Annotated in this window: 51 protein-coding genes (1 of these 51 running past the window's edge); 41 read left to right on the forward strand and 10 right to left on the reverse strand. The window is 53.2% G+C overall.

Going from position 1 to position 57,671, the window contains the following annotated elements:
- The first annotated feature begins 359 nt into the window (after positions 1–359).
- The 5 genes from OGV98_RS00055 to OGV98_RS00075 all read left to right on the forward strand — a co-directional run bounded on the left by OGV98_RS00055 (position 360) and on the right by OGV98_RS00075 (position 7,278).
- The gene (locus tag OGV98_RS00055; protein ID WP_003031877.1) at positions 360–1,991 is read left to right on the forward strand and encodes a sensor histidine kinase; all 1,632 of its coding nucleotides are present in this window, start codon (positions 360–362) and stop codon (positions 1,989–1,991) included.
- The gene (dcuR, locus tag OGV98_RS00060; protein ID WP_003031875.1) at positions 1,988–2,707 is read left to right on the forward strand and encodes a two-component system response regulator DcuR; all 720 of its coding nucleotides are present in this window, start codon (positions 1,988–1,990) and stop codon (positions 2,705–2,707) included. The genes OGV98_RS00055 and dcuR overlap by 4 nt, the downstream gene beginning before the upstream one ends.
- A 716-nt stretch (positions 2,708–3,423) precedes the next feature.
- Positions 3,424–4,764, forward strand: coding sequence for an anaerobic C4-dicarboxylate transporter DcuB (dcuB, locus tag OGV98_RS00065; protein WP_003031873.1), 1,341 nt, complete (start codon positions 3,424–3,426; stop codon positions 4,762–4,764).
- A gap of 96 nt (positions 4,765–4,860) precedes the next feature.
- Complete coding sequence (gene fumA, locus OGV98_RS00070; protein ID WP_003031871.1) at positions 4,861–6,507, forward strand: class I fumarate hydratase FumA; 1,647 nt, start codon at positions 4,861–4,863, stop codon at positions 6,505–6,507.
- Positions 6,508–6,654: 147 nt separating this feature from the next.
- The gene (locus OGV98_RS00075) at positions 6,655–7,278 is read left to right on the forward strand and encodes a DUF2238 domain-containing protein (RefSeq protein WP_032948356.1); all 624 of its coding nucleotides are present in this window, start codon (positions 6,655–6,657) and stop codon (positions 7,276–7,278) included.
- A gap of 20 nt (positions 7,279–7,298) precedes the next feature.
- Here the strand turns inward: OGV98_RS00075 and OGV98_RS00080 are convergent, their stop codons facing one another.
- The 3 genes from OGV98_RS00080 to melA all read right to left on the reverse strand — a co-directional run bounded on the left by OGV98_RS00080 (position 7,299) and on the right by melA (position 10,434).
- On the reverse strand, positions 7,299–7,553 hold the full coding sequence (locus OGV98_RS00080) for a SemiSWEET transporter (protein WP_003031867.1): 255 nt from the start codon (positions 7,551–7,553) through the stop codon (positions 7,299–7,301).
- A gap of 2 nt (positions 7,554–7,555) precedes the next feature.
- Positions 7,556–8,986, reverse strand: a complete 1,431-nt coding sequence (gene melB, locus OGV98_RS00085; RefSeq protein ID WP_138828117.1) for a melibiose:sodium transporter MelB — start codon at positions 8,984–8,986, stop codon at positions 7,556–7,558.
- A gap of 92 nt (positions 8,987–9,078) precedes the next feature.
- On the reverse strand, positions 9,079–10,434 hold the full coding sequence (melA, locus tag OGV98_RS00090) for an alpha-galactosidase (protein ID WP_086529668.1): 1,356 nt from the start codon (positions 10,432–10,434) through the stop codon (positions 9,079–9,081).
- A gap of 269 nt (positions 10,435–10,703) precedes the next feature.
- Between melA and melR the strand changes: the two genes are divergently transcribed.
- From melR to pmrB, 7 genes are all read left to right on the forward strand, one after another.
- Entirely contained in the window at positions 10,704–11,636 is a 933-nt protein-coding gene (gene melR, locus OGV98_RS00095) for a transcriptional regulator MelR (protein WP_003841146.1), read from the forward strand.
- 237 nt (positions 11,637–11,873) lie between these two features.
- Positions 11,874–14,141, forward strand: a complete 2,268-nt coding sequence (gene adiA / locus OGV98_RS00100; RefSeq protein WP_094543152.1) for an arginine decarboxylase — start codon at positions 11,874–11,876, stop codon at positions 14,139–14,141.
- Positions 14,142–14,452: 311 nt separating this feature from the next.
- The gene (locus OGV98_RS00105; RefSeq protein ID WP_003031855.1) at positions 14,453–15,214 is read left to right on the forward strand and encodes an AraC family transcriptional regulator; all 762 of its coding nucleotides are present in this window, start codon (positions 14,453–14,455) and stop codon (positions 15,212–15,214) included.
- Positions 15,215–15,341: 127 nt separating this feature from the next.
- Entirely contained in the window at positions 15,342–16,679 is a 1,338-nt protein-coding gene (gene adiC / locus OGV98_RS00110) for an arginine/agmatine antiporter (protein WP_003031853.1), read from the forward strand.
- A gap of 146 nt (positions 16,680–16,825) precedes the next feature.
- Entirely contained in the window at positions 16,826–18,463 is a 1,638-nt protein-coding gene (eptA, locus tag OGV98_RS00115; RefSeq protein WP_058842577.1) for a phosphoethanolamine transferase EptA, read from the forward strand.
- Between the two features lie 4 nt (positions 18,464–18,467).
- Positions 18,468–19,136, forward strand: coding sequence for a two-component system response regulator PmrA (gene pmrA / locus OGV98_RS00120; RefSeq protein WP_003031849.1), 669 nt, complete (start codon positions 18,468–18,470; stop codon positions 19,134–19,136).
- Positions 19,137–20,219 carry a two-component system sensor histidine kinase PmrB gene (gene pmrB / locus OGV98_RS00125; RefSeq protein ID WP_003844779.1) on the forward strand — a complete coding sequence of 361 codons (1,083 nt, stop codon included), beginning with the start codon at positions 19,137–19,139 and terminating at the stop codon, positions 20,217–20,219.
- On the opposite strand, the gene pmrR is transcribed toward pmrB, so the two are convergent.
- Positions 20,213–20,302 (reverse strand): LpxT activity modulator PmrR, encoded by a 90-nt coding sequence (gene pmrR, locus OGV98_RS00130; RefSeq protein ID WP_008321468.1) that lies wholly within the window; start codon positions 20,300–20,302, stop codon positions 20,213–20,215. The two genes, pmrB and pmrR, sit on opposite strands and share 7 nt — an antisense overlap.
- 157 nt (positions 20,303–20,459) lie before the next feature.
- A complete protein-coding gene (gene proP / locus OGV98_RS00135; protein WP_003841133.1) occupies positions 20,460–21,962 on the reverse strand; it encodes a glycine betaine/L-proline transporter ProP in 1,503 nt (500 codons plus the stop codon).
- Between the two features lie 699 nt (positions 21,963–22,661).
- On the opposite strand from proP, the gene kdgT reads away from it, so the two are divergent.
- A complete protein-coding gene (gene kdgT / locus OGV98_RS00140) occupies positions 22,662–23,660 on the forward strand; it encodes a 2-keto-3-deoxygluconate transporter (protein ID WP_003841132.1) in 999 nt (332 codons plus the stop codon).
- 30 nt (positions 23,661–23,690) lie between these two features.
- On the opposite strand, the gene OGV98_RS00145 is transcribed toward kdgT, so the two are convergent.
- Both OGV98_RS00145 and crfC read right to left on the reverse strand, forming a co-directional pair.
- Positions 23,691–24,584 (reverse strand): diguanylate cyclase regulator RdcB family protein, encoded by an 894-nt coding sequence (locus tag OGV98_RS00145; RefSeq protein ID WP_016149425.1) that lies wholly within the window; start codon positions 24,582–24,584, stop codon positions 23,691–23,693.
- Positions 24,581–26,938 carry a clamp-binding protein CrfC gene (crfC, locus tag OGV98_RS00150; RefSeq protein WP_202580838.1) on the reverse strand — a complete coding sequence of 786 codons (2,358 nt, stop codon included), beginning with the start codon at positions 26,936–26,938 and terminating at the stop codon, positions 24,581–24,583. Before crfC ends, OGV98_RS00145 begins: the two co-directional genes overlap by 4 nt.
- Before the next feature lie 539 nt (positions 26,939–27,477).
- Between crfC and OGV98_RS00155 the strand changes: the two genes are divergently transcribed.
- From OGV98_RS00155 to phnP, 16 genes are all read left to right on the forward strand, one after another.
- On the forward strand, positions 27,478–27,813 hold the full coding sequence (locus OGV98_RS00155) for a zinc ribbon domain-containing protein YjdM (protein WP_003031835.1): 336 nt from the start codon (positions 27,478–27,480) through the stop codon (positions 27,811–27,813).
- A 139-nt stretch (positions 27,814–27,952) separates the two neighbouring features.
- Positions 27,953–28,402, forward strand: coding sequence for a VOC family metalloprotein YjdN (gene yjdN / locus OGV98_RS00160; RefSeq protein WP_003031832.1), 450 nt, complete (start codon positions 27,953–27,955; stop codon positions 28,400–28,402).
- A gap of 132 nt (positions 28,403–28,534) precedes the next feature.
- On the forward strand, positions 28,535–29,323 hold the full coding sequence (phnC, locus tag OGV98_RS00165) for a phosphonate ABC transporter ATP-binding protein (protein WP_286550903.1): 789 nt from the start codon (positions 28,535–28,537) through the stop codon (positions 29,321–29,323).
- A 155-nt stretch (positions 29,324–29,478) separates the two neighbouring features.
- On the forward strand, positions 29,479–30,495 hold the full coding sequence (gene phnD, locus OGV98_RS00170) for a phosphonate ABC transporter substrate-binding protein (protein WP_003031828.1): 1,017 nt from the start codon (positions 29,479–29,481) through the stop codon (positions 30,493–30,495).
- Between the two features lie 104 nt (positions 30,496–30,599).
- Entirely contained in the window at positions 30,600–31,379 is a 780-nt protein-coding gene (gene phnE / locus OGV98_RS00175) for a phosphonate ABC transporter, permease protein PhnE (RefSeq protein ID WP_202580839.1), read from the forward strand.
- Between the two features lie 20 nt (positions 31,380–31,399).
- Entirely contained in the window at positions 31,400–32,125 is a 726-nt protein-coding gene (gene phnF, locus OGV98_RS00180; protein WP_003031826.1) for a phosphonate metabolism transcriptional regulator PhnF, read from the forward strand.
- Positions 32,126–32,578, forward strand: a complete 453-nt coding sequence (gene phnG, locus OGV98_RS00185) for a phosphonate C-P lyase system protein PhnG (protein WP_003031825.1) — start codon at positions 32,126–32,128, stop codon at positions 32,576–32,578.
- Complete coding sequence (gene phnH / locus OGV98_RS00190) at positions 32,575–33,159, forward strand: phosphonate C-P lyase system protein PhnH (protein ID WP_202580840.1); 585 nt, start codon at positions 32,575–32,577, stop codon at positions 33,157–33,159. The genes phnG and phnH overlap by 4 nt, the downstream gene beginning before the upstream one ends.
- Positions 33,159–34,226 (forward strand): carbon-phosphorus lyase complex subunit, encoded by a 1,068-nt coding sequence (locus tag OGV98_RS00195; protein ID WP_003844770.1) that lies wholly within the window; start codon positions 33,159–33,161, stop codon positions 34,224–34,226. Before phnH ends, OGV98_RS00195 begins: the two co-directional genes overlap by 1 nt.
- A 46-nt stretch (positions 34,227–34,272) precedes the next feature.
- Positions 34,273–35,064 (forward strand): alpha-D-ribose 1-methylphosphonate 5-phosphate C-P-lyase PhnJ, encoded by a 792-nt coding sequence (gene phnJ / locus OGV98_RS00200; protein WP_237665931.1) that lies wholly within the window; start codon positions 34,273–34,275, stop codon positions 35,062–35,064.
- The gene (gene phnK, locus OGV98_RS00205) at positions 35,061–35,819 is read left to right on the forward strand and encodes a phosphonate C-P lyase system protein PhnK (protein ID WP_003844769.1); all 759 of its coding nucleotides are present in this window, start codon (positions 35,061–35,063) and stop codon (positions 35,817–35,819) included. The genes phnJ and phnK overlap by 4 nt, the downstream gene beginning before the upstream one ends.
- A gap of 89 nt (positions 35,820–35,908) precedes the next feature.
- The gene (gene phnL, locus OGV98_RS00210) at positions 35,909–36,589 is read left to right on the forward strand and encodes a phosphonate C-P lyase system protein PhnL (RefSeq protein WP_121540666.1); all 681 of its coding nucleotides are present in this window, start codon (positions 35,909–35,911) and stop codon (positions 36,587–36,589) included.
- A complete protein-coding gene (gene phnM, locus OGV98_RS00215) occupies positions 36,586–37,722 on the forward strand; it encodes an alpha-D-ribose 1-methylphosphonate 5-triphosphate diphosphatase (RefSeq protein ID WP_003031811.1) in 1,137 nt (378 codons plus the stop codon). The genes phnL and phnM overlap by 4 nt, the downstream gene beginning before the upstream one ends.
- Positions 37,723–37,724: 2 nt before the next feature.
- Positions 37,725–38,279 (forward strand): ribose 1,5-bisphosphokinase, encoded by a 555-nt coding sequence (gene phnN / locus OGV98_RS00220; RefSeq protein WP_003841102.1) that lies wholly within the window; start codon positions 37,725–37,727, stop codon positions 38,277–38,279.
- On the forward strand, positions 38,266–38,700 hold the full coding sequence (gene phnO / locus OGV98_RS00225) for an aminoalkylphosphonate N-acetyltransferase (RefSeq protein WP_286550907.1): 435 nt from the start codon (positions 38,266–38,268) through the stop codon (positions 38,698–38,700). Before phnN ends, phnO begins: the two co-directional genes overlap by 14 nt.
- Positions 38,701–38,708: 8 nt before the next feature.
- Positions 38,709–39,467, forward strand: coding sequence for a phosphonate metabolism protein PhnP (phnP, locus tag OGV98_RS00230; protein ID WP_032938155.1), 759 nt, complete (start codon positions 38,709–38,711; stop codon positions 39,465–39,467).
- A gap of 201 nt (positions 39,468–39,668) precedes the next feature.
- On the opposite strand, the gene yjdP is transcribed toward phnP, so the two are convergent.
- Positions 39,669–39,998 carry a DDRRRQL repeat protein YjdP gene (yjdP, locus tag OGV98_RS00235; protein ID WP_003031807.1) on the reverse strand — a complete coding sequence of 110 codons (330 nt, stop codon included), beginning with the start codon at positions 39,996–39,998 and terminating at the stop codon, positions 39,669–39,671.
- Between the two features lie 69 nt (positions 39,999–40,067).
- Positions 40,068–42,332: a hybrid sensor histidine kinase/response regulator gene (locus OGV98_RS00240; protein ID WP_279279080.1), complete on the reverse strand. Its 2,265-nt coding sequence runs from the start codon at positions 42,330–42,332 to the stop codon at positions 40,068–40,070.
- Between the two features lie 114 nt (positions 42,333–42,446).
- Between OGV98_RS00240 and OGV98_RS00245 the strand changes: the two genes are divergently transcribed.
- The 6 genes from OGV98_RS00245 (at position 42,447) to OGV98_RS00270 (ending at position 48,668) form a co-directional block, all read left to right on the forward strand.
- Complete coding sequence (locus tag OGV98_RS00245; protein WP_003844755.1) at positions 42,447–43,970, forward strand: sugar ABC transporter ATP-binding protein; 1,524 nt, start codon at positions 42,447–42,449, stop codon at positions 43,968–43,970.
- Positions 43,963–44,958: an ABC transporter permease subunit gene (locus OGV98_RS00250; RefSeq protein WP_003031803.1), complete on the forward strand. Its 996-nt coding sequence runs from the start codon at positions 43,963–43,965 to the stop codon at positions 44,956–44,958. The genes OGV98_RS00245 and OGV98_RS00250 overlap by 8 nt, the downstream gene beginning before the upstream one ends.
- An 88-nt stretch (positions 44,959–45,046) precedes the next feature.
- Positions 45,047–45,988, forward strand: a complete 942-nt coding sequence (locus OGV98_RS00255; RefSeq protein WP_003826688.1) for an ABC transporter substrate-binding protein — start codon at positions 45,047–45,049, stop codon at positions 45,986–45,988.
- 120 nt (positions 45,989–46,108) lie between these two features.
- Entirely contained in the window at positions 46,109–46,792 is a 684-nt protein-coding gene (locus tag OGV98_RS00260) for a D-lyxose/D-mannose isomerase (RefSeq protein WP_003031789.1), read from the forward strand.
- 14 nt (positions 46,793–46,806) lie between these two features.
- Complete coding sequence (locus OGV98_RS00265) at positions 46,807–47,667, forward strand: ketose 1,6-bisphosphate aldolase (protein WP_016149417.1); 861 nt, start codon at positions 46,807–46,809, stop codon at positions 47,665–47,667.
- On the forward strand, positions 47,664–48,668 hold the full coding sequence (locus OGV98_RS00270) for a carbohydrate kinase family protein (protein WP_085952516.1): 1,005 nt from the start codon (positions 47,664–47,666) through the stop codon (positions 48,666–48,668). The genes OGV98_RS00265 and OGV98_RS00270 overlap by 4 nt, the downstream gene beginning before the upstream one ends.
- A 48-nt stretch (positions 48,669–48,716) precedes the next feature.
- Here OGV98_RS00270 and OGV98_RS00275 read toward each other — a convergent pair whose 3' ends face one another.
- On the reverse strand, positions 48,717–49,448 hold the full coding sequence (locus OGV98_RS00275) for a response regulator (protein WP_003844752.1): 732 nt from the start codon (positions 49,446–49,448) through the stop codon (positions 48,717–48,719).
- Positions 49,449–49,740: 292 nt separating this feature from the next.
- Between OGV98_RS00275 and OGV98_RS00280 the strand changes: the two genes are divergently transcribed.
- From OGV98_RS00280 to fdhF, 6 genes are all read left to right on the forward strand, one after another.
- Positions 49,741–51,726: an alkyl/aryl-sulfatase gene (locus OGV98_RS00280; protein ID WP_202580843.1), complete on the forward strand. Its 1,986-nt coding sequence runs from the start codon at positions 49,741–49,743 to the stop codon at positions 51,724–51,726.
- Positions 51,727–51,942: 216 nt separating this feature from the next.
- On the forward strand, positions 51,943–52,218 hold the full coding sequence (locus OGV98_RS00285) for a YtcA family lipoprotein (RefSeq protein ID WP_003844749.1): 276 nt from the start codon (positions 51,943–51,945) through the stop codon (positions 52,216–52,218).
- A 19-nt stretch (positions 52,219–52,237) separates the two neighbouring features.
- Positions 52,238–53,272, forward strand: coding sequence for a multidrug transporter subunit MdtN (mdtN, locus tag OGV98_RS00290; RefSeq protein ID WP_044714891.1), 1,035 nt, complete (start codon positions 52,238–52,240; stop codon positions 53,270–53,272).
- A complete protein-coding gene (mdtO, locus tag OGV98_RS00295; protein ID WP_106902796.1) occupies positions 53,269–55,308 on the forward strand; it encodes a multidrug efflux transporter permease subunit MdtO in 2,040 nt (679 codons plus the stop codon). The genes mdtN and mdtO overlap by 4 nt, the downstream gene beginning before the upstream one ends.
- Positions 55,305–56,765 (forward strand): MdtP family multidrug efflux transporter outer membrane subunit, encoded by a 1,461-nt coding sequence (locus OGV98_RS00300; protein ID WP_106902795.1) that lies wholly within the window; start codon positions 55,305–55,307, stop codon positions 56,763–56,765. The genes mdtO and OGV98_RS00300 overlap by 4 nt, the downstream gene beginning before the upstream one ends.
- Before the next feature lie 204 nt (positions 56,766–56,969).
- Positions 56,970–57,671, forward strand: the 5' end (the start) of a protein-coding gene (gene fdhF / locus OGV98_RS00305; protein ID WP_080602221.1) for a formate dehydrogenase subunit alpha. It continues 1,446 nt past the right edge of the window; only the first 702 of its 2,148 coding nucleotides appear in the window; its start codon is at positions 56,970–56,972; its stop codon lies beyond the right edge, outside the window.

A 57,671-nucleotide genomic window follows, 5' to 3' on the forward strand; every position in this document is an offset into this window, starting at 1 on the left:
AACCGGCTGTTTGTGTGAAGTGATTCACATCCGCCGTGTCGATGGAGGCGCATTATAGGGAGTTTCCTGTGGCCCGCAACCCTTAAATTGCAGAAAAATGACTGACTGCTGCATTCCACAGCAAAACCCCGCCTTATACCCATTTACACACAGAGTTATCCACAATCGTAAGCAAATTATCTGTCAGCGTCCCTGAAAAGGGAGAGAACCGATATGAAAACCTCTATATAGAAAGAAATTCACTCTACGCTATATAAAGAAGAAGGGCTGACAACTTAAGCTCCATAATCCCTACCACCTTTGAATTACGCCCTCCATCAGGCGATAATACCCGCACAAACCGTGATTCCAGGACCGTGATGAGACACTCACTGCAACGTACTGCTATACGCAAACGCCCGATGAAGCTTGGCACCACCGTGATCCTCATGGTTAGTGCAGTTCTCTTCTCCGTGCTGCTTGTCGTTCATCTGATTTATTTCTCGCAAATTAGCAACATGACGCGCGATGCGTTAGCGAGTAAAGCGCTTGCCGTCGCGCGAACGTTGGCCAACTCTCCGGAGATCCGCCAGGGACTAATGAAAAAGCCCGAGGAAAGCGGTATTCAAGCGATTGCCCAGGCGGTGAATAAGAGCAACGATTTTTTGTTCATCGTCGTCACCGATATGCAAAGCATTCGTTACTCCCATCCCGAAGCACAGCGAATCGGCCAGCCATTTAAAGGCGATGACATTTTGCTGGCCCTGCAAGGTAAAGAGAATGTCGCCATTAATCGCGGGTTTCTGGCTAAAGCCCTGCGGGTATTCACCCCTATATACGACGAACATCACCAGCAAATTGGCGTGGTGGCGATCGGTCTTGAGCTAAGCAGAGTTGCTGAACAGATCAATAACAGCCGCGGCAGCATCATCTGGTCAATCTTATTTGGCGTGCTGGTTGGGCTGCTCGGTACATGGATATTCGTTAAGGTCCTCAAGCGCATTCTGTTTGGTCTGGAACCTTATGAAATCTCCAATCTGTTCGAACAACGCCAGGCGATGCTGCACTCTATAAAGGAAGGAGTCATTGCCGTTGACGAGTGCGGTGAAGTGACGTTGATTAACCAAGCTGCGCAGGAGCTGCTGGATTATCACAAATCACAAGATGATGCCCAGCTCTCCACGCTCAGCCATGCGTGGTCACAAGTGGTCGATTTTTCACAGGTACTACATGACGGAACGCCGCGCCGCGATGAAGAGATCATGGTGAAGGATCGGCTGCTCTTAATTAACACGGTCCCGGTACTCAGCAACGGTAAAATCATCGGCGCCATTTCAACCTTCAGAGATAAGACTGAAGTCCGAAAGTTAATGCAACGCCTGGACGGTATGGTCAACTATGCCGATGCACTTCGTGAACGATCCCACGAATTCATGAATAAATTGCACGTGATTCTAGGATTATTGCATCTGAAAAGTTATAAGCAGCTTGAAAATTACATCCTAAAGACCGCGAACAATTATCAGGAAGAAATTGGCTCACTGTTAGGAAAAATAAAATCTCCGGTGATCGCAGGATTTTTACTCAGTAAGATTAATCGCACATCTGATTTAGGCCATAGCCTGGTCATCAGCAATGAAAGCCAGCTACCGGAGAATAACAACGAAGATCAGGTGGCGGTGCTGATTACCGTTCTGGGGAATCTGATTGAAAACGCCCTGGAAGCGCTAGGTCAAGAACCTGGTGGTGAGATCAGCGTATCCTTGCATTATCGACACGGCTGGTTGCATTGCGAAGTGAATGACGATGGTCCGGGGATCGCCCCCGAAAACATTGAGCACATCTTTGAGAAGGGCGTTTCGTCAAAAGGAACCGAACGGGGCGTAGGTTTAGCGCTTGTTAAACAACAGGTTGAAAACGTTGGCGGCAATATATCCGTCGAGTCTGAACCTGGGATCTTCACCCAATTTTTTGTACAGTTACCGTGGAATGGTGAGAGGGCCAGCAGATGATCAATGTCTTAATTGTCGATGACGATGCAATGGTAGCGGAATTAAACCGTCGTTATGTCGCGCAACTCTCCGGTTTTCACTGCTGCGGCACAGCCTCCACGCTGGAGAAAGCAAAAGAGATAATCTTTCATAGCGGTCATCATATCGATCTGATTTTGCTAGATATTTATATGCAAAAAGAAAACGGCCTGGACCTGCTACCGGTTCTGCACAGTGAAGGTTGCAAGTGCGATGTCATCGTCATCTCTTCTGCAGCCGATGCCACCACCATTAAAGATTCACTTCACTACGGCGTCGTTGACTACTTGATCAAACCTTTCCAGGCGTCCCGGTTTGAAGAGGCGCTCACCGGCTGGCTACAGAAAAAAACTGAGATGGAAAAGCATCAGTACTATGAACAGTCTGAGCTTGACCAGTTGATTCACGGCAGCTCCTCCAATGAACAAGAAACGCGGCGCTTACCCAAAGGATTAACGCCACAAACGTTACGCACGTTGTGCCAGTGGATTGATGAGCACCAGGATCAGGAGTTCTCCACGGATGAGCTGGCTAACGAGGTCAATATCTCGCGCGTCTCTTGCCGTAAATACCTTATCTGGCTCGTCAATTGTCATATCTTATTTACCAGCATCCATTATGGCGTGACCGGCAGACCTGTTTATCGTTATCGCGTGCAGGCTGAACACTACTCATTGCTTAAACAATATTGCCAATAAATACACTTGGGATTATTTGTTATTTGAAAGTAACAATTATTAAAATAATGAAAAATCCCTATTTCACCAGCTGACACTGCAAAATTATAAATTTGCGTTAGATCAAATATATTTGTATCCGGCATGTTAAATGTATTATTTTAATATTGACAAACATCACACTGTTTTTAATTTCAAAATCGCTAACAAAAGTTAATTAAGTATTATCTAACTCGCAGAGTGTGTATTTTTACCCATAAAGGATTAGTCTGAAATTAACCAGACATACAAAATCTAGACTGGTAGCAATGGAGACCATGCTACGTACCATGGACACCGTACATTTTTGTGAGCAAATAAAAGTATCCGCACGCCGACTTCATCACATCATGAAATGGCGTGACCGTGATCACATAAATAACCCACTCACTCATTCTGTCGGTGGTTCATGTAATAGCGGAAAACGCAAAATAGATAAATTACAGCGTCAACCGCGGCTCTCCATGTTCAGCTCTGCTTCCCATCGCCTGAGGATTCTCTCCTCTGATCAAAGCCACAGAAAAAACCAAATATCGCCATAACTTTAAAAAAAAATTCTAGCAAGACATTTGAACATTAATCGCAAATACGGACATATCGAATACTGACCATTTTTTGATGCTTATTCTGGCAAAAAAGAATGTGGCACAGATCCATTTTTCAAAAAATTGACTGGGTTTTTCGCGAGGGTAAATAAAATGTTATTTAGTATACAACTTCTCATAATATTAATATGTTTGTTTTATGGTGCCAGAAAGGGCGGTATCGCGCTGGGTTTATTAGGCGGTATCGGCCTGGTCATTCTGGTTTTCGTTTTCCATCTCCAGCCGGGTAAACCACCTGTAGATGTCATGCTGGTTATTATTGCCGTGGTGGCCGCATCGGCAACCTTACAAGCCTCCGGCGGTCTTGACGTTATGCTGCAAATCGCTGAAAAGCTGCTGCGCCGTAACCCAAAATATGTTTCCATCGTCGCACCTTTCGTTACCTGCACCCTGACGATTCTCTGCGGTACAGGGCACGTGGTATACACCATCCTGCCAATCATTTATGACGTTGCCATTAAGAACAATATTCGCCCGGAACGTCCGATGGCGGCGAGTTCCATCGGTGCGCAGATGGGTATTATCGCCAGCCCGGTTTCTGTAGCCGTTGTGTCACTGGTGGCAATGCTGGGTAACGTAACGTTTGAAGGCAAGCATCTCGAATTCCTCGACCTGCTCAGCATCACCATCCCGTCTACCCTGTTGGGTATCCTGGCGATCGGTATCTTCAGTTGGTTCCGTGGTAAAGATCTGGATAAAGATGAAGAGTTCCAGAAGTTCATTTCTGTACCTGAAAACCACAACTATGTGTATGGCGATACCGCCACGCTGTTAGACAAAAAGCTGCCGAAAAGCAACTGGCTGGCCATGTGGATCTTCCTTGCCGCTATCGCCGTTGTTGCCGTACTCGGCGCGTTCTCTGAGCTGCGCCCTACCTTTAGCGGCAAACCACTGTCAATGGTACTGGTTATCCAGATGTTCATGCTGCTGACGGGTGCGCTGATTATTATCCTGACGAAGACCAATCCCGCTTCAATATCTAAAAACGAAGTCTTCCGTTCCGGTATGATCGCGATTGTGGCGGTGTACGGTATTGCCTGGATGGCCGAAACAATGTTCGGCGCGCACATGACAGAAATCGAAGGTGTGCTGGGCAATATGGTGAAAGAGTATCCGTGGGCCTATGCAATTGTTCTGCTGCTGGTATCCAAATTTGTAAACTCCCAGGCAGCAGCGCTGGCTGCGATTGTTCCGGTCGCACTGGCAATCGGGGTTGATCCAGCGTACATCGTGGCTTCCGCTCCGGCATGTTACGGTTACTACATTCTGCCGACCTACCCGAGCGACCTGGCGGCTATTCAGTTTGACCGCTCTGGCACCACCCACATCGGCCGCTTCGTTATCAACCACAGCTTCATTCTGCCTGGTTTGATCGGCGTAAGCGTATCCTGTGTCTTTGGTTGGATCTTCGCCGCAATGTACGGTTTCCTGTAATCACAGTTCGCGTGCCGTCCGCGTTGGTACGGCACGCCACCATTAAGACACAGAGAATTTTAAAATTCCTGAGAAAAATGAAAAGGCTGGAAGCAAATGTCAAAAGTTGAATTCACTTACCAGGCGGCTTTCCCACTGGGGGAAGACAAAACTGAGTACTACCTGCTGACATCCGATCACGTCAGTGTCGGCGAGTTTGAAGGCGAAACAATCCTGAAAGTAGCTCCTGAAGCACTTACGCTACTGGCCCAACAAGCCTTCCACGATGCCTCCTTCATGCTCCGCCCAGAACACCAACAGCAAGTCGCCTCAATTCTCCATGATCCCGAAGCCAGCGAAAACGATAAGTACGTAGCGCTGCAGTTCCTGAGAAACTCCGAAATCGCCGCCAAAGGCGTGTTGCCAACCTGCCAGGACACCGGTACGGCAATTATCATGGGTAAAAAAGGTCAGCGCGTTTGGACCGGCGGCGGCGATGAAGCGGCCCTCTCCAAAGGCGTATTTAATACCTATATTGAAGATAACCTGCGCTACTCGCAAAACGCGGCGCTGGATATGTACAAAGAAGTGAATACTGGCACCAACCTGCCCGCACAAATCGATCTGTACAGCGTGGACGGTGACGAATACAAATTCCTGTGCGTGGCCAAAGGCGGCGGCTCAGCCAACAAAACCTATCTGTATCAGGAAACCAAAGCGCTGCTGACTCCCGGCAAACTGAAAAACTTCCTGGTTGAGAAAATGCGCACGCTGGGTACTGCAGCTTGCCCGCCGTATCACATCGCATTCGTCATTGGCGGGACGTCAGCGGAAAGTACCCTTAAAACGGTGAAATTGGCCAGCACACACTACTATGACGCGCTGCCGACTGAAGGTAATGCTCACGGCCAGGCGTTCCGCGATCTCCAACTGGAACAGGAACTGCTGATCGAGGCACAGAAACTCGGCCTTGGCGCTCAATTTGGCGGGAAATACTTCGCACATGATATCCGCGTGATCCGCCTGCCTCGCCACGGCGCATCCTGCCCGGTTGGTATGGGCGTTTCTTGCTCCGCAGACCGTAATATTAAAGCCAAGATTAACCGCGAAGGGATCTGGATTGAAAAACTGGAACATAACCCAGGTCAGTACATTCCGGAATCTCTACGCCAGGCGGGTGAAGGTGAAGTGGTTAAAGTTGACCTTAACCGCCCAATGAAAGAGATCCTCGCCCAGCTCTCTCAGTACCCGGTTTCTACTCGTCTGTCACTGAGCGGTACTATCATTGTCGGTCGTGACATTGCCCACGCGAAGTTAAAAGAACGTATTGAGTCCGGCGAAGGTTTACCGCAGTACGTGAAAGATCATCCGATCTACTACGCGGGTCCGGCCAAAACGCCTGCAGGCTATCCGTCCGGTTCTTTAGGCCCAACCACCGCGGGTCGTATGGACTCCTACGTTGACCTGTTGCAGTCTCACGGCGGCAGCATGATCATGTTGGCGAAAGGTAACCGCAGTCAGCAAGTGACTGACGCCTGCCACAAACACGGCGGCTTCTACTTAGGCAGCATCGGTGGTCCGGCAGCGGTACTGGCGCAGCAGAGCATTAAGCATCTGGAATGCGTGGAATACCCGGAGCTGGGAATGGAAGCTATCTGGAAAATCGAAGTAGAAGATTTCCCTGCTTTCATCCTGGTCGATGACAAAGGCAACGATTTCTTCCAGCAAATCGTCAGCAAACAATGCGCTAACTGCGCGAAGTAACCCATTCGGCCCGGCACTGGACTGGCACTAAATTTTTGGCGTCAGTCCAGCGATCCCCCCGGGCCAACTTTATCCCCCCATTTACTGGTATTGAATTTTTGCCGTTCACAGGGAATAGTGACCTTTTCCATTACGTGTGAATTCGCAATGCTCCGCACTCTGAACCCCACAATCTTGCACACTGGCGCAGTGTTCCTGGCGCTGATCCTTATCTACACCGGTATCTCTGCCTCGGAGAAAATCACCTGGCTGATGGAAGTCACGCCGGTCATTATTGTCGTCCCGCTGTTGCTGGCTACCATGAAGCAGTACCCATTGACGCCGCTGCTTTATACGTTGATTTTCTTGCACGCCATCATTCTGATGGTAGGCGGGATGTATACCTACGCCAAAGTTCCCGTCGGTTTTCAGGTTCAGGAATGGCTGGATCTCAGTCGTAACCCCTATGACAAGTTGGGTCACTTCTTCCAGGGGCTGGTACCAGCCCTGACGGCAAGAGAGATTTTAGTGCGCGGCAATATTGTCCGTGGTCGTAAGATGCTGGCATTTTTGGTCTGCTGCATAGCACTGGCGATTAGCGCAATGTATGAACTGATCGAGTGGTGGGCAGCGCTGGCAATGGGACAAGGTGCGGAAGACTTCCTTGGCACGCAGGGTGATCCGTGGGATACCCAGTCGGACATGTTCTGCGCCCTGCTCGGTGCGTTAACAACGATCCTCGCGTTGGCGGGCTGGCACAATCGGCAGTTGAAAACGGCCGGAGAGCGCTAACGCTTCTCCGGCAATCTGCGCTACCTACTGCGATACTTGATAACCAGAATCGGCAAGGCGAACAACAGTGTCAGAAAGTTCGCCATGCTGACAGCGGTATCTTCAATCAATAACCCATAAGCCAGCCACAACACCAGCCCGCACACAAACATCACATACATTAAACCGGAGATACCCTGGGTGTTGCGGGTGGTAATAACCTTAATCGCCTGCGGCAAAAAAGAGAGCGTCGTCAGCGTTGCCGCCAGATAGCCAATCCAGGAATGCCACTCCATAGCTAGGCCTTCACATCGCTGGCTACTACCACCGGAATCTCCGGAGTATTCGACTGTTTGACGGGCGACGGCACTTTTCGGTACTTATCCAGCAGGTGGATCTGAATCTTACGCAGCATATCGCCATTCAACCGGTAGTAACGGAAATAGAGCACCAGTGTCACAACGAAAAAAAGCGTGGGCAGCGCGATCATGATGAACTGCATGCCGAGGATGGTCTCAGCAGATTGCGTCGCATTCGGAACATAACCAATCAATCCCAGCACTACCGCAATAAAGAAAGCGGAAAACGCCGAGCCACCTTTGACTACCATTGTCTGCACGGCATAGGCAATACTCTCGCAGCGGACGTTAAACTTGTATTCACCGTAATCTACGGTGTCCGCCACCATAATCACCTGCAGTACCCAGAACAGCGCCGTACCAATGTTCAGAAGGATCCCTGCGGTAACAATCAGGAAAGTATTGTGGAATGCCCCCAGAGCCATAATCAGCAATACGCCTGCGCTGAGAACTGGCATAACCGAAGCGCCAGCCCACAGTACCCGGCGAGAAAGCGCCTTTGACAGACGGGGAAAGAGAATCAATGTCAGCAAGTTAGCTGCTCCGGCATAGGAGAGGTAGTATGGGAAAAGGTCAGCATCACCCACCACGTAGGTGAAGTAGTAAATCGCAAAACCTGTAATGATATTGGACGCCACGTTGTAAGCCAGCGCCATCCCCAGCAGGCAGGAAAGCTGATCGTTTTTGTAGATAAGCGCAAGGATTGATTTCAGCGTCAGCCGGGTGCTGTCTGCGGTAGCTTCGCTGTCAGAGGAATACACTTCATGCACATTGCGCAAGGTTACGAGGGTAGAAACAATAAAAAATGCGATCAGCACCAGCGTAAACATCTGAAAACCGAACCCGCGATCCGCGCCGCCAACATAGTTTACAAAGGGTAGCGTCACGCCCGCGGTGACAAACCCTGCAAGGCTGGCGAAAAAACGAGGGAACGGCACCAGTTGTTCACGTTCGCGTTTATCCAGCGTAATCGTGGGGACCAGCGACCAGAATGGAATATCCATAATGGTGTAGGTCATCCCCCACAATATGTACGTCACACAAACAAAAACGATTTGCGCCGTCCCCTCAAACAGATGTGCGCTAAAGAGCAAAAACAGCACCAACGAGTTCGCCAGCGTACCGAGTAAGATCCAGGGTTTAAATTTTCCCCAACGCGACCGGGTGGCATTCACTATCCACCCCATCACCGGATCGTTCAACGCGTTCCATATTTTTGCCACCAGGAACAAGGTTCCGACGACGCCCACCGATAATCCCACCACGTCGGTGTAGTAATACATCAGGTACATGTACACGATACCGATAGCGAAATCCTTACCGAACGCTCCAAATCCGTAACTGAGTTTTGTTGTCAGAGAGATGCTCATAGGGTATCGGGTCGCTGTTACCAGCGCCCGCCTTCTGTAAGAGGAAACGTCAGAGGTTAAACGCCGGATGCTCTGCCCGGCGTGATTGTGTATTAACGGTGCAGCCAGGCCGGCAGCCAGTCGCCGTGAGACGCGATCAGGTCGTCCACCAGCGCATAAATCTCTTCAATCCCCAGTACCGCGCCGGTATGCGGATCCATCATCGCCGCGTGATAAACACGATCGCGGTTCTCCGTCAGGATGGCTTCCGTTAGCAGAGTCTGAACATTGATATTGGTTTGCATCATAGCCGCCAAATGTGACGGGAGAGCACCGACTTTCGTTGGCTGAATACCATTCGCATCAACCAAACAAGCGACTTCAACACAGCAACCTTGCGGCAGGTTATCGATCAGACTGTCATTGCGAACATTGCCATACACGACGCTCGGTTCACCGGTCCAGATAGCGTTCATGATAGTGCTGGCATATTCGCGCGACGGTTTAATGTCGATCCGCTCAGCCGTTTTGTACTCTTCCAGCTCTTTTTTCCAGTTCGCCAACTGTTCCACACAACGTTTCGGATATTCATCCAATGGCACCTTATAGCGCTCAATCAGATCTTCACGCCCCGGTTTGATAAACCACGGCGTATATTCGGCGAAGTGCTCCGACGATTCGGTGACGAAGTACCCCAGTTTTTTGAACATTTCATAGCGCACAATGTTCTGGCAACGGGTATTTCCGTGAATATTCGGTTTCGGTGCCTGACCGGATTCATAGGCCGCCAGCAGCTCCGGGTAGAGATTCACATAGGCGCCGTCCGCCGTTTTGCGCTCCAGCTCCAGATAAAATGCCATATGGTTGATCCCGGCACTGCGATAGCGCAAAGAGGCAGGGTCAATGTTCAGATCGCGGGCCAACTCCTCCGCCGTCCCCTGCACCGAATGACACAGCCCAACCTGCTTAATATGCGGATAGCGCGCATACATTGCCCAGGTGTTCATCGCCATCGGGTTAACGTAGTTAAGCATGGTGGCCTGCGGACAGACTTCGGTCATATCCTCACAAATCTGCCATAAATGCGGAATGGTGCGCAGCGCGCGCATAATGCCGCCCGGCCCCAGCGTGTCGGCAATCGTCTGCTCCAGACCATGGCGTTTACACACCGTAAAATCGGTGACGGTACAGGGTTCATAGCCGCCGATCTGGAAAGCGACCACCACAAAATCAGCATCCTGTAATGCTGCTTTTTGATCGGTATAGCAGGTGATTCGTCCAGACGCGCCCGCAGAATCCATCAACTTGCGCACAACAACGTGTGACTCTTCCAGACGCGTAGGATCGAGATCCATCAAGGCGATATGCGCAGATTTAAGCGCATCGCGGTGAAAGACGTCCCCAAGAATATTTTTGACGAAAATCGTGGAACCGGCGCCGATAAAGGTAATTTTGGGTGCAGACATCATGACTCTCCAGAACATTAGTGAACACAGTCATGGTGGCACAGCGTATAGCTGAAAACTTCCGACTTCTCTGCTGAGCATTCCCATAAACTCAGATCATCACTCTGCACCCTATTGGATCTGAGTTTATGGGACAAAATTACCCAAAAAGCAGAGTATGTGGCCGCAAAATGTCGCTATGCTCAATGGTAACGGTCCAATTTGTGTCCTGATTCTCAGCCTTAATACGTGTTAAATGACATGATTCTGATAATTCAGGAAATGGAGCAACCATGAGCACATTACCGACATCGCCTCTTCCTCCCGATCCGCACATGTGCAGTAGCGATGAAGAACAAACCCGCAGCCCGCTATCGCTGTACTCAGAATATCAACGGATGGATATCGAGTTGCGCTCACCGCATGCTATGCCAGCCAGCCATTGGCATGGGCAGGTGGAGATCAATGTGCCGTTTGATGGTGACGTCGAGTATCTGATCAACAACGAAGTCGTACAGATAAAACAGGGACACATCACGCTATTCTGGGCCTGCACACCGCATCAACTCACGCGTCCAGGCAGTTGCCAAAGTATGGCTATCTTCAATTTACCGATGCACCTTTTCCTCTCCTGGCCGCTGGATCGCGAGTTGATCAACCATGTTACCCATGGAATGGTCATCAAATCGCTGGCGTCGCAGCAGTTGAGCACCTTTGAAGTTCAGCGCTGGCAACAGGAACTGAACAACCCGAACGAACAAATTCGCCAGCTCGCCATTGATGAAATTGGTCTGATGCTCAAGCGGTTTAGCCTTTCCGGCTGGCAGCCTATACTCGTCAATAAAACCTCGCGGACCCACAAAAACAGCGTGTCTCGGCACGCCCAGTTTTACGTCAGCCAAATGCTGAGCTTTATTGCCGATAACTACGATCAGGCGCTCACCATCAACGACGTCGCGGAACACGTGAAGCTCAACGCCAACTACGCGATGGGGATTTTCCAACGCGTGATGCAACTCACCCTGAAGCAGTACATCACGGCAATGCGGATCAATCACGTCCGCGCATTGCTTAGCGATACCGATAAAACCATTCTCGACGTTGCGTTGACCGCCGGATTCCGTTCCAGCAGCCGTTTTTATGACACCTTCAGCAAGTTTGTCGGCATGTCGCCGCAGCAGTACCGCAAACTAAGCCAGCAGCATCGGCAAACAATGGCTGGTTGATATCATTCGGCCATATCAGTATCAGCCAAAAAAATATTCCCCCTGTCGATAAACGGTGGTGAAAAACCGCCAACAAGCAAACGTAACCATATGTTTAAAAACAAATTAAACATAAATCAGACTATTTTTCACCCGCTTTACAGCCCGTTTTGACAGGATAATACTTGCCTGCGTCACATTCATACGGTGTGTCTGCAATTCATAGATTGCAACCTTTCCACAACCGGGTAAAAGATGATGAAAGTATTAATTGTTGAAAGTGAGTTTCTGCATCAGGACACCTGGGTCGGTAGCGCTGTCGAACGTCTGGCTGACGCATTAAGCCGCCAAAATGTTACCGTCATTAAGTCCACCTCATTCGACGATGGCTACGCAATCCTCGCCGCCAATGAAGCCATTGATTGCCTTATGTTCAGCTATCAAATGGAACAACAAGACGAACACCTGAACGTCAGGCAATTGATCGGCAAGCTCCACGAGCGCCAGCAAAACGTTCCCGTATTCCTGCTGGGCGATCGCGAAAAAGCCACCGCATCGCTGGATCGCGACCTGCTGGAGCTTGTCGATGAATTCGCCTGGATTCTGGAGGACAGCGCTGACTTTATCGCTGGCCGTGCCATCGCAGCGATGACTCGCTATCGTCAGCAGTTGTTACCACCGCTGTTCAACGCCCTAATGAAATACAGCAATGTCCATGAGTATTCCTGGGCTGCACCGGGTCACCAGGGCGGTGTCGGTTTCACCAAAACACCTGCCGGTCGACTGTACCATGACTACTACGGTGAGAATCTCTTCCGTACCGACATGGGGATTGAACGTACCAATCTCGGTTCTTTACTCGACCATACAGGCGCATTTGGGGAAAGTGAAAAAAATGCTGCCCGCGTGTTCGGTGCCGACCGTTCCTGGTCCGTAGTGGTCGGGACTTCCGGCTCTAACCGCACCATCATGCAGGCTTGTATGACCGACAACGACGTCGTGGTGCTGGATCGTAACTGCCATAAATCCATCGAGCAGGGGCTGATCCTCACCGGGGCAAAACCGGTGTACATGGTGCCAAGCCGCAACCGGTACGGCATTATCGGGCCTATCTACCCGCAGGAAATGCAGCCTGAAACTTTACGGAAAAAAATCAGCGAAAGCCCACTGACCAAAGGCAAAGCTGGGCAAAAACCGTCTTACAGCGTTGTGACCAACTGTACCTACGACGGTGTTTGCTACAACGCCAAAGAGGCGCAGGATCTGCTCGCACAAACCAGCGATCGCATCCACTTCGATGAAGCCTGGTACGGCTATGCTCGCTTCAACCCAATTTATGCCGATCACTACGCCATGCGTGGCGCGCCGGGCGATCATAACGGTCCTACCGTTTTTGCCACCCACTCGACCCACAAACTGCTGAATGCGCTCTCTCAGGCATCTTACATTCACGTTCGTGAAGGTCGTGGGGCTGTGAACTTCTCCCGCTTTAACCAGGCGTACATGATGCACGCCACCACCTCTCCGCTGTATGCTATCTGCGCCTCAAACGACGTGGCGGTCTCCATGATGGACGGTAACAGCGGCCTGTCGCTCACTCAGGAAGTGATCGACGAAGCAGTCGATTTCCGTCAGGCCATGGCACGGTTGTACAAAGAGTTTACCGCCGAAGGCGACTGGTTCTTCAAACCGTGGAACAAAGAAGTGGTAACCGATCCGCAGACCGGTAAAACCTATGACTTTGCCGACGCGCCAGCCACATTGCTGGCAACCGATCAGAACTGCTGGGTGATGCGTCCGGGTGAATCCTGGCACGGCTTTAAAGACCTGCCGGATAACTGGAGCATGCTGGACCCGATCAAAGTCAGCATTCTGGCACCGGGGATGGGCGACGATGGCGAACTGGAAGAGAACGGCGTACCGGCCGCACTGGTTACCGCCTGGCTTGGCCGCCACGGCATCGTGCCGACCCGAACCACCGATTTCCAGATTATGTTCCTGTTCTCCATGGGGATTACCCGCGGGAAATGGGGCACACTGATCAACACGCTGTGCTCTTTCAAACACCACTACGATGCCAATACCCCGCTGGCACAGGTGATGCCAGAACTGGTTGAGGAACATCCTGACACTTATGCCAACATGGGTATTCACGATCTGGGCGACACCATGTTCGCCTGGCTGAAAGAGAACAACCCAGGCAGCCGTCTCAATGCAGCCTACTCCGGTCTGCCGGATGCGGATATTACTCCGCGTGACGCTTACAACGCGATAGTCAGTGACAACGTTGAGATGGTGGCGATTGAAAATCTGGCGGGACGTATTGCGGCAAACTCCGTGATCCCTTACCCACCGGGAATTCCGATGCTGCTGTCCGGTGAAAACTTTGGCGATGCCAACAGCCCGCAAATTGGGTACCTGCGTTCGTTGCAGTCCTGGGACCACCACTTCCCTGGATTTGAACATGAAACCGAAGGAACGGAAATTATTGACGGTGTTTATCACGTTATGTGCGTGAAAGCATAAGGTCTCTTTTTAGATAGTCCGATGTTTAAGGTAGACATGTCATTCTTGAGTAATTCCTGAGTATTGCTGCAAAACAATAACACTGTCATACCTTTTTGCGCGGGACCACCCCGCGCTTTTTTTATACGCAAATAGCATCTTTCCACTTGCGTAAAAAAATGTGTACATAAGAAAAATCCCACCAAACATTGTAATTAATTTCAGACACGTTATTTTATTGCGGTCCTGGTTTCATCATACAATTTCAATTTAGCCGATTTGGCTCATCTGATGTTGAGCTACGGTGTTTTTTCATATTCCTGGAGTTGGGTATGAAGCTTTGCAGCAAAGAAGCTTGTGTTGTTGTATTAACGGAGAAGGATGTTTGGTTAAGGATTAACGGTAAAGAAGCCATCAGTTTAAAAGCTAATCATATGGCACTGGTGGCATGCGATAATAATATTATCGATTTTTCATCACTTAATAACGCATTGGTTGTACATATTAGCCGCGATATCATTAAAGACTATCTGCGCTTTTTAAATAAAGACCTTTCACAGATCCCACTCTGGCAACGCAGTGCCAGCCCAGTGATGACCTCAGCGTGTCTGACGCCGGATGTCTTCAGGGTGGCTGCCCAACATAGCGTAATGGACACAGTGAACGAAGCTGAAAGAGAGCGTACGCGCTCGCTACTGTTCACGGTGTTATCACGCTTTCTCGACAGCAAAAAGTTTATCTCTTTGCTCATGTATATGCTGCGCAACTGTATCAGCGACAGCGTTTATCACATTATTGAGAGCGATATACATAAAGACTGGAATTTAAGCATGGTTGCCAGTTGCTTATGCCTGAGTCCTAGTTTGTTAAAGAAAAAGCTCAAAAGTGAAAATACAAGTTACAGCCAAATAATTACCACCTGTCGCATGCGATATGCCGTCAATCAATTACTGATGGACGGCAAAAACATTTCCCAGGTATCTCAACTGTGTGGATATAACAGTACCTCATACTTTATCTCCGTATTCAAAGAGTTCTATGGGATGACACCTCTGCATTATGTTAGTCAACATAGGGAGCCATCCGCCGCCTGATTTTTAATCAGTTAGCGATAAGCCATAATAATATCAGCATTAGCGATACCCCAGCTCCGTCATCATTAAACAGACTTTTGACGAGGTATGATAAGGCGTCATTTATCCTTATCAGGAGTTAGAAAATATGTCGACGGATGCTGATGCTCACAAAGTGGGCTTAATCCCCGTCACCCTTATGGTGTCGGGGAATATTATGGGTTCCGGTGTATTCCTGCTACCCGCAAACCTTGCGTCAACTGGCGGGATTGCAATCTACGGATGGTTGGTCACGATTATCGGTGCTCTGGCACTGTCGATGGTGTACGCCAAAATGTCGTCCTTAGACTCCAGTCCCGGTGGTTCTTATGCTTACGCCCGCCGCTGCTTCGGTCCTTTTTTGGGCTACCAGACCAACGTGCTGTACTGGCTGGCCTGCTGGATTGGTAACATCGCCATGGTGGTCATTGGCGTCGGTTACCTGAGCTACTTCTTCCCCATCTTAAAAGATCCGCTGGTCCTGACGCTGACCTGTGTCGTCGTGCTGTGGATCTTCGTATTACTGAACATTGTCGGACCGAAAATGATCACCCGCGTGCAGGCCGTCGCAACGGTACTGGCGCTGGTACCAATTGTCGGGATTGCCGTCTTCGGCTGGTTCTGGTTCCGCGGTGAAACCTATATGGCGGCCTGGAACGTCAGCGGCATGAACACCTTCGGCGCGATTCAAAGCACTCTGAATGTTACCTTATGGTCATTTATCGGGGTAGAAAGCGCCTCCGTCGCGGCTGGCGTGGTTAAAAACCCCAAACGTAACGTACCTATCGCCACCATGGGCGGCGTGCTGATTGCCGCTGTTTGCTACGTGCTCTCCACCACCGCGATCATGGGTATGATCCCTAACGCGGCGCTACGTGTTTCAGCCTCTCCGTTCGGTGATGCCGCACGCATGGCGCTGGGTGACACCGCAGGGGCAATTGTCTCCTTCTGTGCTGCGGCCGGGTGTCTTGGTTCTCTGGGCGGCTGGACGCTGCTTGCCGGGCAAACCGCCAAAGCCGCAGCCGATGACGGCCTATTCCCACCAATTTTTGCCCGCGTGAACAAAGCCGGTACGCCAGTGGCCGGGTTAATTATCGTCGGCATTCTGATGACCATCTTCCAGTTCAGCAGCATGTCGCCGAACGCAGCGAAAGAGTTTGGTCTGGTCTCTTCGGTCTCCGTTATCTTCACCCTGGTGCCGTATCTGTACACCTGCGCCGCGCTGCTGCTGCTCGGCCATGGTCACTTTGGTAAAGCACGCCCGATGTACTTACTGGTGACCTTCATCGCCTTTGTCTACTGCATCTGGGCGGTTGTCGGTTCCGGAGCCAAAGAAGTGATGTGGTCGTTCGTCACGTTGATGATCATCACCGCGCTGTACGCACTGAACTACAACCGGATCCATAAAAACCCGTATCCACTGGATGCCCCGGTAAACAATAACTAACACCAACAATCGTCGTGGCCCGATGGCGTAAGTTCATCGGGCCAACGTTCTCCCACCGCTCTTCGAAACATCAACATTAAGAACTTAAGGTTGGCTTAATTTTACTTTGAGAGGATTTGCGCCACATAGTCGATGGAACCCCCTTAATGTTAAAGCTCTTGTTTAAAAGGCCCACTCTCGGGCTAATCAGCTGGCTTCTGCTGATTTCATTTTATCTTGCGACCTTCCTGAACATTGCGTTCTATAAACAAGTGCTGCAAGACCTGCCTCTGGACTCTGTGCGTAACGTGCTGGTGTTTTTATCAATGCCGGTGGTCGCGTTCAGCGTCATGAACATTGTGCTGACACTGGCCTCATTCCTGTGGCTTAATCGCCTGGTGGCGTGCATTTTCATTTTGGTTGGCGCATCGGCCCAATATTTCATCATGACCTACGGCATCATCATCGACCGCTCAATGATCGCCAATATGATGGACACCACCCCCGCCGAAACCTTTGCTTTGCTGACGCCACAACTGCTCATCACGCTCGGGGTGAGCGGCATTCTGGCCGCACTTATTGCCTGCTGGGTAAAAATCAAACCGATCACGTCTGTCATGCGCAGCATACTGTTTCGTGGCGCGAACATTCTGATCTCCGCACTGCTGATCGTGCTGGTCGCTGCGTTCTTCTATAAAGATTACGCTTCACTGTTTCGCAACAACAAAGAACTGGTGAAATCCCTCAGTCCATCCAACAGCATTGTGGCGACGTCATCCTGGTATTCACACCAGAGGCTGGCCCACCTGCCGCTGGTACGCATTGGCGAAGATGCACACCGCAATCCGTTGATGGTGAAAGAAAAGCGTAAGAACCTGACGATTGTGGTTCTCGGCGAGACTTCACGTGGCGATAACTTCTCGCTGTCAGGCTATTCGCGCCAGACCAACCCGCTGCTGGAAAAAGATAATGTGGTCTATTTCCCCCGCACAACGTCCTGCGGAACGGCAACGGCAGTATCAGTACCCTGCATGTTCTCGGATATGCCACGCGCGCACTACGACGAAGAACTGGCGCAGCATCAGGAAGGCGTGCTCGACATTATTCAACGGGCGGGAATTAACGTTCTGTGGAACGATAACGACGGCGGCTGCAAAGGGGCTTGTGACCGGGTTGCACACCAGAATATGACTAAGCTGAACCTGCCGGGGCAGTGTATTGACGGTGAATGCTACGATGAAGTCCTGTTCCACGGGCTGGAAGAGTACATTAATAACCTGAAAGGCGACGGCGTGATTGTGTTGCATACCATCGGCAGCCACGGTCCGACCTATTACAACCGCTATCCTGCGCAGTTTAAGAAATTTACGCCAACCTGCGATACCAACGAAATCCAGACCTGTTCACAGCAACAGTTGGTCAATACTTACGACAACACTATTCTTTACGTTGACTATATTGTTGATAAAGCAATCAATATACTGAAAGAGCACCAGGATAATTTTACCACCAGCCTGGTCTATCTTTCCGATCACGGCGAATCCTTAGGAGAAAATGGCGTCTATTTGCACGGCCTGCCGTATTCGATTGCACCTGATACGCAAAAACATGTGCCGATGCTGCTGTGGCTCTCCGAGGATTATCAGCAACGCTATCAGGTCTCTCAGACATGTTTGCAAAAACGGGCAAGCTCAGAAGATTTCTCACAGGATAATCTCTTCTCAACCCTGCTGGGATTAACGAGCGTACAAACACAGAAATATCAGGCGGCGGATGATATTCTGCAACCCTGCCGGGGAGGCTAAACGAATGAAAATCCTGATTGTTGAAGACGATACGTTGTTATTACAGGGACTGATACTCGCCGCGCAAACAGAAGGCTATGCCTGCGACGGCGTATCAACGGCCCGCGCAGCGGAGCAGTGTCTGGAGAGCGGACATTACAGTCTGGTGGTCCTCGACCTGGGCTTACCGGATGAAGACGGCCTGCACTTTCTGAACAGAATCAGACAGAAAAAATACACCGTGCCGGTACTTATCCTCACCGCCCGCGACACGGTGAAAGACCGGGTCAGTGGGCTGGACGTGGGGGCAGATGACTACCTGGTCAAACCGTTCGCACTGGAAGAACTGCACGCCCGCATCCGGGCACTGCTGCGTCGTCACAACAATCAGGGTGAAAGTGAACTCATTGTCAGCAATCTGACGCTGAATATCGGTCGTCGCCAGGTGTGGATGGACGGGCAAGAGGTTATCTTAACGCCGAAAGAATACGCACTCCTGTCGCGCCTGATGCTCAAAGCGGGCAGCCCGGTACACCGGGAAATTTTGTATAACGACATCTACAGCTGGGATAACGAACCGTCGACCAATACGCTGGAAGTGCACATTCACAACCTGCGCGACAAAGTCGGAAAATCTCGCATCCGCACGGTCAGGGGATTTGGCTATATGCTGGTTGCCACTGAGGAAAGCTAAGTGAAGCTGCTGCAATATCTAAAACAACCGCTCCCGCTTCGTCATCGCCTGATGCTAACGATTGGTCTTATTCTGCTGGTCTTTCAGCTGATTAGCACTTTCTGGTTGTGGCATGAAAGTACCGAGCAAATACAGTTATTCGAACAGGCATTGCGCGAAAATCGCAACAACGATCGCCACATCATGCATGAGATCCGCGAGGCCATCGCCAGTCTGATCGTCCCCGGCATCTTTATGGTCAGCCTGGCGCTGCTGATTTGCTACCAGGCAGTGCGACGTATTACTCGTCCGCTGGCAGATCTGCAAAAAGAGCTGGAGGCGCGGGCAGCCGATAACCTGACCCCGATTGAAATTCACAGCTCAACCATTGAGATCCAGGCGGTTGTCTCCGCGCTCAACGACCTGGTAACGCGGCTAACCAGCACGATTGAAAACGAACGCTTATTTACCGCCGATGTCGCTCACGAACTGCGCACACCGCTGTCAGGCGTGCGCCTGCATCTGGAATTATTATCCAAAACCCATAAGGTCGACGTTTCGCCGCTAATTGCCCGGCTAGATCAAATGATGGACAGCGTATCGCAACTGCTGCAACTCGCCCGCGTCGGACAGTCGTTTTCGGCCGGGAGCTACCAGCATGTCAAGCTGCTGGAGGATGTTATTCTGCCCTCCTACGATGAACTCAGCACCATGCTGGACCAACGTAAACAGACGCTGCTCCTGCCACAAAGCGCGGCGGACGTTGTCGTGCCTGGTGATGTTACGCTGTTGCGGATGCTACTACGAAATCTGGTGGAAAACGCGCATCGTTACAGCCCGGAAGGCACCCATATTACGATTAGCCTGAACACAGAGCAGGATGCCGTCCTTGCCGTTGAAGATGAAGGGCCGGGCATTGATGAAAGTAAATGCGGGGAGTTGAGTAAAGCGTTTGTGCGTATGGACAGCCGCTTTGGCGGAATTGGACTGGGGCTGAGCATTGTCAGTCGCATCACCCAGTTACATCAAGGGCATTTCTATTTGCAAAATCGCCAGGGAGCCAACGGCACTCGCGCATGGGTGGAATTGGCGAAAATTCAGTAAGAGCTCACCCATACATACAAAAAGCTGCTGACGATCAGCAAACTGCACACGGTGGTCAAACTTTCATAAATACGGGTTTTCATGACACTCTCCTCCGAAACTATGGAGGAGAGTTTGCCTGAAGGATATTAAGCCAACCTTAAGGCCACGCGCCGGATGGCGGCTGACGCCTTATCCGGCCTACAAAGTACAATGCTACCCGTAGGCCTAAAAGCTGCGTGCCATCAGGCAGTGACACGATTACTCATCAATACGCGGATGCTGCTGCACCAGACGCGTGCGCTTAACCTGTAGTTCAGCAATTTCCTGATCGATATCTTCGATTTTCTGTTCAATGTTATCGTAGTGTTCGCCGAGGATCTCTTTCGCTTCCTGAATATCCGAAGCGGCAGGCGTGGCCCCTTTCAGCGGCTGATTGGCGGTCTCTTTCATGGTCACGCCGGTAATTAAACCAACCACCGCAATCACCATCAGATAATAAGCAGGCATCATCAGATTCTGCGAGCTTTCCACCAGCCATGCGGCCAATGTCGGAGTCAAACCAGCAATCAATACCGAGATATTAAACGCGGCGGCCAGTGCACTGTAGCGAATATGCGTCGGAAACATCGCCGGTAACGTTGACGCCATCACCCCGGTAAAGCAGTTGAGGATCACCGCCAACATCAGCAACCCGGCGAAAATCAGACCGATAACATTACTGTTAATCAGGATAAATGCCGGAATCGCCAGCACAAACAGCGCAATACTGCCCATGATCACAAACGGACGGCGCCCGAAGCGGTCGCTGAGCAACCCCATAATCGGCTGCACAAACAGCATACCAATCATGATGGCGATAATAATCAACACACCGTGGTCTTCGGAGTAATGCAGGTTATGCGACAGGTAGCTCGGCATATAGGTGAGCAGCATGTAGTAGGTGACGTTGGTAGCAATCACCAGACCAACACATGCCAACAAGCTGCGCCAGTGCTTAGTCGCAATCTCTTTAAACGAAACCTTCGGACCTTCCTGTAGACCCTGACGATCGCCCTGCTCCAGTTTATCCACGTGCTGCTGGAACGCCGGCGTCTCTTCCAGCGCATGACGCAGGTACAGACCAATCAGCCCTAATGGTAGCGCCAGGAAGAACGGAATACGCCAGCCCCACTCAAGGAAATTTTCCTCGCCGACGACGGTTGAAATCAGAACCACCACGCCCGCACCCAGCACAAACCCGGCAATCGAGCCGAAGTCCAGCCAACTGCCCATAAATCCACGCTTACGGTCCGGCGAATATTCCGCGACAAAAATCGACGCCCCGGTGTACTCTCCGCCGACCGAGAATCCCTGCGCCATCTTACACAGCAGCAGCAGAATCGGCGCCCAGATACCAATTGAGGCATACGAGGGAATAAGACCGATACAGAAGGTACTTATCGACATAATCACAATGGTGATAGCCAGTATCTTCTGACGACCGTATTTATCGCCGAGCATACCGAAGAACAATCCGCCAAGCGGTCGAATCAGAAAGGGAACAGAGAAGGTAGCGAGTGCAGCAACCATCTGCACGCTGGGGTCAGCCCCCGGGAAGAACACTTTACCTAATGCGTAAGCAACAAATCCATAAACACCAAAATCGAACCATTCCATCGCATTACCTAACGACGCTGCGGTAATGGCTTTTCGCAATTTACCGTCATCAATGATGGTAACGTCGCGCAGCGTTATCGGTTTTATTTTTTTCCTTTTTAGCATACTCGTCCTCATAGACTTAGCCCTGTCACGCTCCAGTTCGAGTCCCCCAACGCCCATGCGTCAAGGTCATCACCGAGCGGGGAACGCACAGGCGCATTCCCTGTAACAAGCGTAGCAGGTTTACTTACACTGACGAGAAACGCACAGTACAACCGAACCTGTTGACGCCTGATTGGGCGGTTAATGACCTCTTTACCCTAACAGCGTTTAAATTTGTGATCAACTTCACATATAGTTTTTCATTTCGTCAACATGCGTAAATTAGGTCATTCTTAGTCATCTTTTTTACATGTAACGCTTGTGATTTACTGACAATTAAATACAAGAATAAATCGCTTTATTGCACCAACAATCACAGCGGTCATTATTATTCTGCTAGCAAAAAAAACACCTAATCCCTTCACAAAAAGATCACAGCTTTTTTAATAATCAGAGCGACCGGGAACTTTTGCTCGGAATATGTGATGAAGATAACTAAAACATCGTTTTATTTTGATTGAATCAACGTTCCCATGAATGCAAACTAATTCCAGACGCAATATCCCTGGGAGCAGCAACACGCTCAACGTATGCCGCGTTAGATTTTATAAAACAAAGAGATAGCGATTTTCTTTGTAAAGAGAAACCAGTAACCATTTGAATTTATTAATTTTTACCCTCTTGCGCTAGTGTTAGCGGCGACAAGACATGAGGACGTTTATGAAAATTAAAGCCACGATTGAACGCATCCCCGGCGGAATGATGTTGATTCCTCTGTTATTAGGCGCAGTGTTAAATACGTTAGCTCCGGATACCGGTGCGTATTTCGGTTCGTTTACCAAAGGAATGATCAGCGGAACGGTACCGATTCTGGCAGTGTGGTTTTTTTGTATCGGCGCATCTATTGATTTACGGGCAACCGGCACGGTATTACGCAAGTCCGGTACGCTGGTAATAACCAAAATAGCCGTGGCGTGGGTAGTGGCAATGATTGCGGCTTCATTTATTCCTGATACCGGTATTCAAACCGGGTTCTTTGCAGGCCTCTCAGTTTTGGCAATTGTCTCCGCAATGGACATGACCAACGGTGGTTTGTACGCCAGCCTGATGAACCAGTACGGCACCAAAGAAGAGTCCGGCGCATTTGTGTTGATGTCTCTGGAATCCGGCCCGTTAATGACCATGGTGATCCTCGGCTCCGCGGGTCTGGCCTCCTTCGAGCCACACCATTTTATCGGCGCGGTATTACCGTTCCTGATTGGCTTTACATTAGGCAACCTGGATCATGACCTGCGTTCTTTCTTCAGCAAAGCCACACCGGTGCTGATCCCGTTCTTCGGCTTCGCATTGGGTAACACCATTAACCTGAGCGTAATCGTTGATACCGGTCTGCTGGGTATCTTGCTGGGTGTCGCGGTTATCGTCATCACCGGTATCCCACTGATTATTGCAGACCGTGTTATTGGTGGCGGGAACGGTACGGCAGGCGTGGCAGCCTCTTCAGCAGCAGGCGCTGCGGTGGCAAACCCGGTGATTATCGCCCAGATTAACCCGGCGTTCGAACCGGTTGCCGCATCCGCTACGGCGCTGGTTGCCGCCAGCGTAATTGTCACCGCCATTCTGGTGCCGATTATCACCGCGCTGTACGCCAAACGTTTTAATAAAAACCTGGTCGCCAACGAAACGGTGGCCACCCCGGCAGACTCTCTGCACCACTAACTCTGTCTTAGCCCCACTGACCGTCCCTGCTCAATTGATGAGTAGGGACGGTGCAAAAATCTCCTCAACCATCGCATCAGCCAGTCGTTTCGCCGAACACAATCGCGGCATTCCTAACGCCACATTTTGCCAACGCTGCGTCACCGACCAGCTCACTGGATGACGCTGCGCATCGCACCAGTCGCCTAACCAGCTCAGCATATCGTTATACTCGCCCGATCCGCCGACAACTGGCGTGCTGAGCCAATGATGATAGTAATGACGCGTAGCAGGCGCCGCATTCACGCTGTCCGCCAACGCCTGAGCGGCCATGGTTCGCAGGTTGTCTTTTAGCATTAACACCACATCGGCATTCGCTAAACGGCAGGCGTCACCGAAGGCTCCCCAGCGCAACTCCTCCAGCGCAACAAAACAGCGTCCAGGTAACGACCAACCGTCATATGCGCCAGCCCGCCAGCGGGTAAAAATTTGTTCGCTGTGTTCGCCCGCCTGAACCGTCAGACCACGCTGGGTCAGCGCCTTCTCTTTATACGCAGCGCGTTGGGTAAACCAGTCAGTCAGTGAATTTATTTGTTGTAAAAGACCGGGGGTTGAAAGCCCACGCGGGTGTTCGGTTTGTTGTAAAAACCTCAGCCCTTCGGCAATACGCACCAGCGCCAGATGGCCTGGGTCGATCATGCCCGCCAACTTCTCTACCAGCTTAAGACGCATCACCAGATGCTCGCTGGATACTCCCGCCATCACCCACGCCCGTAGTTGTGTCTGGGATAACACCTCCTGCGTCAGACGCGCGCGAAGCCGCTGCTGCTGTTGCAGAAAACCGCCGGAACGTTTGGTTTCATCTCCCTGAACCAGATCGACCATAAACTTCGGGTAGACACACTCCAGCGTCCTCCCGGGGCCTTCCAGTAAAACGTTAGTCATGTGTGCTCGGTTGCAAAAAGGGTATTGATATCGTCACGCAGCAAACGGGAATCTTCATAAAGCCATGCCGCAATCGTAATGCGCTGCTGCAATTGCTCATTCATTGCATTCACCGCGGATTCATTTTGTTGGCGTAGCGTCAGACTCTCACTCAGGCTCGCCTGCAATTGCGCCAGACACAGTGAAAAATCTGCAAAAAACGTGGCCATGCCTGCCGTAACGGAAATATCGACCTGAGCAACTAAAGCTTTACGAATTTGTTGGCAAAACTGGGAGACATACTGCACAAGGTTCTTATGCAAAGCGCCCATATCAATGAGATAACGCGTTTTTGTTTCGACGTAATCATTCCATCCCCAGTTGGGTTGATTTAGCCAACGAGAGAAAGTGTCACGTACCGCACCACCAGTAGACGGTGGATTTTCCACCGGGATATCCTGTTCAATGGCCTCGTTAAACAATTGGCGGGTATTGAAATTAAACATCGCTGTATGGAACGCTGGAAAACGGATCCGCGCACGAAAACCGGCGTGGTTTAGCTCCTCTTTCACCCTTTGCTCAATTGGCCGCATCGCGTCATTTAGCGCCCGGGAGAGTGTCGACTCAAGCTGTTCAAAACGCAGGGCTAAGTCACGGCTGATGCTTTCCTGCGCCGCCAGCAATACCCCCTCACAGGACGAGCGAATTTTATCTAACACAATTTTCGCCTGGCCTTCATCGTGCAGCACCAGCATTTCTCCGGCCATTTCTGCCGAGGAGACGCCAGCTCCCAGGCTATGTTGTGACATCATCAGGACGTTTTCTTTGACAAAGAACGTGTTGATACCGCAAAGAATCTCGGTTTGTTGCTCTCTGAGATAGGCTGCAGCAGCTTCCAGCGCCAGTTCTACTTCATGGCTGACTTCATCGCTCACCCGCCCCTGGCTCACTTCTAACTGCTGCATATCCTCTTCAATATGCGTGATGTTCAGCCGCAGTTTGTCATAGGCGACCGTTAACCCGTGAGCACGAAACTCCAGATATTCGTGCACGCTTTGCGCATAGTTCAATAACTTATGTGACGCTGAGCGTAGCGCATACAGCGATGCATTGGCGTAAGCGGCGTGAATCACTTTCTGGATAGGCTGTTCAAACAGCGAGTCTTCCCACAACAGGTCGGCGGCATGACGGATATGCTCCGTATCTTCAAGATCGGTGGTACGCCAGCGTCTGCCAAGCGCCGCTTCGGCAAAATCCTGCACCCAACGTTGCACCTGATGATCCGGCAGTCGCCCACGGGCCGTCAGCTCATGACGCGCCCTGTTTGCCAGATAGCCCCACATTGAGGAAACCGGATAGATTCTTTCAGGGGCAATGCCACCTTGCATCAACGTGCCAGAAATCAACGCCCGCACCTGCTCTTCATCGTCACTGTTGCGGTCTTTCTGATCGAACTTGTTCACCAGCGCATACAGCGGTACTGACTTGCCAACCGCCATAATCGCCTGACGCACTTCCTCATCAGAAATAGATTTCAATTGGGTGTAATCCAACACTGCCAGCACCGCAGAGGCCCGTACCAGCTGTTCATTAAGCATTTTTTGTAAGTGCGGTTGTCCCGCCTCGTTCGGCCCCGGCGTATCCAGCAACGTTAATTGCCCTGGGTAGCTTGCTTGTCCGGCCAAATGGACAAACTCAACCTCAATAACCGGAATATGCTCAATCGCGGCATAGGCAGCAAAAGGAAAATCGACATCCAATGCTTTTGACAGGCGCACCAGGTCGTTCAGACTTTTAAGGCAATGGAAAATAGGCTGTGCGCCAAGATAATACCGTTCAAATGCCACGCCGGTTTCAATATGCTGCAGCAGGACATTCATATCCTTGTCAATTTCCAGGGTCTGCGTAAGACGCAGGCGATCGCACTCGCGCACACGCTGCTGTAAAACCTTCATTAAGGCATCAATCGGCGCGACATGTGAAAAATGCAGGACTGGCTCTTTCTGCCCCGGCGTATGACGAATTAGCGTTGGTAACGCCGTCATGGGGCGATTACGATTAGGTAAAACTTCTGTCCCTACAATCGCGTTAATCGTCGTCGATTTTCCCGCTTTCATCGTGCCAACAATCGCCAGCACCATTTCCAGACGCGTAATCTTGCGCAACTCATTATTGAGCGTTGCTTGCTGGACATCCATGCCACGCGCGCTGAAGTGCAGGGGCTGAACAACCTGACTGCTATGCTCTCCTTGTTTTAGCGCGACATCATCCAACGACGTCATGGGCAATTTTTGCAATTGCCTGAGATGTTCAAGCGAGAGCATCAGCAAGCGTTCCGCTTCCTGACTTAATTCATATATTGTCTGTGTGTGCATGGAAAATCTTTCCTTAACGCAAATAGCATTGCTTTTATTTAGCCCAATCGTTTTATTTATAGATTTTTTGGCTTTTATAATTACGTGTGGAAATAATTAAAATCAAAACAACCAATTGATATTATTAAAATAAGTTTGGCGTACAACCGCTGGCCTGAAACCTCTCACTTATGTAATAAGTAAGAAAGATAAACAGCGTAGTTCAGTTTTAAAAAATGCCAGCTTAATCCCCCTACTAAAATTAAGGGGGATTGAGATATTCAATCACAATGACTTAGACATCCGCAGGCGATGTTACCTATGAATATCAGATATTTCGCCTCACCTTATCTTAAATAACCTGACGTAGCAATTTCCCTTAAAAAATATTACCCCATACTTTCATTGAGGTAAAAGCAAAGGGTCTTTACAGCAGATCATTTGCGTAATCACGCAGTAGTCCCGACAAAAGCAGGGATTTTATGTATAATTGCGGCCTTTTTCGGCAATCTGCCATTTTTTGGGCGCATTTGCCCCTGCTGACTTTTGAGGAAATCCACATGTCATTACCACACTGCCCACAATGCAACTCCGAATACACTTACGAAGATAACGGCATGTTCATCTGCCCGGAATGCGCGCACGAATGGAACGATGCTGAACCGGCACAGGACAGCGACGAACTGATCGTTAAAGATGCTAACGGCAACCTGCTGGCCGACGGCGACAGCGTTACCGTCGTGAAAGACCTGAAGGTAAAAGGTAGCTCTTCCATGCTGAAGATCGGTACCAAAGTGAAAAACATTCGCCTGGTTGAAGGTGACCACAACATCGATTGCAAAATCGATGGCTTTGGCCCAATGAAGCTGAAATCTGAGTTTGTGAAAAAGAACTGATGCAAATTGCCTGATGGCACTACGCTCATCAGGTCTACACCAGCTCATCTGCCAGGCGGGAAGCTCATACTTCCCGCCTGGTTTATTTATGCAGACGATAACTACACTTAACTGGTTTCTTTTACCTGAGGTAAAGATTATGCCGTTAAGTCCCTATATCTCCTTTGCAGGCAACTGCGCTGACGCTATCGCCTACTATCAAAAAACGTTAGGCGCTGAACTGCTCTACAAAATCAACTTCGGTGAAATGCCCAAATCGGCGCAGGATAGTGAAGATGGTTGCCCTTCAGGCATGAAATTCCCCGATACCGCCATTGCCCACGCCAACCTGCGCGTTGCGGGCAGCGACATCATGATGAGCGATAGCGCCCCGGACGGAAATGCTCACTACTCTGGCTTTACGCTAGTGCTCGACACGCAAAACGTCGATGAAGGCAAACGCTGGTTTGATAACCTGGCAGCAAACGGAAAAATCGAAATGGACTGGCAGGAAACCTTCTGGGCCCACGGTTTCGGTAAAGTGAGCGACCAGTATGGCGTGCCGTGGATGATCAACGTCGTCAAACAACAGCAACCCCCTACAGAGTAATCCAACGGGAGGCCAGCCCTCCCGTACTGTCATCAAATAGCGCTCAACTCTTCATCATCGAGTAACTATCCCTTAACGAAAACGTCACATTGATCCGCCACGATGGGGCCACTTTTTTAGGGAGGCCGCAGCATGCAAACGATTATTCGCGTCGAAAAACTCTCCAAGTCCTTCAATCAACATCAGGCGCTCAATGCGGTTGATCTGAACATCTGTTCCGGTGAGATGGTGGCTCTGCTTGGGCCGTCCGGCTCCGGCAAATCCACCCTTTTACGTCATTTAAGCGGTTTGATCGTCGGTGATAAATCACCCGGTAGCCGCGTCGAGCTGCTGGGCCGCACCGTTCAACATGAAGGCCGCCTGGCGCGCGATATCCGCAAAAGCCGCGCCCACACCGGCTACATCTTCCAGCAGTTCAATCTGGTGAACCGCCTGACAGTGCTGGAGAACGTCCTGATTGGCGCGCTCGGCAGCACGCCGTTCTGGCGCACCTGTTTTAGCTGGTTTACCGCTGAGCAGAAACAGCGTGCATTACAGGCGCTGACCCGCGTGGGCATGGCGCATTTTGCATACCAGCGTGTTTCCACGCTTTCGGGCGGACAACAACAGCGCGTCGCAATCGCCCGCGCGCTGATGCAGCAGGCCAAAGTGATCCTTGCCGATGAGCCGATTGCCTCACTGGACCCGGAATCCGCCCGCATCGTGATGGACACCCTACGCGACATCAACCAGACCGACGGCATCACCGTGGTCGTCACGCTGCATCAGGTAGATTACGCCCTGCGCTACTGCGAACGCATCGTCGCGCTGCGCCAGGGCAACGTCTTCTTTGATGGCAGCAGCCAGCATTTTGATAACGATCGTTGTGACCATCTTTACCGCAGCATGAACCGCGTCGAACAGAACGCGCAGGCTGCATAGTTCTAAAAAACCAGGCGTTATTGGCGCAGCCAGGCTGGAGACGGCCAGCGCGGAAAAACCGGAGCGTACACGCAGTACGTGAGGATTTTGAGCACTGCCCGGATTCAGGCTGGCAAGTGAAATAGCCTGGAACAATGACTAATTAAGGAAACGACATGAGCTATAAGACAGTTGCCGCGCTGGCTTTCACCAGCATGTTTAGCGTCAGTACCTTGTTAAGCCCGGCGCATGCCGAAGAGCAAGAAAAAGCGCTGAACTTTGGCATTATTTCGACCGAGTCACAGCAAAACCTGAAGCCGCAGTGGGAACCGTTCCTGAAGGACATGGAAAAATCACTGGGCGTGAAAGTGAACGCCTTCTTCGCCCCGGACTACGCCGGGATCATCCAGGGCATGCGCTTTAACAAAGTGGATATCGCCTGGTACGGCAACCTCTCGGCAATGGAAGCGGTGGATCGCGCTAACGGGCAAGTGTTTGCCCAGACCGTTGCCGCCGACGGATCCCCGGGTTACTGGAGCGTGTTGATCGTTAACAAAGACAGTCCGATCAATAACCTGAACGATCTGATCGCCAAACGTAAGGATCTGACCTTCGGCAACGGCGATCCCAACTCAACGTCAGGCTTCCTTGTTCCCGGCTACTACGTCTTTGCCAAAAACAACATCTCCGCGAGCGATTTCAAACGCACCGTTAACGCCGGACACGAAACCAACGCCCTGGCCGTCGCCAACAAGCAGGTCGATGTCGCCACCAACAACACCGAAAACCTCGACAAGCTGAAAACTTCCGCGCCGGAAAAGCTGAAAGAGCTGAAGGTGATCTGGAAGTCACCGCTGATCCCGGGCGATCCGATCGTCTGGCGTAAAAACCTCTCCGAAACCACCAAGGACAAGGTGTACGACTTCTTTATGAATTACGGCAAAACGCCGGAACAGAAAACCGTACTGGAACGCCTTGGATGGGCACCGTTCCGCGCCTCCAGCGATCTGCAACTGGTGCCGATTCGCCAGCTGGCACTGTTTAAAGAGATGCAGGGTGTGAAGGACAACAAAGGGCTGAACGAGGAAGAGAAAACCAGCAAAACCTCGGCGTTGAAAGCGCAGCTCGATGACCTTGACCGTCTGACAGCCGCACTGGGCGCCATGACCAGCGTCACCAAAGCGGTGCAGTAACCCTGGTGCCCGGTGGCGCTTCGCTTACCGGGCCTACGGTGTTTTGTAGGCCGGATAAGACGCCTGCGCCGCCATCCGGCAATAACCTATGCACGGAGCTAAACATGCAAACCATCACCGTCGCCCCGCCCAAACGTAGCTGGTTCTCGCTGCTGAGCTGGGCCATTCTGCTCGCCGTACTGGTGGTCTCGTGGAAAGGTGCCGAAATGGCTCCGCTCACGCTGATCGAAGATTCCGGCAATATGGCAACCTTCGCCGCCGACTTCTTCCCACCGGACTTCAACCAGTGGCAAGACTATCTCGGTGAAATGGCCGTCACCCTGCAAATTGCCGTCTGGGGGACTGCCCTCGCCGTGGTGCTATCGATTCCCTTCGGCCTGATGTGCGCCGATAACCTGGTGCCGTGGTGGATTTACCAGCCGATGCGCCGCCTGATGGACGCCTGCCGCGCCATCAATGAAATGGTCTTCGCGATGCTGTTCGTGGTCGCCGTCGGGTTAGGGCCATTCGCCGGGGTGATGGCGCTGTTTATCCACACTACCGGGGTACTCTCCAAGCTGCTTTCCGAGGCGGTAGAAGCCATTGAGCCGGGTCCGGTAGAAGGTATTCGCGCCACCGGAGCCAACAAAATTGAAGAGATTCTGTACGGCGTTCTGCCACAGGTCATGCCGCTACTGATCTCCTACTCGCTGTATCGCTTTGAATCCAACGTTCGCTCGGCCACGGTAGTCGGCATGGTGGGCGCAGGTGGTATTGGCGTGACCTTATGGGAAGCGATTCGCGGCTTTCAGTTCCAGCAAACCTGCGCCCTGATGGTGTTAATCATCGTCACCGTCAGCCTGTTGGATTTCCTTTCCCAGCGTTTGCGTAAGCACTTTATCTGATTAGCGAGGCATTGATTGCTATGCACTTGTCTACACATCCGACCAGCTATCCAACGCGTTATCAGGAAATTGCCGCGAGACTTGAGCAGGAGCTACGTCAACATTATCGCTGCGGTGACTATCTGCCCGCCGAGCATCAGCTTGCCGCGCGCTTCGAGGTAAACCGCCACACCCTGCGCCGCGCCATTGACCAGTTGGTTGAACGCGGTTGGGTTCAGCGTCGCCAGGGAGTCGGCGTGCTGGTGCTGATGCGCCCGTTCGATTACCCGCTTAATGCCCAGGCACGCTTTAGTCAGAACCTGCTGGACCAGGGCAGCCACCCCACCAGCGAAAAACTGCTGGCGGTGCTGCGTCCGGCCTCCAGCCACATTGCCGATGCGCTCAGCATAAACGAGGGCGATAACGTGATTCACCTGCGCACCCTGCGCCGGGTTAACGGGATCGCACTGTGCCAGATCGACCACTATTTTTCCGACCTCACGCTGTGGCCGCTGCTGCAAGGCTTCAACAGCGGCTCACTGCACGACTATCTGCGTCAACAATCCGGTCTGACGCTACTGCGCACGCAAACGCGCATCAGCGCCCGCCGCGCGCAGGCCAAAGAGAGCAAGGTGCTGGAAATCCCCAATATGGCGCCGCTGCTGTGCGTGCGCACCCTGAACCACCGTGAAGGCGAAGAACACGCGGCGGAATACTCCGTCAGCCTGACCCGCGCCGACATGATCGAATTCACTATGGAGCACTGAATGCATTTCGATACCGCCACCCGCCAGCGCTGGATGCGCGCGCTGGCTTACAGCAATGCCGATGCCCTGAACGCCCGCATCAACGCGCTCAAACTGACGCCGGACTATGAACTTATCCGCGCACCGGAAAGCGGACTGATGCAGATCCAGGCCCGTATGGGCGGTACCGGTAACCGCTTCTTTGCCGGTGACACCACGCTTACCCGCGCAGTGGTACGCCTGAAGAGCGGCACGCTGGGTTACAGCTACCTGCTGGGACGCAATAAACAACATGCCGAGCAGTGCGCGGTAATTGACGCGCTACTGCAGGAACAAACGCATTTCCAGAACCTAATGGAAACCTTAATTGCCCCGCTGGAAGCGGAACGCGATGCGTTGATTAACGCACGCTGTGCCGAAGTCAACGCCAGCCGGGTCGACTTCTTCACGCTGGTACGCGGAGATAACGCATGACCTTACAGACCGCATTTAATTTACCCGTTCAGGATGCTCAGCAGAGCTTTCGTCGCCTGCTGAAAGCCATGAGCGAACCGGGCGTAATCGTCGCCCTGCATCAGCTGAAACACGGCTGGCAGCCGCTGGGTCTGGCGACCACCAGCGTGCTGCTGACCCTGGTCGATGGCGACACGCCGGTCTGGCTGGCGCCGTCGATGGATAACGATATCGTCCGGCAGAACCTGCGTTTTCACACCAACGCGCCGCTGGTGGAGCAACCACAGTTGGCGGCCTTTGCCGTCGCCGACGAACGTATCAGCAGCGAACAGCTTAACGCCCTCTCCGCCGGTTCAGCCGTCGCACCAGAAACCAGCGCCACGCTGATTGTGCAAGTCTCAGGCTTAAGCGGTGGACGCATGCTGCGTCTGACCGGCGCGGGCATCGCCGAAGAGCGCATGATCGCGCCACAGCTGCCGGAATGCCTGATTCACGAACTCACCGAACGCCCGCACCCATTCCCACTGGGGGTCGATCTGATCCTCACCTGTGGCGAACGCCTGCTGGCTATTCCGCGAACCACCCATGTGGAGGTGTGCTGATGTACGTCGCCGTCAAAGGGGGCGAAAAGGCGATAGCCAACGCCCACGCCCTGCAGGAAAACCGACGCCGGGGCGATGAGACCATTGCTGAACTGAGCGTGGCGCAAATCGAACAGCAGATGAACCTGGCCGTTGATCGGGTGATGACCGAAGGTGGCATCGCTGACCGCGAACTGGCTGCGCTGGCGCTCAAACAGGCCAGCGGCGATAACGTCGAGGCCATCTTTTTGCTCCGCGCCTACCGCACTACGCTGGCAAAGGTAGCTGTCAGCGAACCGGTTAACAGCGCAGAAATGCGTCTTGAGCGCAGAATCTCCGCGGTCTACAAGGATATTCCCGGCGGGCAGCTGTTGGGTCCAACCTATGACTATACCCATCGCCTGCTGGATTTTACCTTACTGGCCAATGGCGAAACCCCGCCTCTGCGCAGCGCAGACGGCGCGCAGGATGCCTCCCCGCACGTCTTTTCCCTGCTGGCGAACCAGGGCCTGGCAAAACGTGAAGAGGATGATGGCGCGACACCCGACGACATCACCCGCACGCCGCCGGTTTACCCCTGCTCACGCGCTTCACGTCTGCAACAGCTGATGCGTGGTGACGAGGGATATTTGCTGGCGCTGGCCTACTCCACCCAGCGCGGCTACGGGCGCAACCACCCGTTTGCCGCCGAAATCCGTAGCGGCTATGTGGCACTGGAAACCGTACCGGAAGAGCTGGGATTTGCGGTGAACGTCGGCGAACTGCTGATGACGGAATGTGAAATGGTCAACGGTTTTGTCGCGCCAGAAAATGAATCCCCCCATTTTACCCGCGGCTACGGGCTGGTGTTCGGTATGAGCGAACGTAAAGCGATGGCGATGGCGCTGGTGGACCGCGCCCTACAGGCAGCCGAATACGATGAAACGGTCACAGGACCGGCGCAGGATGAAGAGTTCGTGCTGGCGCATGCGGATAACGTCGAGGCGGCGGGTTTTGTTTCGCACCTCAAACTTCCCCATTACGTCGATTTCCAGGCCGAACTGGAACTGCTCAAACGCCTGCAACAGGAGGCCACCCGTGACCACTAACCTCTCCGGCTACAACTTTGCCTATCTTGATGAGCAGACCAAACGCATGATCCGCCGCGCAATTCTGAAAGCGGTAGCGATCCCTGGTTACCAGGTACCGTTTGGCGGACGTGAAATGCCGATGCCATACGGATGGGGAACCGGCGGCATTCAACTTACCGCCAGCGTGATTGGCGAGCCGGACGTGCTGAAAGTGATTGACCAGGGCGCGGACGACACCACTAACGCCGTATCGATTCGTAATTTCTTCAAGCGTGTGACCGGAGTGAATACCACTGAGCGTACGGAAGATGCGACGCTGATCCAGACCCGCCACCGCATCCCGGAGACGCCGCTGGTGGAAGATCAAATAATCATCTTCCAGGTACCGATCCCCGAGCCGCTGCGCTTTATCGAACCGCGTGAAACGGAAACTCGCACCATGCACGCGCTGGAAGAGTACGGCATCATGCAGGTGAAACTGTATGAAGATATCGCCCGCTTTGGTCATATCGCTACCACTTACGCCTATCCGGTGAAGGTCAACGACCGCTACGTCATGGACCCGTCGCCCATCCCGAAATTCGACAATCCGAAGATGGACATGATGCCGGCCCTGCAACTGTTTGGCGCAGGCCGCGAAAAACGCATCTATGCCGTTCCACCTTACACTCGCGTGGAAAGCCTCGATTTCGACGATCACCCGTTTACCTTGCAGAGCTGGGATGAACCTTGTGCCATCTGCGGCTCAACCCACAGCTATCTCGATGAAGTGGTGCTCGATGACAGCGGCAAACGCATGTTTGTCTGCTCCGACACCGATTACTGCCGCCAACAGAGCGAGGCCCTCAGCAAATGACGCAACCGCTGCTTTCAGTCAACAACCTGACCCATCTCTACGCGCCGGGCAAGGGCTTCAGCGATGTCTCTTTTGACCTGTGGCCAGGCGAAGTGCTGGGTATCGTCGGCGAGTCCGGTTCTGGCAAAACCACGCTGCTGAAATCGATCTCTTCACGGCTGACGCCGCAGAGCGGTGAGATTTTGTATCAGAACCGTTCGCTGTACGGCATGAACGAGGCCGACCGTCGCCGTCTGCTGCGCACCGAATGGGGCGTGGTGCATCAGCATCCGCTGGATGGCCTGCGCCGTCAGGTCTCCGCCGGCGGCAATATCGGCGAACGCCTGATGGCCACTGGCGCGCGTCACTACGGCGACATCCGCGCCACCGCGCAGCGCTGGCTGGAGGAGGTGGAGATCCCTGCCTCGCGTATCGACGACCTGCCAACCACCTTTTCCGGCGGTATGCAGCAGCGCCTGCAGATCGCCCGCAACCTCGTCACCCATCCCAAACTGGTGTTTATGGACGAACCCACCGGTGGGCTGGACGTTTCTGTACAGGCCAAACTGCTGGACCTGCTGCGCGGCCTGGTGGTGGAACTGGATCTTGCAGTGGTCATTGTCACCCACGATTTGGGTGTGGCGCGTCTGCTGGCAGACCGTTTGCTGGTGATGAAGCAGGGTCAGGTGGTGGAAAGTGGGTTAACCGACCGCGTGCTCGACGACCCGCACCATCCGTACACCCAGTTGTTGGTGTCGTCCGTTTTGCAAAATTAAACATCGGATGCCGGATGGCAGCTTACGGGGCGCTGTTTGTAGGCCGGATAAGCACAGCACCATCCGGCAATAAGAACCATGAGGCTCAAATGATCCGCGTTGAAAATGTCAGTAAAACCTTTGTCCTGCATCAGCAAAACGGCGTGCGTCTGCCGGTGCTGCAAAACGCCACGCTGGAAGTGAAAAACGGCGAATGCGTTGTGCTGCACGGTCACTCGGGTAGCGGCAAGTCCACGCTGCTGCGATCGCTGTACGCCAACTATCTGCCGGATGAAGGACACATCCACATTCGCCACTGCGATGAGTGGGTCGATCTGGTGCAGGCCCCGGCGCGCAAAGTGTTGGAAGTTCGCCGTTCAACCATCGGCTGGGTGAGCCAGTTCCTGCGCGTAATCCCGAGGATTTCCGCGCTGGATGTGGTGATGCAACCGCTGCTGGATCTGGGTGTCTCCCGTGAGGAGTGTGCAGCCAAAGCGGCTAACCTACTTACCCGCCTGAACGTGCCGGAGCGGCTGTGGCACCTGGCACCGTCGACCTTCTCCGGTGGCGAACAGCAGCGCGTCAACATCGCCCGCGGGTTTATCGTCGATTACCCGATTCTGCTGCTCGATGAACCCACCGCCTCGCTGGACGCCAAAAATAGCGCCGCCGTCGTCGCATTGATTGAAGAAGCAAAAGCCCGCGGCGCAGCAATTGTCGGTATTTTTCACGATCAAACCGTGCGCGACCGCGTAGCGGATCGTCTGCATCTGATGGGAACAACAGCATGATTATCAATAATGTAAAGCTGGTACTGGAAGATGACGTGGTGCAAGGATCGCTGGAAATCGAGGGCGGGGTCATTCGCGCCTTTGCTGAAAGTCCGAGCAGTCTACCTGAGGCGCTGGACGGCGAAGGCGGCTGGCTGCTGCCAGGGCTTATCGAGCTGCATACCGATAATCTCGACAAATTTTTTACCCCGCGCCCGAAGGTAGACTGGCCTGCCCACTCGGCGATGAGCAGCCACGACGCGCTAATGGTCGCCAGCGGCATTACCACCGTGCTGGACGCAGTGGCGATTGGCGATGTGCGCGACGGTGGTGACCGTCTGGAAAATCTGGAGAAGATGATCAACGCGGTGGAAGAGACGCAAAAGCGTGGGGTCAATCGCGCCGAGCACCGCCTGCACCTGCGCTGCGAGCTGCCGCATCACACTACCCTGCCGCTGTTTGAAAAACTGGTCGGTCGTGAGCCGGTGACGCTGGTGTCGCTGATGGATCATTCCCCCGGCCAGCGTCAGTTCGCCAATCGTGAGAAGTACCGCGAGTATTATCAGGGCAAGTATTCGCTCACCGACGAGCAGATGGCCCGTTATGAAGAAGAACAGTTAGCGCTGGCTGCGCGTTGGTCACAGCCCAACCGCACGGCGATTGCCCAGATGTGCCGTGAGCGCCAGATTGCGTTGGCGAGCCATGACGATGCCACCTGCGATCATGTGCTCGAATCGCATCAACTTGGCAGCGTGATCGCCGAATTTCCCACAACTTTCGAAGCCGCCGATGCCTCACGCCAGCATGGCATGAACGTGCTGATGGGCGCACCTAACATCGTGCGCGGCGGTTCTCACTCCGGCAACGTGGCGGCACATAGGCTGGCTGAGCTGGGGCTGCTGGATATTCTCTCCTCCGACTACTACCCCGCCAGCCTGCTCGATGCGGCATTTCGCGTAGCGGATGACGACGCTAACCGCTTTACGCTGTCGCAGGCTATTCGTCTGGTGACCCGCAATCCGGCGCGGGCCTTAAATCTCGACGATCGCGGCGTTATTGCCGAAGGTAAACGCGCGGATCTGGTGCTGGCGCATCGCAAAGGCGGCAACATCCATATCGACCACGTCTGGCGTCAGGGCAAAAGGGTATTCTGACTATGGGTAAACTGATCTGGCTGATGGGGCCGTCCGGCTCCGGTAAGGACAGTCTGCTGGCAGAATTGCGCCAGCAGGAACCGGCGCAACTGCTGGTGGCGCATCGCTACATCACCCGCGCCGCCAACGCCGGGAATGAAAATCATATTGCGCTAAGTGAACCAGAGTTTTTTACCCGCGCCGGGCAGAATCTGCTGGCGCTGAGCTGGCACGCCAACGGTTTCTACTACGGCGTCGGCGTGGAGATAGACCTCTGGCTGCACGCTGGTTTTGATGTGGTGGTCAACGGCTCGCGTGCGCATCTGCCCCAGGCGCAGGCCCGTTATGGCGCTTCTTTGCTTCCCATTTGCTTACAGGTTTCTCCGGCAATTCTCCGCCAGCGCCTGCAGGCTCGTGGGCGGGAGAGCGAAACGGAAATCGCCGCCCGTCTTGAACGCGCAGCCCGCTACGCCCCGTATGACTGCCACGTCCTGAATAACGATGGTAGTTTGCTACAGTCTGTCGATACACTGCTCGCACTGATGGGACGCAAGGAGAAGAAACATGTCTGTCTGTGAATTACGCCGCGCCACGCTCTACGATACCGATGCGGTTTACGCGCTCATCTGCGAGTTGAAGCAGGGTCAATTTGACCTGCAGGCTTTTAGCGCTGGTTACGCCGCTAATCTGCAAGATGCCAATATGCACTACCAGTTGGCACTGATCGACGGACAGGTCGTCGGCTTGATCGGTCTACACCTGCAGTTTCATCTGCACCACGCCAACTGGATTGGCGAAATCCAGGAACTGGTGGTGATGCCGCAGGCGCGAGGGTTAAGGGTCGGCAGCCAGCTACTGGCCTGGGCCGAAGCCGCCGCACGCGAAGCGGGCGCAGAAGTCGCCGAGCTTTCCACCAGCACCCAACGCCTTGACGCACACCGTTTTTACCAGCGCGAAGGCTATACCATGAGCCATTTTCGCTTCACCAAACCGCTGTAGGGGGAGCCATGAGTCTGACCATTACGCTAACGGGAACGGGCGGCGCACAGCTGGTGCCGACATTTGGCTGCGACTGTGCGGCCTGCCAACGAGCACGCTTACAGGCGCAATATCGTCGACGCCCTTGTAGCGGGGTGGTCAAATTCAACAATGCGGTGACGCTTCTGGACGCAGGGATCCCGCATCTGATGGACGACTGGCCAGCGGGCAGCTTCCAGCAGTTTCTGCTGACCCACTATCATATGGATCACGTGCAGGGGCTGTTTCCGCTGCGCTGGGGCGTGGGGGCGACTATCCCGGTGTACGGACCGCCGGATGAACAGGGTTGCGACGATCTGTTTAAGCATCCCGGCATCCTCGATTTTAGCCATACCGTCGCGCCATTCGTAGTGTTTGACCTGCAAGGATTGCAGGTCACGCCGCTACCGCTCAACCATTCAAAGCTGACGTTTGGTTATCTGCTGGAGACCGCACATAGCCGCGTGGCGTGGCTCTCCGATACCGCCGGACTTCCCGACAAGACGCTGAAGTTTCTCCACAATAACCAACCCCAGGTGATTATCATCGACTGCAGCCATGCCCCGCGCACCGAGCCACCGCGCAATCACTGTGATTTAAATACCGTTATCGCGTTGAACGACATTATCCGCTGTCCACGGGTGATCCTGACGCATATCAGCCATCAGTTCGACCTGTGGATGATGGAAAACCAGCTTCCCGCAGGGTTTGAGGCAGGATATGACGGTATGGAGATTATGCTGGAGTAAGGAAATTTGCCGGATGCGATGAAAACATCTTATCCGGCCGACAAGACGACAGTCAGGCGACTTTTCCATAAGCATAGAGAGATTGCAATGCATACATGCACTGTGCTCAAGTGCATGCATTAACATAAAATGGCGAGATGTTGAGCTGACAGCGAAATCCCTTACAGGGGATAAAATATTCTTACATTTAGATAGTTACAGTTAACGATCGTAATCTTCTTCCATTCTGCGTTCTTCGTCTTCTAACTGACGCCGTTCTTGATCAAGCTGGCGCTGACGGTCATCCAGTTGGCGACGTCGATCTTCAAACTGGCGGCGGCGATTGTCATATTGCCTGCGCCGGTCGTCACTCATCTGGCGCTGCCAGCTTTCATCACGGGAATCATCATAATCCCGCCCGTTGTCCGGTTTGTATGCGTCGTTTATCGCCTGCTGAATATTACCAATGGCGTCATCGATAATATCCGCCTGCGCCGATACGGTGGTCAGCATCAGCAAACTAAAAAGAAGGAATGTCGCGGAGCGTTGCATAAAACCAGCCTCATCAAGAAACTCGCCCCACGGTAACCAAAGCGTATTTGCGCGGGTAGCGGAGGAATCTCAATTACGCGAATGCCGCAGCGCCTGCGCCAGCTCTCCCCGGGTAAAAGGCTTACGCAATAGTGCCACATCCGGCAGCGCCGGGTTATGCGCCGGGCGTAAATCCTGACCGCTCATCAGCAAGATGGACAACTGCGGATAATGTGCCTGGGCATGGTTAACCACATCCACGCCGCTTAAACCACCAGGCAGCATTAAGTCGCTGATAAAAATATCAATCTCGGATGAAGCCGCCAGCATATGCATCGCCTGTTCGCCGTTGGCGGCCTCTAACGTCAGGTAGCCCAGCAGGTGTAATTGCTCGCACAACGTCTGGCGTACATCGTCCTCATCCTCGAGCACCAACACCAGTTTTTCATCGTTGGTCGTTGTGTGTTGCGCTACCGCTTCCACTTGAGCCTGCACCGGAACAACGGCGCGAGGCAGTTGCAGCCGGACAGTCGTTCCCTGCCCGGGGGCGCTTTCAATCTCCACCCGGCCACCGGACTGGCGCACAAAACCGTAAACCATCGACAGCCCAAGCCCACTGCCGCTGCCGGTCTGTTTGGTGGTGAAAAATGGCTCGAAGACCTGCGCTTTCACTTCCTGCGACATCCCACTTCCCTGGTCGGCTACCTCCAGCATCACCATGTCCTGCTTACGCCCATCGCTGCGCGTAACCCGTTGATTCCACGTACTGATTTTTATCGTGCCCGCCTGCCCGTCCATGGCGTCACGGGCGTTCATCACCAGATTGATAATGGCGTTTTCCAGTTGGCTGACGTCAATCCACGCGGGCCAGGCAGGCGACTGGGCTTCAATCTCCAGCGTCAACGTGGCCGGAAGAGAGTGGCGCATCAGTTCGCCCAGGTTTTCCAGCAGCGTTTTCAGCTCCACCGCATGAGGGTGCAATGACTGTTTGCGCGAAAAGGCCAGCAGCCGTTGGGTAAGCAGCGCCCCGCGCTCGGCGGCTTTTAGCGCCCGATTGACCCGTGGCGCATCGGGCGACTCCGGATTCACCAAATCCAGACTGCCAATAATCACCGCCAGCAGGTTATTGAAATCATGCGCTAATCCACCCGTCAGTTGCCCCACCGCCTTCAGCTTTTGGCTGTGCAACAGCGCTTCTTCCAGCCCCTGACGCTCGGTGCGATCGATTTCCATCTGGCTGGTTTTTTCTTTTAGCAGTCGAGTGGTGTGCTCCAGCGATGCCGTATTGCGGGCAAAGACGCTAAAGGCGCGGGCCAGCTCGCCCAGCTCATCGCGCCGCTGCAGGGCCGGGACACTGACGTCTGATTCACCGTGCGCCAGCCGGGTCATCGCCCGCGAAATGGCCGTTAGGTTGGAGCCGAGATTACGGTAGATATACCACCCGGCAAAACCGGTGATCACCACCGCCAGCAGCGCAAACACTAAAATAAACAACGCGCCGGATTGCAGTTCCTGATGGTTTTGCGCCACCCGCTGCTCTGAGATCAGCGCCACCTGCGAGGCATACTGGTTGATATCGCTGTTGAGGATCGCCACCAACGCTTTGATGTGGAACATATACCAATTGATGGCCAAATCACTTTGCTCCAGCGCGGAGGAGAGCGGCTCCAGCTTATGCAGCTCCTGGTTGAAGTCGTTGAGGATACCGCTAATCAGCGGATTGGCATGCAGCAAGGGAAGAGCGGGCATCACTGCATCCAGTTGTTTCACCACCGAACGCGGCGTGGGCGTGTCGATGGCGGCAACAATTAAGCGGTCCATCTGCCCCAGCAGCACATCGTCCTGCGCGCCAGTGAGCTTTTGCAGATGGCGTAAATAGCTTTGATTTTGATACAGCGAACTGAGCAGCGCGTTACGTTCCAGGTGCCGCCGCTGACCGCGCTGCAACATACCTTCCACGCTGCTTTGTAGCTCCTGGCTGCGCTGGATAATTCGCTCGACCAGCACCGGCTCCTGCTGTGCCAGCGGCGCGGTAGCCAGTTGTTCCAGCGACTGCTTCAGCGCCCTTTGCGTCTCCTGCAGCCGCTCCGCTTCCCCTTTGTATTCCAGCGCCCCGACTACCTGCGACAGCCGCACCGCCGCTGTCGCGACGTTCGCCGTATCCCGTGCCAGGTTCATGCTGCCGGTCATGTCGTCAACGGTTTGCTGCTGCACCTGCTCCTGGATCTGGCTTGCGTGCTGAAACCCCAGCACCGCCACGCCGCTCACCATCAGCGTGACCGCCACCACCAGCAGATTGAAGAACAGCAATCGTCCACGCGCACTGGCGAAAAAGTGACGTCCCGGTTGCGGCATATCACGCTCCGTGAAGAAAAATCGCAATATGACAAATATGAACGGCTTCTGACATTTTGCATTTACATTCCTGTGATGGACTGCTGATATCGGCCACCCCACAGGAGATCCGCCATGAGCAGGACACCGGTTCTGGAGATGCGCAACATTGCTAAAGCGTTTGGCAAATTTTACGCGCTGAAAGGGGTTGATTTAACGGTCTGGCCGGGCGAGATTCATGCCCTGATGGGCGAGAACGGTGCGGGGAAAAGCACCCTGATGAAGATCCTCGCGGGCGCCTATACCGCCACCAGCGGTGAAATCCTAATTGACGGTCAGCCGTTTCACATTCGCGGTCCCAAAGATGCACTCAGCGCAGGCATCACGCTGATTTATCAGGAGATGCAGCTCGCGCCGAACCTGACGGTGGCAGAAAATATCTTTCTTGGCAGCGAGCTGTCGCGCGGCGGTCTGGTCCAGCGTAAAGAGATGGTCATGCAGTCACAGAAAGTCATCGATCGACTCGGCGCCCAGTTTAAGGCCAGCGACCGTGTGATGACGTTGACCATCGCCGAACAGCAGCAGGTTGAAATTGCCCGTGCCCTGCACCGTAACAGCCGCATTCTGGTGATGGATGAACCCACCGCCGCCCTCTCCTCACGTGAAACCCACCGCCTGTTTGAACTGATCATGCGCCTGCGCGATGAGGGGATGGCGATTATCTACATCAGCCACCGCATGGCGGAAGTGTACGAACTCTCCGATCGCGTCAGCGTCCTGCGCGACGGGCAATATGTTGGCAGCCTGACCCGCGACAAGCTCAACGCCTCGGAGCTGGTGCGCATGATGGTGGGCCGTCCGTTGAGCGACCTGTTCAACAAAGAGCGCGACATTCCTTTAGGTAAAGCACGCCTCAACGTCCATCACCTTACCGACGGCCATAAAGTCCAACCGTGCAGCTTGCTGGTGCGCTCCGGGGAGATCGTCGGCCTGGCCGGGTTAGTCGGCGCCGGGCGTTCTGAACTGGCGCAGCTGATTTTTGGCGTGCGCAAAGCCATCGGCGGCATGATTGAAGTGGACGGTGAACCGGTGGTGATCCACTCCCCGCGCGAAGCAATTGACCACGGCATTGGCTTTCTGACGGAAAACCGCAAAGAGCAGGGATTATTTTTAGAGCTGGCAGCGGCAGAAAACATCACCATGGCAACGCTGGAACGTGACGCGAACTGGGGCATGCTCGATCGCAAAAAGGCGCAGGCGATTTCCGATGATGCCATCAAATTGCTCAATATTCGCGTCCCGCATGCCCAGGTCCGCGCAGGCGGCTTGTCCGGCGGCAACCAGCAAAAGCTGCTGATTTCGCGCTGGGTGGCGATCGGGCCACGCATTTTGATCCTCGATGAACCGACGCGCGGTGTGGACGTCGGCGCCAAAAGCGAGATCTACCGGATCATGAACGATATGGCGCGCAAAGGCGTGGCGATCCTAATGATCTCCAGCGAACTACCGGAAGTGGTCGGGATGAGCGACCGCGTGTACGTCATGCGCGAAGGCAGTATTGCCGGCGAGCTGAACGGACAAAGTATTACCCAGGAAAATATTATGACGCTGGCAACCGGCGTGAACGACTCCCATCATCAGGCGGTACCCCATGAATAATCCAACCACTCCCCAGCAGGTGGCGAAATCCGCCTCCGCAAAAAAAATGCTGATGAGCGATCTGATGCAAACGGTCGGTATCTTACCGATTCTCATCCTGATAGTGGCGGTGTTTGGCTTCATCGCGCCTAACTTTTTTACCGAGAGTAACCTGCTGAATATTACCCGTCAGGCGTCGATCAACATCGTGCTGGCCGCTGGCATGACCTTCATTATTTTAACCGGCGGCATCGATCTTTCGGTTGGTTCGATTCTCGGCACCACCGCAGTGGCAGCGATGGTGGTTTCGCTGATCCCGGAATTTGCCATGCTGTCAGTCCCTGCCGCACTGTTGCTCGGCATGGTGCTGGGGTTGTTTAACGGCGCGCTGGTCGCTTTTGCCGGCCTGCCGCCGTTTATCGTCACGCTTGGAACCTATACGGCGCTGCGCGGCGCAGCTTACCTGCTGGCCGACGGCACGACGGTGATTAACTCCAACATCAGCTTTGAGTGGATCGGTAACAACTATCTCGGTCCGGTTCCGTGGCTGGTGGTCATTGCGCTGGCGGTGGTGGTGGTGTGCTGGTTCATTCTTAGGCGCACCACACTCGGCGTTCATATCTATGCGGTTGGCGGCAATATGCAAGCCGCGCGCTTAACCGGTATCAAAGTGTGGCTGGTGCTGCTGTTCGTCTACGGCATGAGCGGTTTGCTCTCAGGTCTTGGCGGGGTGATGAGCGCCTCGCGGCTGTACAGCGCCAACGGCAACTTAGGCATGGGTTACGAGCTGGACGCCATCGCGGCGGTGATTCTCGGCGGCACCAGCTTTGTTGGCGGGATCGGCACCATCACCGGCACGCTGGTGGGGGCGTTGATCATTGCCACGCTCAATAACGGCATGACGCTGATGGGCGTCTCCTATTTCTGGCAATTGGTGATCAAAGGGGCGGTGATCATCATAGCGGTGCTGATCGACAAATACCGTACCCGACACCATCAAAGTGCATAGACAAGCTTACTGGCCTACTCATTCGTAGGCCTGATAAGCGCAGCGCCATCAGGCGTATAACAACAATACCCTACGTGAGGAAACGAGTATGCGTTTGAAGCCATTAGTGACCGCGCTCTGTGCTGGCGCCCTGCTTGCTGCAGCTCCATTTGTGCAGGCAAAAGAACTGAAATCCATCGGCGTTACGGTGGGCGATCTGGCCAACCCGTTCTTCGTGCAGATCACCAAAGGCGCGGAGCTGGAAGCACGCAAACTGGCAGGTGATAGCGTTAAAGTAACGCTGGTTTCCAGCGGCTACGATCTGGGGCAACAGGTGTCGCAAATCGACAACTTTATTGCCGCCAAAGTCGACATGATTATCCTTAACGCCGCCGACTCCAAAGGCATTGGCCCGGCGGTTAAACGCGCGAAAGACGCCGGGATCGTGGTGGTTGCCGTTGACGTAGCGGCGGAAGGCGCAGACGCGACCATTACTTCCGATAACACTCAGGCAGGTGAAATGGCCTGTAAATACATTACCGACCGTCTGAAAGGGAAAGGCAACGTCGTCATCATCAACGGGCCGCCGGTTTCCGCCGTCCAGAACCGTGTGGAAGGCTGCCAGACTGAGTTTAAACGCCACCCGGACATCAAGGTGCTGTCGCATAACCAAAACGCCAAAGGCAGTCGCGAAGGCGGGCTGGAGATCATGACCGCGTTGCTGGCGGCGAATCCGAAGATCGACGGCGTATTCGCCATTAACGATCCCACAGCGATCGGCGCCGATCTGGCGGCAAAACAGGCGCAGCGTAGCGAATTCTTTATTGTCGGCGTAGACGGCAGCCCAGACGGTGAAGAAGCGCTGAAGCGCGAAAACTCACTATTTGTGGCGACTCCGGCACAAGATCCGCAGGTGATGGCTGCCAAAGCGGTTGAAATCGGCTATGACATATTGCAGGGGAAACCAGCCCCGAAAGAACCCGTGCTGATCCCAGTGACGATGATCGATAAAAACAACGTCGGCAGTTATAAGGGTTGGACGGTTAAATAGCCCGCCACAACAACGCCGGTTGGCGGCAAAGATGCCTTATCCGGTCTACAAGATCGCTATGAATTTGTAGGCCGGATAAGCGCGGCACCATCCGGCATTATATTAAGGAGGATTCAGCCGATGAAACGCTCCGCAATAAACGAGATCCTTGGCCACACGCGCCAGTTTTTCTCTCAGCACGACGTGCATCTCCCCCCTTTTGCCAGCTTCCCCCCGACCCAATGGCGCAAGCTTGATGCCGCTGCCTGGAGCGAAGTGTTCGACCTTAAGCTCGGTTGGGATGTCACCGCGTTTGGCGGCAATAATTTCGCCGCGCAAGGATTAACGCTGTTCACCCTGCGTAATGGTTCGCCGAAAGGCATGCCTTACGAGAAATGCTACGCCGAGAAAATCATGCATGTTCGCGATGCACAGGTCACGCCGATGCATTTTCACTGGCGCAAACGCGAAGACATTATCAATCGCGGCGGAGGCAATCTCATTGTAGAACTGTGGAATGCAGGGATCCGCGAGCAAACGGAAGACAGCGACGTTAGCGTGGTAATTGACGGCTGTCGGCAAACCCATGCCGCAGGCAGTCAACTGCGCCTGACGCCGGGTGAAAGCATCTGCCTGCCGCCGGGCCTGTATCACAGCTTCTGGGCGGAAGAAGGTTTTGGCGACGTGCTGGTTGGCGAGGTCTCTTCTGTTAATGACGACGACCACGACAACCATTTTCTGCAACCGATTTCCCGCTACAACGACATTGAAGAAGACGAACCGGCGCTGCTGGTGCTGTGTAACGAATATCGCCTGTTCCGCTAACCAAGGAGCACATTATGCCGTTGATCTCACTCGCTGATGGCCTTGCCCATGCCCGCGAGCACCGCTATGCCTTAGGGGCGTTTAACGTTCTGGATTCACATTTCCTGCGCGCGTTGTTTGCCGCAGCAAAGCAAGAACGTTCGCCGTTTATTATCAACATTGCCGAGGTGCATTTTAAATATATCTCGCTAGATTCTCTGGTCGAAGCGGTCAAATTCGAAGCCGCGCGGCATGACATTCCGGTAGTGCTGAATCTTGACCACGGCCTGCACTTTGAGTCGGTGGTGCGAGCGTTACGCTTAGGTTTCAGCTCAGTGATGTTCGATGGCTCCACGCTGGAGTACGAAGAAAATATCCGTCAGACCCGCGAAGTGGTGAAGATGTGCCACGCCGTCGGCGTGTCGGTGGAAGCTGAGTTGGGCGCAGTCGGTGGCGATGAAGGCGGTGCGCTGTACGGTCATGCCGACGAATCACTGTTTACCGACCCAATGCTGGCGCGTGATTTCGTTGACAGAACCGGGATTGACGCGCTGGCGGTCGCCATTGGCAACGCCCACGGCAAATATAAAGGCGAACCGCTGCTCGACTTCCCGCGTCTGGACACCATTCGCCAGCAGGCGGCAATCCCGCTGGTACTGCACGGTGGCTCCGGCATCAGCGACGACGATTTCAAGCGCGCAATTGAACTCGGCATTCACAAAATCAACTTCTATACCGGCATGTCACAGGCGGCGCTGTCGGCAGTGGAGACGCGGATGGCGAATCGTCAGCCCTTATACGACGAATTCGCTGAACTGCTGCTCGGCATTGAGGAAGCCATTACCGATACCGTTTCAGAACAGATGCGCATTTTTGGCAGCGCGGGACGGGTCTGATGGAACGCAAAGGCGTTATCGCCGCAGGCAACATGCTGGTCGATCATGTGCATCAAATTGTGCAGTGGCCGGAACGCGGCTGGTTGGCGGAAATCACCCGTAGCGAACGCGCCACGGGCGGTGCGCCGCTTAATGTGCTGCTGACGCTGGCAAAAATGCACACTGGGCTGCCGTTGCAGGCGGTGGGGTTAATCGGTCAGGACAGCGATGGCGACTACATCATGGCGATGCTGGAGCAGTATCACGTTAATCGCCAACACGTGCAGCGCACGACATTCGCGCCCACGTCAATGTCGCAGGTGATGACCGATCCCAGCGGTCAGCGCACCTTTTTCCACTCGCCGGGCGCCAACAGACTGCTGGATTTGCCCGCTTTTGAGCAACTGGATACCTCGATGAAAATCTTCCATCTGGGATATCTGCTGCTGCTCGACAGTCTGGACATGCCGGATGAGGAGTACGGGACGCGTAGCGCAAGGCTGCTAGCGCAAATGCGCGACAACGGCTTTGAAACGTCGTTGGATCTGGTCTCACGCAAGGGCGACCCGCGCTACCAACCACTGGTGATGCCAGCCTTGCGCCATCTCGATTATCTGGTGATTAACGAGCTGGAAGCCGGAGAATTTAGCGGGCTGGAGATCCGACAGCCCAACGGCGAGCTGCATATCCCGCATATCGCTACCGCCGCGCGCGAATTATTGGATGCAGGCGTACGCCAGCGGGTGGTTATTCACTGTCCGGAAGGTGCCTGGGGTGAAGCGCCGGATCTGCCGGGCGTCTGGATCCCGTCGCAGTACCTGGCGCAGGAGGAGATCGTTGGCAGCGTCGGGGCGGGTGATGCGTTTTGCGCCGGATTTCTTTATGGCTGTCATGAGCGCTGGTCGCTGACGGACAGCGTCAGGTTGGCACACGCCTGTGCGCGGGCAAGCTTGCTGTGCGCCAATGCGATAGACGGCGCGAAGACGCTGGCAGAGCTAAAAGCAGAAATGGTTGACGCCTGATGCGCTGCGCTTATCAGGCCTACGACCGCATCCGGCAAGTGCACACGATCACGCCGCCTTATCGTGATGCTGCACGTCGGCGGCAAACACATAACCCAACCCGCGCAGGGTTTTGATCAACATCGGTTGATGCGGGTTAATCTCTATTTTTCGCCGCAAGCGCATGATTAACACGTCAATGGTGCGGTCAAACACCTCAACGCTGTCGCTGCGCGTCAGCTCCAGCAGTTGTTCCCGGCTCAGCACCCGGCGGGCATTTTGGGCCAGCGCCAACAGCAGGCTGTATTCCCCCTGCGTCAGGTCCACCTTCAATTGCTGAGGATTACGAAGCTGGCAACCGGCGGTATCGAGATGCCAGCCATTGAAAGAAAGCCCCGTGGTCTGTGGGCCGCCGCTTTCTGCCGTTAACACGCCAACGCGTCTGAGCACCGCCTTTACCCGAGCCACCAGCACCCGCGCATTGAACGGTTTACCAATATAGTCGTCAGCGCCCATTTCCAGCCCGACCACCACATCCGACTCGCTGCCAAGCCCGGTCAGCATCACCACCGGTAATCCGGGCCTCATCTTTTGCACCTGCTGCAGCACCATCAGACCGTTGATATCGGGCAACATCATATCCAGCAATACCAGCGCGATCTCCGGCTGAGTCTCAATGCAGCGCAACGCCTCCTGCCCGGTGTGACAAGCGGTCACCGCAAAGACGTGTTCGTTCAGCACATCCTGTAAAAGCGAGCAGACTGCCACGTCATCATCCACAACCAGAACAACGGGTTTCATCATTCGACTCCGTCCACTTCGTTATCATCTTATTGTGAGTAATATCAGGCGAAGTGAAAGAGCACACATGATCTATCTGATAAAAATATAATCCTTGTCACACTATTCAGTAAACATAATAGGTTTTCCTCTGCTCAGCACTTTGGGCACAAATACCTAATAAGAATAACTACGCAGATCACACTTCCTTTCTTTAAAATAAACCATTCGAACTTATGATAATGACAAAATTAAAGCAGCGATATTTACTATTTTAATAAATTCACAGTACATATGATAAATGGAGATTCATATGAATAAATCTCAGCCGTTCCGCCTGAGCAGGATTTTTATTGCATTGGTCACGACTACCGGAATATTAGTTAATCCTGTATTTGCCAGTGAATCATCCCAACCAGCGTCACAATATACAAAGCAACAGAATCAGCGTTATTTAACATCATTACCTTTTGCCGATCGCCAGGATTTTGACGATGCGCAGCGTGGTTTTATCGCACCACTGCCTAACCAAGGTATTCTTAAAAATGCCGACGGAAAACCCTTTTATCGCGCAGAAGATTATAAGTTTGATATCAATGCCCCTGCACCAGAAACAGTAAACCCCAGCTTATGGCGACAGTCGCAGATCAACGGTATTTCGGGCTTGTTTAAAGTCACTGAACGGATGTATCAGGTACGCGGCCAGGATATTTCCAATATCACTTTTATCGAAGGTGATACAGGTATTATCGTTATCGACCCATTGGTTACCGCTGGGGCAGCAAAAGCCAGCCTGGACCTCTACTATCAACATCGTCCGCAAAAACCGATTGTTGCCGTTATTTATACCCATAGCCATACCGATCACTATGGCGGTGTGAAAGGCATTGTCTCTGAAAATGACGTGATATCTGGCAAAGTGCAGATTCTCGCCCCGGCAGGCTTTATGGAAGAAGCCATCAGCGAAAACGTCTTGCTGGGCAATATTATGAGTCGCCGTGCTCTGTTCTCCTACGGCCTGCTTCTGCCTCGTAACCCACAAGGAAATATCGGCAACGGTCTGGGCGTCACGCTGACAACAGGTCTGCCGACTATCATTGCCCCAACCCAATCAATCATCAAAACCGGTGAGAAAAAAGTCATCGACGGCCTGGAGTTCGATTTCCTGATGGCGCCAGGCAGCGAGGCGCCTTCCGAAATGCACTTATATATTCCGGCGCTCAAAGCGCTCTGTACGGCAGAAAATACGACGCACACGCTGCATAACTTCTATACGCTACGCGGTGCAAAAACACGCGATACCAGCAAATGGACCGAGTATCTGAACGAAACACTTGATATGTGGGGCAGCCAGGCAGAAGTGTTGTTTATGCCGCATACCTGGCCCGTCTGGGGTAATCAGCATATTAACGACTATATCGGTAAATATCGCGACACCATCAAGTATATCCACGATCAAACTCTGAATATGGCTAACCAAGGCTATACGATGAATGAGATTGGCAACATGATTCAACTACCACCAACGCTCGCCAATAACTGGGCCAGTCGTGGCTACTACGGTTCGGTCAGCCATGACGCGCGTGCGGTCTACAACTTCTACCTCGGCTACTTCGACGGCAACCCGGCAAATCTGGATCCTTACGGACAGACAGATATGGGTAAACGCTACGTCAAAGCGTTGGGTGGTGCAAAACAGACCATTGAGCTGGCTCAGGAAGCCTATGACAAGGGTGATTATCGCTGGACGTCAGAACTGCTCAAGCACGTGATTTCCGCTGAACCAGACAACCAGGCGGCTAAGAATCTGCAAGCGAATGCGTTTGAACAGCTGGGCTATCAGGCCGAGTCCGCCACCTGGCGCGGTTTCTACCTCACCGGCGCGAAAGAACTGCGTGAAGGCGTGCGTAAATTTACACACGGCACCACCAATTCCCCGGACACCATCAACGGCATGAGCGTAGAAATGCTGCTCGATTACATGGCCGTTCGTCTGGACAGTGAGAAAGCATCAGGTAAACACATCAGCCTGAACTTCAACCTGGACAAAGGCGAGAACCTGAATCTGACGCTCAACAACAGCGTGCTCAATCATCGTCAGACCCTGCAACCAGATGCCGACACTTCATTCTATATCAGCCGTACAGATCTACACGACGTGCTGACAGGCCAGGTGAAAATGAGCGATCTGGTACACGCGAAGAAAGTCAAAGTGATTGGCAAAGCCGCGAAGTTGGATGAAGTGATAGCGATGCTGGATCAATTTGATTTATGGGTTAATGTCGTTACACCCAATTAATAACAAGCCGCTTCCAGAGATATTTTCAATCTCTGGAAGCATATTTATTCACACAACAATGTGCAATCGCAAAAACAATAGAATAAATAAATGAATTATGAACTCGGTGGGCATGCAGAGATATTTTATCTCGTTAAAAAATTGCCATACTGCTGACGCTTTATATTTTTATATTCACTCATGATATTGTTCGCGATAAACAGGATGTATTTTGTTATGCAAACGGTTAACTCCAGCATTGTGATACCGCTGAGAATAATAGGCTGGTTCCTCTCGCTGCCATTATTAACAGGATGCAACTTCTCTCCCGCCATTCCGGTCATCGGTGCTTACTATCCCGACTGGCTGTTCTGCCTTATTGGCGGCGTCATCCTGACACTCATAACCCGAAAATTCATTCTGCATAAATATAGCGGATTGGCCTTTATCGGGATTATTTATACCGCCCTTTTTGCCCTCTACTCCATGCTGTTCTGGCTGGTATTTTTCTAACTTATTTTGAGACGCCCCTATGGAAAGCTCGTCGAAAAAAGCTCCGCGTAACAAACTTCCCGCGCTGATGCTGTTGGTACTTGCGCTGGTTATTTTGGTCTTCGTCATCTGGAAACTGGATAGCTCACCCGCGACCAATGACGCCTACGCCTCAGCCGACACCATCGATGTCGTGCCAGAAGTCAGTGGTCGCATTGTCGAACTGGCTGTTTCCGATAACCAGCAGGTCAAGCAAGGTGATGTGCTGTTTCGTATCGATCCCCGTATCTATGAAGCGAATCTGGCAAAAGCACAAGCGTCGCTCGCCGCTCTGGATAAACAGATCATGCTGACCCAGCGCAGCGTAGATGCACAACAATATGGTGCTGACTCCGTACGGGCTACGGTAGAAAAAGCGCGAGCAGCCGCTAAGCAAGCCAGCGATACTCTGCGCCGTACCGAACCACTACTGACGGAAGGTTTTGTCTCCGCGGAAGATGTTGATCGCGCCAGAACGGCACAACGCGCCTCAGCGGCAGATCTTAATGCGGTGTTATTACAGGCGCAGCAGGCTGCCAGCGCGGTGAGTGGCGTTGATGCCCTGGTAGCTCAGCGCATCGCCGTAGAAGCCGATATCGCCCTGACCAAACTGCATCTTGAAATGGCAACAGTACGCGCACCCTTCGATGGCCGCGTGGTGGCATTAAAAACCTCCGTCGGGCAGTTTGCTTCCGCCATGCGACCCATTTTTACCCTGATTGACACCCGTCACTGGTACGTAATCGCCAATTTTCGCGAAACAGAGCTGAAAAATATCCATGCAGGCACACCAGCCAATGTTCGCCTGATGAGCGACAGCGGCAAAGTGTTTGTCGGTAAAGTGGATTCAATCGGCTACGGTGTATTACCTGATGATGGCGGTATGGTGCTGGGCGGTTTGCCGCGTGTTTCCCGCTCTATCAACTGGGTTCGCGTTGCCCAACGCTTCCCGGTAAAAATCGTGGTAGATAAACCGGATGAAGAGATGTTTCGCATCGGCGCATCGGCGGTTGCTACCCTTGAGCCACAGAAATGAAAGCACTTAACTGTTTGCCTCTGCCACTGGTCAGGCTATTGGCGTTTTTTCACGAAGAATTAAGCGAACAACGTCCCGGAAGACTCCCACAAATCATGCAGCTCTGGGCGGGTTGCCTGCTGGTGGTACTGATCTCGATGACCTATGAGATCCCCTTCCTGGCGCTTTCGCTTGCCGTACTCTTTTATGGTATCCAGTCCAATGCTTTCTATACCAAATTCGTGGCGATTCTCTTCGTCGTCGCCACAGCATTAGAGATAGGTAGTTTATTTCTGATCTACAAATGGTCTTATAGCTACCCTCTGGTCCGTCTGATCATTGCCAGCCTGATCGTTCTGGCCTGCATGTTCCTGATGCGAACCCATCGTCTGGGGCTGGTTTTCTTTGCCGTGTCGATTGTTGCAATATACGGGCAATCTTTCCCCGGCATGCTCGACTACCCCGAGGTCGTCGTTCGCCTGACGTTATGGTGCATCGTCGTTGGTCTGTACCCCACGCTACTGATGACGCTGACCGCCGTTTTGTGGTTTCCCAGCCGCGCTGTCAACCAAATGCGCGAAGCCCTGCGTGCCAGGCTGGGTGATGCCCTCAATCGCCTGACGGCACCGGCAACACCGCTTGCGGAAAAATACATCGAACGAGAAGTGCTGGCGCTGCAAAAGCTGAACATCTTTTGTCTGGCAGATGACGCAGACTGGCGAGAAAAAAGTGCCTGGTGGCAGGCTTGCGTTGCCACAACCACCTATCTGTACACTACTCTCAATCGCTACGATTTCACGGCACATAACCCGGCAACCCGCGATCTCCAGCAGAAACTGTGCCGTGAAATAACCGCACTGCAAGATGCGGTTGCTCGAGGTATGCCCTGGCAAAGTGAATGGGAACTCAGTCAGGCAGAGGCCGCAACGGCCCGCGAATGCGGCCTGGAACCCCTGTGCCAAACCCTGCTACAGCTTGGTCACATGGACCCTAATACGCCGCCAGCTCCTGTCGCTAAACCGCCCTCAATGGTATCTGACGCGTTCACCAACCCAGGCTATATTCGCTACGCGTTAAAAACACTGCTGGCATGTCTGATTTGCTATGTCTTTTACTCCGGTACCGACTGGGAAGGCATTCACACCTGTATGCTGACCTGCATTATTGTCGCGAACCCCAGTATCGGCTCGTCATACCAGAAGATGGTACTGCGCTTCGGCGGCGCATTTTTCGGCGCAATTCTGGCCCTGCTGATGACGATTTTTGTCATGCCCTGGCTGGACAATATCGCCGAACTTCTCCTGGTGCTGGCGCCACTTTTCCTGATGGGTGCCTGGATTGCCACCGGTTCAGAACGTTCCTCTTATATCGGAACCCAAATGGTCGTCACCTTCGCGCTGGCAACGCTTGAAAACGTCTTTGGCCCAACCTACGACCTGGTGGAAATCCGCGATCGCGCCTTCGGCATTTTGATCGGCACTCTTGTTTCCGCGGTGATCTACACCTTTGTCTGGCCGGAAAGCGAAGCCAAAGCGCTGCCACAAAAACTGGCAAGCTCGCTGGGACTGCTCAGCAAATTACTGCGGATCCCACGTCAGCAGGATGCTGTTCTCGTGCGCACTTATCTTCAGATGCGTATTGGTCTCCATGCGACGTTTAACGCCTGTGATGAAATGTGCGAGAGGGTCGCGCTGGAACGCCAACTCCCCGGCGATGAACGCATGGCGCTTATTCAACGTAGTCAGCGCGTTATTCACCTGGGCCGTGACATTCTCTATGCCTGGGATACCACCCGAAATGACGCCCCGACGCTGGATAACGCGGTATTGCTGGAGAGCGCAACACACCTGGCCGATGCGCTGGAAAAATACGCAGCCGACCTGGCGACAGCATCCAGCCTTCCGCCGTCGATTGAAAACCTGTCCCCATCTCAAGACATTTTACCAACGTTACCCAAACAGGAGCGCTGCATCATACAGCAGATAACCTGTTTACCCGACTGGACTCACCCGACGCTAATACCAGCAAGCGAGCAGGAGCAAGGAACCTCCCAATAATGAACCGATATCTCCCTCGATTACTCCTCTGCGGCATACTCAGCGGCGCAACGGTCCTTTCCGGCTGTGCACTGATCCGCAAAGATTCTGCACCACATCCGCAATTACAGCCTGAGCAGATCTCACTGGCTAAAGACATTCATCTGGCAAGCTCAGGATGGCCGCAGGCACAGTGGTGGCGGCAGTTTAACGACCCACAGCTAAACTCGCTTATTGAAGCAACGCTGTCTGGCTCCCATAACCTCGCCGAAGTGAAGCTGCGTGAAGAGAAAGCGCAGTCGCAGACTGAACTGCTGGAAGGGCGTTCTCAGCTCCAGATGGCAGCGCTGGGCATGATTAACCGCCAGCGAGCGTCTGCCAACGGCTTCCTCGGCCCCTACGCGCTGGATGCGCCACGATTAGGGATGGACGGCCCCTACTACACTGAAGCGACGATTGGTCTGGTCGCCGGACTGGATCTCGACCTGTGGGGCGAGCATCGTTCCGCTGTCGCGGCAGCTATTGGCGCACAAAATGCCGTGATTGCCGAAACCGCAGCAGTGGAACTCTCCCTGACGACCGGCGTCGCACAGCTGTATTACAGTATGCAAGCCAGTTACCAGATGCTTGATTTGTTGCAGCAGACCCACGATGTTATTGATTATGCCGTGAAGGCCCACCAGAGTAAGGTCGCTCACGGGCTGGAAGCAAAAGTACCGTACCATGGCGCACGTGCGCAATTGCTGGCAGTGGACAAGCAAATCGTCGCGGTTGAAGGACAAATCAAAGAAACTCGGGAATCACTCCGGGCGCTGATCGGTGCCGGCGCAAAAGATCTGCCTGAAATCAAACCGGTCGCACTGCCAACTGTCGATACAGGAATACCCGCAACGCTCTCCTACGACCTGCTTGCCAGGCGTCCGGACTTGCAGGCTATGCGCTGGTATGTGCAGGCTTCGCTGAACCAGGTCGAGGCCGCTCGCGCCCTGTTTTATCCGAGCTTTGATATCAAAGTCTTCTTCGGTTTAGACGCTATCCATATCGATCAACTGTTCAAAAGCACCAGCAGGCAGATCAACTTCATCCCCGGCCTGCGTTTACCGCTGTTTGACGGAGGTCGTCTGAATGCCAATCTGGAAGGCGCCCGCGCAACCAGCAATATGATGATAGAGCGCTACAACCAGTCGGTGCTCAATGCAGTGCGCGATGTCGCGATTAACGGAACACGTCTGCAAACGCTCAATGAACAACGGGTAATGCAGATGGAACGCGTAGATGACACGCATTACACGCAAGCAGCAGCAGACGCGGCTTACCAGCGAGGCCTGAGCAGTCGCCTGCTGGCAACAGAGGCCAAATTACCCGTGATCGCAGAAGATATGTCGCTCCTGGTCATAGATACCCAACGACTCATGCAGAATATTCAACTCATCAAAGCGCTTGGCGGAGGTTATCAAGCCCCTGCTAACAAGAAGTAGCGTTCTCCGGCCTCGCCGCGTGATATCCGTCACGCGGCATTTTCTTTCGTCACGTCAAATATGACGACAGCCTGTTTTTCGTCAGGGTTTTGCGCAGAATTCGCCCGTAATATCGATGAATGCCCCTGATAAAAACATGGCATAAAAGATGCATAACTAAAGCGACAGCGCGTATGCGCGATTTGATTAACTGGAGCGAGACCGATGAAAAAAGTCGTCACGGTTTGCCCATATTGCGCATCAGGTTGCAAAATCAACCTGGTGGTCGATAACGGCAAAATCGTCCGGGCTGAAGCGGCGCAGGGGAAAACCAACCAGGGTACTCTGTGTCTGAAGGGCTACTATGGCTGGGATTTTATCAACGATACCCAGATCCTGACCCCTCGTCTGAAAACCCCAATGATCCGTCGCCAGCGTGGCGGCAAACTGGAATCTGTTTCCTGGGATGAAGCGCTTGATTACGTCGCCACTCGTCTGAGCGCCATCAAAGCGAAGTATGGCCCGGACGCTATTCAGACGACCGGTTCATCTCGCGGTACGGGTAACGAAACCAACTATGTAATGCAAAAATTCGCGCGCGCCGTTATTGGTACCAATAACGTTGACTGCTGCGCTCGCGTCTGACACGGCCCATCGGTTGCAGGTCTGCACCAATCGGTCGGTAACGGCGCAATGAGTAATGCTATCAATGAAATTGATAACACAGATTTAGTGTTCATCTTCGGGTATAACCCGGCGGATTCCCACCCGATCGTGGCGAATCACGTGATTAACGCTAAACGTAACGGGGCGAAAATCATCGTATGCGATCCGCGCAAAATTGAAACCGCGCGTATTGCCGACATGCACATCGCGTTGAAAAACGGCTCGAACATCGCGCTGCTCAACGCCATGGGTCATGTCATC

Origin of the sequence: Citrobacter sp. Cf136 (genome assembly GCF_030333815.1) — a bacterium.
Classification (GTDB): domain Bacteria; phylum Pseudomonadota; class Gammaproteobacteria; order Enterobacterales; family Enterobacteriaceae; genus Citrobacter; species Citrobacter freundii.

Bases quoted from the DNA above. Each gene is read 5' to 3' on its own strand.
- kdgT (WP_003841132.1), top strand. From the start codon at position 22,662: ATGAAAATTAAAGCCACGATTGAACGCATCCCCGGCGGAATGATGTTG.
- OGV98_RS00080 (WP_003031867.1), bottom strand. From the start codon at position 7,553: ATGGAGTGGCATTCCTGGATTGGCTATCTGGCGGCAACGCTGACGACG.
- phnK (WP_003844769.1), top strand. From the start codon at position 35,061: ATGACGCAACCGCTGCTTTCAGTCAACAACCTGACCCATCTCTACGCG.
- phnL (WP_121540666.1), top strand. From the start codon at position 35,909: ATGATCCGCGTTGAAAATGTCAGTAAAACCTTTGTCCTGCATCAGCAA.
- mdtO (WP_106902796.1), top strand. From the start codon at position 53,269: ATGAAAGCACTTAACTGTTTGCCTCTGCCACTGGTCAGGCTATTGGCG.
- melB (WP_138828117.1), bottom strand. From the start codon at position 8,986: ATGAGCATCTCTCTGACAACAAAACTCAGTTACGGATTTGGAGCGTTC.
- melR (WP_003841146.1), top strand. From the start codon at position 10,704: ATGAGCACATTACCGACATCGCCTCTTCCTCCCGATCCGCACATGTGC.
- yjdN (WP_003031832.1), top strand. From the start codon at position 27,953: ATGCCGTTAAGTCCCTATATCTCCTTTGCAGGCAACTGCGCTGACGCT.
- OGV98_RS00075 (WP_032948356.1), top strand. From the start codon at position 6,655: ATGCTCCGCACTCTGAACCCCACAATCTTGCACACTGGCGCAGTGTTC.
- phnN (WP_003841102.1), top strand. From the start codon at position 37,725: ATGGGTAAACTGATCTGGCTGATGGGGCCGTCCGGCTCCGGTAAGGAC.
- OGV98_RS00260 (WP_003031789.1), top strand. From the start codon at position 46,109: ATGAAACGCTCCGCAATAAACGAGATCCTTGGCCACACGCGCCAGTTT.
- phnH (WP_202580840.1), top strand. From the start codon at position 32,575: ATGACCTTACAGACCGCATTTAATTTACCCGTTCAGGATGCTCAGCAG.
- OGV98_RS00265 (WP_016149417.1), top strand. From the start codon at position 46,807: ATGCCGTTGATCTCACTCGCTGATGGCCTTGCCCATGCCCGCGAGCAC.
- adiA (WP_094543152.1), top strand. From the start codon at position 11,874: ATGAAAGTATTAATTGTTGAAAGTGAGTTTCTGCATCAGGACACCTGG.
- phnG (WP_003031825.1), top strand. From the start codon at position 32,126: ATGCATTTCGATACCGCCACCCGCCAGCGCTGGATGCGCGCGCTGGCT.
- OGV98_RS00280 (WP_202580843.1), top strand. From the start codon at position 49,741: ATGAATAAATCTCAGCCGTTCCGCCTGAGCAGGATTTTTATTGCATTG.
- phnE (WP_202580839.1), top strand. From the start codon at position 30,600: ATGCAAACCATCACCGTCGCCCCGCCCAAACGTAGCTGGTTCTCGCTG.
- OGV98_RS00250 (WP_003031803.1), top strand. From the start codon at position 43,963: ATGAATAATCCAACCACTCCCCAGCAGGTGGCGAAATCCGCCTCCGCA.
- mdtN (WP_044714891.1), top strand. From the start codon at position 52,238: ATGGAAAGCTCGTCGAAAAAAGCTCCGCGTAACAAACTTCCCGCGCTG.
- dcuR (WP_003031875.1), top strand. From the start codon at position 1,988: ATGATCAATGTCTTAATTGTCGATGACGATGCAATGGTAGCGGAATTA.
- eptA (WP_058842577.1), top strand. From the start codon at position 16,826: ATGTTAAAGCTCTTGTTTAAAAGGCCCACTCTCGGGCTAATCAGCTGG.
- yjdP (WP_003031807.1), bottom strand. From the start codon at position 39,998: ATGCAACGCTCCGCGACATTCCTTCTTTTTAGTTTGCTGATGCTGACC.
- OGV98_RS00145 (WP_016149425.1), bottom strand. From the start codon at position 24,584: ATGACTAACGTTTTACTGGAAGGCCCCGGGAGGACGCTGGAGTGTGTC.
- OGV98_RS00105 (WP_003031855.1), top strand. From the start codon at position 14,453: ATGAAGCTTTGCAGCAAAGAAGCTTGTGTTGTTGTATTAACGGAGAAG.
- fumA (WP_003031871.1), top strand. From the start codon at position 4,861: ATGTCAAAAGTTGAATTCACTTACCAGGCGGCTTTCCCACTGGGGGAA.
- phnP (WP_032938155.1), top strand. From the start codon at position 38,709: ATGAGTCTGACCATTACGCTAACGGGAACGGGCGGCGCACAGCTGGTG.
- pmrR (WP_008321468.1), bottom strand. From the start codon at position 20,302: ATGAAAACCCGTATTTATGAAAGTTTGACCACCGTGTGCAGTTTGCTG.
- proP (WP_003841133.1), bottom strand. From the start codon at position 21,962: ATGCTAAAAAGGAAAAAAATAAAACCGATAACGCTGCGCGACGTTACC.
- phnJ (WP_237665931.1), top strand. From the start codon at position 34,273: ATGATCCGCCGCGCAATTCTGAAAGCGGTAGCGATCCCTGGTTACCAG.
- OGV98_RS00155 (WP_003031835.1), top strand. From the start codon at position 27,478: ATGTCATTACCACACTGCCCACAATGCAACTCCGAATACACTTACGAA.
- OGV98_RS00255 (WP_003826688.1), top strand. From the start codon at position 45,047: ATGCGTTTGAAGCCATTAGTGACCGCGCTCTGTGCTGGCGCCCTGCTT.
- phnF (WP_003031826.1), top strand. From the start codon at position 31,400: ATGCACTTGTCTACACATCCGACCAGCTATCCAACGCGTTATCAGGAA.
- phnD (WP_003031828.1), top strand. From the start codon at position 29,479: ATGAGCTATAAGACAGTTGCCGCGCTGGCTTTCACCAGCATGTTTAGC.
- phnO (WP_286550907.1), top strand. From the start codon at position 38,266: ATGTCTGTCTGTGAATTACGCCGCGCCACGCTCTACGATACCGATGCG.
- phnC (WP_286550903.1), top strand. From the start codon at position 28,535: ATGCAAACGATTATTCGCGTCGAAAAACTCTCCAAGTCCTTCAATCAA.
- OGV98_RS00275 (WP_003844752.1), bottom strand. From the start codon at position 49,448: ATGAAACCCGTTGTTCTGGTTGTGGATGATGACGTGGCAGTCTGCTCG.
- OGV98_RS00240 (WP_279279080.1), bottom strand. From the start codon at position 42,332: ATGCCGCAACCGGGACGTCACTTTTTCGCCAGTGCGCGTGGACGATTG.
- OGV98_RS00285 (WP_003844749.1), top strand. From the start codon at position 51,943: ATGCAAACGGTTAACTCCAGCATTGTGATACCGCTGAGAATAATAGGC.
- crfC (WP_202580838.1), bottom strand. From the start codon at position 26,938: ATGCACACACAGACAATATATGAATTAAGTCAGGAAGCGGAACGCTTG.
- dcuB (WP_003031873.1), top strand. From the start codon at position 3,424: ATGTTATTTAGTATACAACTTCTCATAATATTAATATGTTTGTTTTAT.
- OGV98_RS00245 (WP_003844755.1), top strand. From the start codon at position 42,447: ATGAGCAGGACACCGGTTCTGGAGATGCGCAACATTGCTAAAGCGTTT.
- pmrA (WP_003031849.1), top strand. From the start codon at position 18,468: ATGAAAATCCTGATTGTTGAAGACGATACGTTGTTATTACAGGGACTG.
- phnM (WP_003031811.1), top strand. From the start codon at position 36,586: ATGATTATCAATAATGTAAAGCTGGTACTGGAAGATGACGTGGTGCAA.
- melA (WP_086529668.1), bottom strand. From the start codon at position 10,434: ATGATGTCTGCACCCAAAATTACCTTTATCGGCGCCGGTTCCACGATT.
- adiC (WP_003031853.1), top strand. From the start codon at position 15,342: ATGTCGACGGATGCTGATGCTCACAAAGTGGGCTTAATCCCCGTCACC.
- OGV98_RS00055 (WP_003031877.1), top strand. From the start codon at position 360: ATGAGACACTCACTGCAACGTACTGCTATACGCAAACGCCCGATGAAG.
- OGV98_RS00195 (WP_003844770.1), top strand. From the start codon at position 33,159: ATGTACGTCGCCGTCAAAGGGGGCGAAAAGGCGATAGCCAACGCCCAC.